Annotated in this window: 46 protein-coding genes and 1 pseudogene (1 of these 47 cut by a window edge); 15 read left to right on the top strand and 32 right to left on the bottom strand. The window is 43.8% G+C overall.

What is annotated here, in order from left to right; all coding sequences use genetic code 11:
- The first annotated feature begins 171 nt into the window (after window positions 1-171).
- The 3 genes from AC1D0K_RS07920 to AC1D0K_RS07910 all read left to right on the top strand — a co-directional run bounded on the left by AC1D0K_RS07920 (window position 172) and on the right by AC1D0K_RS07910 (window position 2,669).
- Entirely contained in the window at window positions 172-759 is a 588-nt protein-coding gene (locus tag AC1D0K_RS07920; protein ID WP_477390142.1) for a hypothetical protein, read from the top strand.
- A 96-nt stretch (window positions 760-855) separates the two neighbouring features.
- On the top strand, window positions 856-1,728 hold the full coding sequence (locus tag AC1D0K_RS07915; RefSeq protein WP_477390144.1) for an NmrA family NAD(P)-binding protein: 873 nt from the start codon (window positions 856-858) through the stop codon (window positions 1,726-1,728).
- A gap of 65 nt (window positions 1,729-1,793) precedes the next feature.
- Entirely contained in the window at window positions 1,794-2,669 is an 876-nt protein-coding gene (locus tag AC1D0K_RS07910; protein WP_477390146.1) for an NmrA family NAD(P)-binding protein, read from the top strand.
- A 210-nt stretch (window positions 2,670-2,879) separates the two neighbouring features.
- On the opposite strand, the gene AC1D0K_RS07905 is transcribed toward AC1D0K_RS07910, so the two are convergent.
- From AC1D0K_RS07905 to AC1D0K_RS07880, 6 genes are all read right to left on the bottom strand, one after another.
- On the bottom strand, window positions 2,880-4,280 hold the full coding sequence (locus AC1D0K_RS07905) for an MFS transporter (protein ID WP_477390148.1): 1,401 nt from the start codon (window positions 4,278-4,280) through the stop codon (window positions 2,880-2,882).
- A gap of 146 nt (window positions 4,281-4,426) precedes the next feature.
- Window positions 4,427-7,495, bottom strand: a complete 3,069-nt coding sequence (locus AC1D0K_RS07900; protein ID WP_477441316.1) for an efflux RND transporter permease subunit — start codon at window positions 7,493-7,495, stop codon at window positions 4,427-4,429.
- Window positions 7,496-7,502: 7 nt separating this feature from the next.
- Entirely contained in the window at window positions 7,503-8,558 is a 1,056-nt protein-coding gene (locus AC1D0K_RS07895) for an efflux RND transporter periplasmic adaptor subunit (protein ID WP_477390152.1), read from the bottom strand.
- Between the two features lie 12 nt (window positions 8,559-8,570).
- Complete coding sequence (locus tag AC1D0K_RS07890; protein ID WP_477390154.1) at window positions 8,571-9,914, bottom strand: TolC family protein; 1,344 nt, start codon at window positions 9,912-9,914, stop codon at window positions 8,571-8,573.
- Between the two features lie 332 nt (window positions 9,915-10,246).
- Complete coding sequence (locus AC1D0K_RS07885; protein ID WP_477390156.1) at window positions 10,247-11,794, bottom strand: DHA2 family efflux MFS transporter permease subunit; 1,548 nt, start codon at window positions 11,792-11,794, stop codon at window positions 10,247-10,249.
- 101 nt (window positions 11,795-11,895) lie between these two features.
- Window positions 11,896-12,534, bottom strand: a complete 639-nt coding sequence (locus AC1D0K_RS07880) for a TetR/AcrR family transcriptional regulator (RefSeq protein WP_477390158.1) — start codon at window positions 12,532-12,534, stop codon at window positions 11,896-11,898.
- Window positions 12,535-12,821: 287 nt separating this feature from the next.
- On the opposite strand from AC1D0K_RS07880, the gene lpdA reads away from it, so the two are divergent.
- Window positions 12,822-14,228: a dihydrolipoyl dehydrogenase gene (gene lpdA, locus AC1D0K_RS07875; protein WP_477390160.1), complete on the top strand. Its 1,407-nt coding sequence runs from the start codon at window positions 12,822-12,824 to the stop codon at window positions 14,226-14,228.
- A 64-nt stretch (window positions 14,229-14,292) separates the two neighbouring features.
- On the opposite strand, the gene AC1D0K_RS07870 is transcribed toward lpdA, so the two are convergent.
- From AC1D0K_RS07870 to AC1D0K_RS07855, 4 genes and pseudogenes are all read right to left on the bottom strand, one after another.
- Window positions 14,293-14,721 carry a winged helix-turn-helix transcriptional regulator gene (locus AC1D0K_RS07870; protein ID WP_477390162.1) on the bottom strand — a complete coding sequence of 143 codons (429 nt, stop codon included), beginning with the start codon at window positions 14,719-14,721 and terminating at the stop codon, window positions 14,293-14,295.
- Between the two features lie 386 nt (window positions 14,722-15,107).
- Window positions 15,108-16,613 carry an MFS transporter gene (locus tag AC1D0K_RS07865; RefSeq protein ID WP_477463040.1) on the bottom strand — a complete coding sequence of 502 codons (1,506 nt, stop codon included), beginning with the start codon at window positions 16,611-16,613 and terminating at the stop codon, window positions 15,108-15,110.
- Window positions 16,614-16,796: 183 nt separating this feature from the next.
- Window positions 16,797-17,005: pseudogene (locus tag AC1D0K_RS07860) on the bottom strand (catalase); the annotation flags it as partial.
- A 30-nt stretch (window positions 17,006-17,035) separates the two neighbouring features.
- Window positions 17,036-17,407, bottom strand: a complete 372-nt coding sequence (locus AC1D0K_RS07855) for an ankyrin repeat domain-containing protein (RefSeq protein WP_477390166.1) — start codon at window positions 17,405-17,407, stop codon at window positions 17,036-17,038.
- Window positions 17,408-18,293: 886 nt separating this feature from the next.
- On the opposite strand from AC1D0K_RS07855, the gene AC1D0K_RS07850 reads away from it, so the two are divergent.
- Window positions 18,294-18,530: a hypothetical protein gene (locus AC1D0K_RS07850; RefSeq protein ID WP_477390168.1), complete on the top strand. Its 237-nt coding sequence runs from the start codon at window positions 18,294-18,296 to the stop codon at window positions 18,528-18,530.
- Window positions 18,531-18,780: 250 nt separating this feature from the next.
- On the opposite strand, the gene AC1D0K_RS07845 is transcribed toward AC1D0K_RS07850, so the two are convergent.
- The 6 genes from AC1D0K_RS07845 to AC1D0K_RS07820 all read right to left on the bottom strand — a co-directional run bounded on the left by AC1D0K_RS07845 (window position 18,781) and on the right by AC1D0K_RS07820 (window position 27,092).
- A complete protein-coding gene (locus AC1D0K_RS07845; RefSeq protein WP_477390170.1) occupies window positions 18,781-21,105 on the bottom strand; it encodes a tetratricopeptide repeat-containing sensor histidine kinase in 2,325 nt (774 codons plus the stop codon).
- A 271-nt stretch (window positions 21,106-21,376) separates the two neighbouring features.
- Window positions 21,377-22,108 (bottom strand): hypothetical protein, encoded by a 732-nt coding sequence (locus AC1D0K_RS07840; protein WP_477390172.1) that lies wholly within the window; start codon window positions 22,106-22,108, stop codon window positions 21,377-21,379.
- Between the two features lie 135 nt (window positions 22,109-22,243).
- A complete protein-coding gene (locus AC1D0K_RS07835) occupies window positions 22,244-22,915 on the bottom strand; it encodes a Rossmann-fold NAD(P)-binding domain-containing protein (RefSeq protein ID WP_477390174.1) in 672 nt (223 codons plus the stop codon).
- Between the two features lie 2,301 nt (window positions 22,916-25,216).
- Window positions 25,217-25,480, bottom strand: coding sequence for a helix-turn-helix domain-containing protein (locus AC1D0K_RS07830; protein WP_477390176.1), 264 nt, complete (start codon window positions 25,478-25,480; stop codon window positions 25,217-25,219).
- Between the two features lie 224 nt (window positions 25,481-25,704).
- Window positions 25,705-26,901 carry a hypothetical protein gene (locus AC1D0K_RS07825; protein WP_477390178.1) on the bottom strand — a complete coding sequence of 399 codons (1,197 nt, stop codon included), beginning with the start codon at window positions 26,899-26,901 and terminating at the stop codon, window positions 25,705-25,707.
- Window positions 26,902-26,927: 26 nt separating this feature from the next.
- Window positions 26,928-27,092, bottom strand: a complete 165-nt coding sequence (locus tag AC1D0K_RS07820) for a hypothetical protein (protein ID WP_477390180.1) — start codon at window positions 27,090-27,092, stop codon at window positions 26,928-26,930.
- A 349-nt stretch (window positions 27,093-27,441) separates the two neighbouring features.
- Between AC1D0K_RS07820 and AC1D0K_RS07815 the strand changes: the two genes are divergently transcribed.
- Together AC1D0K_RS07815 and AC1D0K_RS07810 are read left to right on the top strand one after the other, a co-directional pair.
- Window positions 27,442-28,260: a sensor histidine kinase gene (locus tag AC1D0K_RS07815; RefSeq protein ID WP_477463035.1), complete on the top strand. Its 819-nt coding sequence runs from the start codon at window positions 27,442-27,444 to the stop codon at window positions 28,258-28,260.
- Complete coding sequence (locus tag AC1D0K_RS07810; protein WP_477390184.1) at window positions 28,257-28,991, top strand: LytR/AlgR family response regulator transcription factor; 735 nt, start codon at window positions 28,257-28,259, stop codon at window positions 28,989-28,991. The genes AC1D0K_RS07815 and AC1D0K_RS07810 overlap by 4 nt, the downstream gene beginning before the upstream one ends.
- Here AC1D0K_RS07810 and AC1D0K_RS07805 read toward each other — a convergent pair.
- A complete protein-coding gene (locus AC1D0K_RS07805) occupies window positions 28,988-32,002 on the bottom strand; it encodes a thiopeptide-type bacteriocin biosynthesis protein (protein ID WP_477390186.1) in 3,015 nt (1,004 codons plus the stop codon). The two genes, AC1D0K_RS07810 and AC1D0K_RS07805, sit on opposite strands and share 4 nt — an antisense overlap.
- Before the next feature lie 88 nt (window positions 32,003-32,090).
- Here AC1D0K_RS07805 and AC1D0K_RS07800 point away from each other — a divergent pair, with 88 nt between their 5' ends.
- Together AC1D0K_RS07800 and AC1D0K_RS07795 are read left to right on the top strand one after the other, a co-directional pair.
- Window positions 32,091-32,525: a MauE/DoxX family redox-associated membrane protein gene (locus AC1D0K_RS07800; protein WP_477390188.1), complete on the top strand. Its 435-nt coding sequence runs from the start codon at window positions 32,091-32,093 to the stop codon at window positions 32,523-32,525.
- Between the two features lie 117 nt (window positions 32,526-32,642).
- On the top strand, window positions 32,643-32,939 hold the full coding sequence (locus AC1D0K_RS07795) for a DUF6520 family protein (RefSeq protein ID WP_477390190.1): 297 nt from the start codon (window positions 32,643-32,645) through the stop codon (window positions 32,937-32,939).
- A 50-nt stretch (window positions 32,940-32,989) separates the two neighbouring features.
- Here AC1D0K_RS07795 and AC1D0K_RS07790 read toward each other — a convergent pair whose 3' ends face one another.
- Genes AC1D0K_RS07790 through AC1D0K_RS07775 form a run of 4 tightly spaced genes read right to left on the bottom strand, consistent with a single transcriptional unit; the run spans window position 32,990 to window position 38,975 of the window.
- Window positions 32,990-34,363: a RagB/SusD family nutrient uptake outer membrane protein gene (locus AC1D0K_RS07790; RefSeq protein WP_477390192.1), complete on the bottom strand. Its 1,374-nt coding sequence runs from the start codon at window positions 34,361-34,363 to the stop codon at window positions 32,990-32,992.
- A gap of 11 nt (window positions 34,364-34,374) precedes the next feature.
- Complete coding sequence (locus AC1D0K_RS07785) at window positions 34,375-37,587, bottom strand: SusC/RagA family TonB-linked outer membrane protein (protein ID WP_477390194.1); 3,213 nt, start codon at window positions 37,585-37,587, stop codon at window positions 34,375-34,377.
- Between the two features lie 45 nt (window positions 37,588-37,632).
- A complete protein-coding gene (locus AC1D0K_RS07780; protein WP_477390196.1) occupies window positions 37,633-38,619 on the bottom strand; it encodes a TlpA family protein disulfide reductase in 987 nt (328 codons plus the stop codon).
- An 11-nt stretch (window positions 38,620-38,630) separates the two neighbouring features.
- Window positions 38,631-38,975, bottom strand: coding sequence for a hypothetical protein (locus AC1D0K_RS07775; protein ID WP_477390198.1), 345 nt, complete (start codon window positions 38,973-38,975; stop codon window positions 38,631-38,633).
- A 718-nt stretch (window positions 38,976-39,693) separates the two neighbouring features.
- On the opposite strand from AC1D0K_RS07775, the gene AC1D0K_RS07770 reads away from it, so the two are divergent.
- Window positions 39,694-40,218 (top strand): hypothetical protein, encoded by a 525-nt coding sequence (locus AC1D0K_RS07770; RefSeq protein ID WP_477390200.1) that lies wholly within the window; start codon window positions 39,694-39,696, stop codon window positions 40,216-40,218.
- A 43-nt stretch (window positions 40,219-40,261) separates the two neighbouring features.
- Complete coding sequence (locus AC1D0K_RS07765; protein ID WP_477390202.1) at window positions 40,262-40,933, top strand: hypothetical protein; 672 nt, start codon at window positions 40,262-40,264, stop codon at window positions 40,931-40,933.
- 45 nt (window positions 40,934-40,978) lie between these two features.
- Here the strand turns inward: AC1D0K_RS07765 and AC1D0K_RS07760 are convergent, their stop codons facing one another.
- The 5 genes from AC1D0K_RS07760 to AC1D0K_RS07740 all read right to left on the bottom strand — a co-directional run bounded on the left by AC1D0K_RS07760 (window position 40,979) and on the right by AC1D0K_RS07740 (window position 47,596).
- Window positions 40,979-41,227: a hypothetical protein gene (locus AC1D0K_RS07760; protein ID WP_477390204.1), complete on the bottom strand. Its 249-nt coding sequence runs from the start codon at window positions 41,225-41,227 to the stop codon at window positions 40,979-40,981.
- A 270-nt stretch (window positions 41,228-41,497) separates the two neighbouring features.
- Window positions 41,498-44,623, bottom strand: a complete 3,126-nt coding sequence (locus tag AC1D0K_RS07755) for an AAA family ATPase (RefSeq protein ID WP_477390206.1) — start codon at window positions 44,621-44,623, stop codon at window positions 41,498-41,500.
- Window positions 44,613-45,167, bottom strand: coding sequence for an ABC-three component system middle component 1 (locus tag AC1D0K_RS07750; RefSeq protein WP_477390208.1), 555 nt, complete (start codon window positions 45,165-45,167; stop codon window positions 44,613-44,615). The genes AC1D0K_RS07755 and AC1D0K_RS07750 overlap by 11 nt, the downstream gene beginning before the upstream one ends.
- Window positions 45,148-46,527 (bottom strand): ABC-three component system protein, encoded by a 1,380-nt coding sequence (locus tag AC1D0K_RS07745; RefSeq protein ID WP_477390210.1) that lies wholly within the window; start codon window positions 46,525-46,527, stop codon window positions 45,148-45,150. The genes AC1D0K_RS07750 and AC1D0K_RS07745 overlap by 20 nt, the downstream gene beginning before the upstream one ends.
- Window position 46,528: 1 nt before the next feature.
- Window positions 46,529-47,596 (bottom strand): ComEC/Rec2 family competence protein, encoded by a 1,068-nt coding sequence (locus AC1D0K_RS07740; protein ID WP_477390211.1) that lies wholly within the window; start codon window positions 47,594-47,596, stop codon window positions 46,529-46,531.
- A gap of 309 nt (window positions 47,597-47,905) precedes the next feature.
- Between AC1D0K_RS07740 and AC1D0K_RS07735 the strand changes: the two genes are divergently transcribed.
- Both AC1D0K_RS07735 and AC1D0K_RS07730 read left to right on the top strand, forming a co-directional pair.
- Window positions 47,906-48,463 carry a hypothetical protein gene (locus AC1D0K_RS07735; RefSeq protein WP_477390213.1) on the top strand — a complete coding sequence of 186 codons (558 nt, stop codon included), beginning with the start codon at window positions 47,906-47,908 and terminating at the stop codon, window positions 48,461-48,463.
- Between the two features lie 8 nt (window positions 48,464-48,471).
- Window positions 48,472-49,956: a hypothetical protein gene (locus AC1D0K_RS07730; RefSeq protein ID WP_477390215.1), complete on the top strand. Its 1,485-nt coding sequence runs from the start codon at window positions 48,472-48,474 to the stop codon at window positions 49,954-49,956.
- Window positions 49,957-50,499: 543 nt separating this feature from the next.
- Here AC1D0K_RS07730 and AC1D0K_RS07725 read toward each other — a convergent pair.
- Window positions 50,500-51,951 carry an IS1182 family transposase gene (locus AC1D0K_RS07725; protein WP_477390219.1) on the bottom strand — a complete coding sequence of 484 codons (1,452 nt, stop codon included), beginning with the start codon at window positions 51,949-51,951 and terminating at the stop codon, window positions 50,500-50,502.
- 297 nt (window positions 51,952-52,248) lie between these two features.
- On the opposite strand from AC1D0K_RS07725, the gene AC1D0K_RS07720 reads away from it, so the two are divergent.
- Entirely contained in the window at window positions 52,249-53,385 is a 1,137-nt protein-coding gene (locus tag AC1D0K_RS07720) for an IS110 family RNA-guided transposase (RefSeq protein WP_477390221.1), read from the top strand.
- Between the two features lie 394 nt (window positions 53,386-53,779).
- Here AC1D0K_RS07720 and AC1D0K_RS07715 read toward each other — a convergent pair whose 3' ends face one another.
- Complete coding sequence (locus tag AC1D0K_RS07715; protein ID WP_477390223.1) at window positions 53,780-54,325, bottom strand: hypothetical protein; 546 nt, start codon at window positions 54,323-54,325, stop codon at window positions 53,780-53,782.
- Window positions 54,326-54,979: 654 nt separating this feature from the next.
- Between AC1D0K_RS07715 and AC1D0K_RS07710 the strand changes: the two genes are divergently transcribed.
- Entirely contained in the window at window positions 54,980-55,480 is a 501-nt protein-coding gene (locus AC1D0K_RS07710; RefSeq protein ID WP_477390225.1) for an SOS response-associated peptidase, read from the top strand.
- Window positions 55,481-55,515: 35 nt separating this feature from the next.
- Here AC1D0K_RS07710 and AC1D0K_RS07705 read toward each other — a convergent pair whose 3' ends face one another.
- The 4 genes from AC1D0K_RS07705 to AC1D0K_RS07690 form a co-directional block, all read right to left on the bottom strand.
- Complete coding sequence (locus AC1D0K_RS07705) at window positions 55,516-55,806, bottom strand: helix-turn-helix domain-containing protein (protein WP_477390227.1); 291 nt, start codon at window positions 55,804-55,806, stop codon at window positions 55,516-55,518.
- Window positions 55,807-55,810: 4 nt separating this feature from the next.
- Window positions 55,811-56,047, bottom strand: a complete 237-nt coding sequence (locus tag AC1D0K_RS07700) for a hypothetical protein (RefSeq protein WP_477390229.1) — start codon at window positions 56,045-56,047, stop codon at window positions 55,811-55,813.
- On the bottom strand, window positions 56,016-56,666 hold the full coding sequence (locus AC1D0K_RS07695) for a hypothetical protein (RefSeq protein ID WP_477390231.1): 651 nt from the start codon (window positions 56,664-56,666) through the stop codon (window positions 56,016-56,018). Before AC1D0K_RS07695 ends, AC1D0K_RS07700 begins: the two co-directional genes overlap by 32 nt.
- Window positions 56,667-57,387: 721 nt before the next feature.
- Window positions 57,388-57,671: the final stretch of a hypothetical protein gene (locus tag AC1D0K_RS07690; RefSeq protein WP_477390233.1), read on the bottom strand. Its footprint extends 673 nt past the window's final position; 284 of the gene's 957 nt are visible here — the last part of the coding sequence; its start codon lies off the right edge, out of view — the gene reads right to left on this strand; it ends in the stop codon at window positions 57,388-57,390.

The following is a 57,671-nucleotide window of genomic DNA, read 5'->3' as shown; positions in this document are numbered from 1 at the left end:
TCATCTTAATAGAATTTATTGTGTTAAGGCCCGCTTATATGAACGTTTGCCTGATGTTTACGCACATGCAACGAATGATCTGGATAAGCGCATCACTGATACAACGACTAGGTAAATGAGATTGTACCGGTCGATAAATGCTGAAGTTGCAAAAAAAGAGCAGGCTAACTATTGCTGTCTATTCAAAGCGGTCAATGTAATGTGGTGCAATTAGAAACGGTTGAAACAAACGTTCTTTTACGAAATATAGTAGTAAAAATATTGATCCATACTCGTATTGATTTAAAAATCAACATGTTAAACAATGGCATCAACCTTGTCTTACCAGGTAAGTTGAGAATCCGGAAAATTGACCACCCGACATCTACTTTACTTAAGACCATTAAAATCAATATGAACAACGAATCAAACAGTACAGAAGCGGTAAAGTTACCCGATCTGACAATTGCAACCTCTAAGATCCTTGCGATCGGATCATTCAACGCCAAAGGGATGGATATGCAGGCCCGGATACCTGTAATGATCAAAGAAGTCCCGGCAACACTTCGTCTTTATTTGACCGGCGCTATAGAGCTGTGGTGGGTAAAACCAGATATCAGCGGTGCCGTCTTTGTCATGAATGTGAAAACCATTGCCGAGGCACACCAATTACTGGAAAGACTTCCCCTGGGGGTAGCTGGGATGATGGACTTCCAATTTGTTGAACTCGCGCCGATCAGCCCCCTACGTATTTTATTGACTGACGAAGCAGACGTTTAGTATCATCAGATAACAATTGACTGAAGAAAAAAGATCCGACAGTTCATCGCGTCATTTTTTTCATTACACTATTACTAAGACTAATATTAAAAAATCATGGAAAATAAAGTATTAATTACAGGCGCCACAGGCGCTACGGGCAGCAGCGCCATTACTGAATTGCTCGAACATGGTGTCCCGGTGCGGGCATTAGTTCACAAGCTTGATGAACGCTCAGATGCGCTCGAAGCCCAGGGCGTAGAGATTGTGGCCGGAGATCTGACCGATTTTAATGCAGTTAGCTCGGCTATGAAAGGAATTTCCAAAGCTTATTTTGTTTATCCTGTACAGTCAGCAGGTTTATTAGAAGCAAGTGCTTATTTCGCGCAGGCTGCAGCGGAAGAAAAGTTAAGCCTGATCGTAAACATGTCTCAGCGGACAGCAAGGCGCGGTACTGCCAGTCATGCTGCACAAGGGCATTGGATAGCAGAACGCATGTTCGACCGTTCAGGAGTTCCTGTTACCCATTTGCGACCAACATTATTTCAGGAATGGCTTTTATATTTCGCGGCTGATATTAAAGCAAACAACCGGATACTTTCCGGGCTGGGCGATGCCCGTTACGGCGCAATAGCTGGCGAAGATATCGGGCGCGTTGTTGCCTCCATTCTGGCCAACCCGGAAAGCCACGCAGGAAAAACCTATCCGCTGTTCGGCCCCGTAGAACTTACACAAGCGCAGATTGCTGAGATACTATCAGAAGTATTGGATAGAAAGATTACATACGTTCCCTTAGAGATAGCGGCTTTTGCCGAAGTCTTAAAAGCAAACGGCTTTATCCCCTACACTGTCCAGCATCTCTCTGCAATAGCACAGGATTTCCGTGACGGACTTTTAGAAGGATTGAATAACAATGTCGAAGAGATCACCGGCCGCAAACCGATGCCTATCATTGATTTTATCCGCAAGAACCGCAGCTCATTCGAGTAAGCCAGTTGGTGCTCTGAAATCCTAATTATAAGATATGCGATTAAAGTGAATTAGAAATTTGTATCATGGAAAAAAAAGTTTTAATAACCGGCGCCACAGGTGTTACCGGTAGATATGCGATCGGTAACCTGCTCAAATCAGGCATTCCGGTACGCGCCCTGGTTCACCAGATAGACGATCGTTCTAAAGAGCTCGAATCAAAGGGGGTGGAAGTTGTAGAAGGAGATCTTTCTGATTTCAACCGCCTTAGTGAGATCCTGCATGACGTTCGTGCAGCTTATTATTTATACCCTATACAGGTGCCGGGCATCGTAGAATCGACTGCTTACTTTGCCCAGGCAGCATTGGAACAGGGCGTTGAGGCAATCGTCAATATGTCTCAGGCACCTGCAAGACGGGCTTCCGTTAGTCATGCCGCGCAAAATCACTGGATTGCTGAAAATGTTTTTGATCGGTCAGGCGTTCCGGTCACGCACTTGAAACCCACCCTGTTCGCAGAATGGCTTTTATATTCAAGCCGGGCTATTAAAACCCAGAATGCCATCTCCTATCCCTTTGGCAATACTGCCTATGCACCAATCACCGGTGAAGACCAGGGACGGGTAATTGCAGCGATTTTAGCTGATCCGAAACCCCACGCAGGGAAAAGTTATCAACTGTTTGGTCTCGAAGAATTAACTCAATATCAAATTGCAGATATGGTATCGGAGGTAATCGGAAGAAAAATCACTTACTATCCAGTGGACATCCCAGCATTTGAGCCTACTGTAAGAACAGCCCTGATGGGGAACGATTATTTTACTCAACACATTTTGGCAATTTCACAGGATGTACTGGACGGTTATTTTTCCGGCACTAACAATAACGTAGAGGAGATCACCGGAAAGAAACCCATAAGCATGATGGATTTTATTATAAAAAACAAAGCGATATTAACTTAGGGAAACCTGGGTATTGTTCCTCATTAGAGCTGATGACTAAAAAGGAACTGATTAATGCATTTTTTAATAAAAAGGCGAAGCTTTTACCGGCTTCGCCTTTTATATTCATCTCCCCGGGGTAAGCTCATCAACAGCAAATCAAGCAGAGGTTTAAACGCTTCTGCGGTTCCGCGGTTTTATTTGAACGGATATGCACGCCCGTTAATTCGTTTAATCATGTCCAATTTCGGCTTGCGGCCGGCTGTTCGGCAGCAGAAAAAGCATAATGGAGACAAAAAGAAGGCATACAATGAACGCAGCTATTGCCCAGCCAAATGCAATCTGCAAACCTTGAGGAGTATAATAAAAGAATACTCCGCCTATAATACTTACGCCTAAGGCAGATGCCGTTTGCTGAAATGTGGAATAAACACCGGCCGCAGCGCCGGTGAAATCAGGAGGAACGTTTTGTAATGCCAAGTTTAGTAACGAAGGCAGAACTAAGCCGTTGCCAAGTCCGTAAATGCCCAATAATAAAAAAACCATCCAGCCATCTACCCCTGGTTTTAAATAGATATTCTGCAATATAAAACTCATCAATAATATTACTATCCCTACCTGTAATACACGCTTGCCAAAATAAACGATTAGCCTGGAGGCCAATACCGATGACAATGTAAATAATGTGCCCAGGGGTATAAAATAAATCCCGCAATCCAAAGCTGAGATACCCAACCCGTTCTGGATATAAACTGCAATGATCAATAAAAAAGAGGTGTGCATCATAAAATGAAACAAAACGGCTATCAGGCCTATATTGAAGTCTCTAATCCGGAATAACCCCATATCAATAAGCGGGTTCGTATTACGTTTTAATTTTTGTTTCTGGTCATGTACAAAATACGTGAAGAGTAATAATGAAAGTATGATCAGGCTTATACTCCATATTGGCCACCCTGCTTCACGTCCTTCGATCAATGGATAAATCAGGGCAAAAAGAGCTAATGTCAAAATCAAAACGCCGGCATAGTCAAAGCGACCTGATTTATTGCCGGGTGTTTCTTCCAAATACTTGTTTCCAGCCCATAAGGTTGTGACGCCGATCGGAAGGTTAATAAGAAAAATAAGCCGCCAGCCCTCGATTGCCCAGTGCGTGTCTGAAAGATAGCCGCCCAGTATTTGGCCTGCAATGGATGCCACACCTAATGTGATACCAAATAAGCCGAACGCTTTCGCCCTTTCACCAGGCGCTGTAAACAATATCTGAATATAAGCGATAGCTTGCGGAACCATAAAGGATGCGCTCATTCCCTGAAAGAAACGCATAAAATTCAATTGGAATGCTGACATGGATAAAGCGCAAAGACAGGATGTTAAGGTGAAGAACAACATTCCCCAAAAAAAGACCTTTTTCTTTCCAAAATGATCACCGGCCCGGGCTCCGGTAATTAAGAACGCTGCATAGCCCATCAGGTAACCGGCAATAACCAGCTGAACCTCCGCATCAGTTGCATGTACCCCTATTTTAATGGCAGGAATGGCTACGTTAATAATAAATACATCAATTACCGATAGTAGCGGGGCCGCCAGGACGATAATAAGTTCAAGCCATTTGTTTTTAGAAGAACTCATAAGATACTTTTAAACTTTTATAAATCAATTATTTGCTAATTTACAGTGCCCTGCAATTCAAACGCAACATTTTCCTGTGGCACTAATTCTCAAAGGAGGTGATTAACCGGCAAAGCAGCTTGATCGCGCAGCTCAAATTAGTGGCATCAGCTATTTGATTCCTCCCTGTTGTTAACTTCAATTGCCGGGGGTATCAATTTATACATCACCGGTGTTAGAATTCTTGATAACAGGGTTGATGTGATTAACCCGCCTATTAACACTACAGCCAAAGGCGATATGTTCGGGTTTGGGTTAAGCGCTATAGGGATTAATCCGAAGATTGCTGTCAGCGAGGTGAGCACTACTGGCAGGAACCTGGTTTCGCCGGCATGTATAATCGCTTCTTCAAGCGGCATACCCTCCTTCCGGAGCTGGTTGGTAAAATCAACCAATAATAGCGAGTTTTTCACTTCGATGCCAGACAAGCCAATAAATCCGATGATTGTTACGATCCCCATATGGTTGCCGGTCAGATAAAGCAGGACGATGCCACCGACAAGACCAAGTGGAATTACAGATAGCACAATGAGGATTCCCCTGAAATTTTTAAACTGCAGGATGAGTACGGCTACGAACAAGAAAGAGCTCATGATGATAACGGAAATAAAGTTTCCACCAAGAGAATCGCCCTGAGATTCCGCTTCGCCTGAAAGTTTATAATAATACCCCTGCGGCATTTTGAGCGCCTCAATCTTTGGAACCACATCTTTCAATATATTATTAGCTAGAACACCTTCCCTTGTAAAGGCATTTACCTTGGCAAACCGGCTTTTATTAAAATGATTGATCGCTGTAGGTGATGTTTCAAAATTGACAGCAGCAATCTGACTCAGCGCGACGGGCGTTCCTTTTGAGGAATTAACGAACAGATTATGAAATGCGTCGATCGTAGCAAATTTTTGAAATGGAGCATTAATCACCACCCTTCGGTTATCACCTTTTTCGTCGGTGTACTGGGCAACTTCCAGTCCTGCAACGGCCAATCTGACGGTCTTATCCACATCTCCGGTCTGAATTCCGAGCGATCTCGCCTTATCCCTGTTAACAGACACCCGTATGTCGGTCTTATAAACGTTCAATTCGTTGTTGACATAGGTTGCTCCGGGATTTGCGCGCAGTATTTTTTCCACCCGGAAAGAGATTGCCCGAATGGAGTCGAGATTATCCCCAAAGATTCTGATAGATAAGGGTGCCTCAATTGGCGGTCCCTGCTCAAAATCTTTAACTTCTACTTTAGCGTAGGGAAAATCCGTGAGTTTTTTACGAAGCCGTTCGATTAAAAGTAATTTTTCCGATGGCCTCGCTTCATCATCCATTTGAACCAGGATCTGGGCAAAATCCGAAAGCTCGTCCTGCTGACGGATGTTATAATAGATCTGCGGGTTACCCTTACCGACATTACTCGTAAAGTATTTAATTTCCGGATAGGTTTTTAATACCGCTTCAACTTTCCGGGTGATCCGGTCACTTTCGGACAGATTGGTCTGCAGCGGCATATTCAGGTTAACCAGGAACATGGCTTTTTCGGAAGCCGGAAATAGTTTAAAGCCTACAAGGGGGAATAATGCGATTGCCGACACGCTGATTCCCAGCGCTATTAAAGCAGTCAAGACCGGCCTGTGCAGGGCGTGGGTCATAATCCCACCGTAAAAATTAATAAATTTTTGAAGAGCCCTTAAAAATACGTTGCCATGTTCATGCTTAGGTTTTAAAAGGATGCGGCTGGCTAAAAAGGGGACTAGTGTCAGCGCCACGATCAGTGAAGCAAATACGCTCGACATAATAGCAATTGGCAAACTCCGGACGAACTCACCCGCTTTGTCCGGTAAAAACGCCAATGGCAGGAAGGCCACGATAAGGGTTGCAGTACAGCCCAATACCGCTTCACCAATCTGTGCGGTACCCTTTAAAACCGCCTCGGAACGGGAATGGCCCTCTCTCAGCCATCTTTCGATGTTTTCCACTACAACAATGCTGTCATCAACCAGTAACCCAAGCGCCACAACCAGGCCGACGATGCTCAGCTGGTTGAGCGAATAACCGAACGCATTAAGTATAATCAGTCCTAAAGCCAAACTAACCGGTATCGTTATCATCACAATAATCGAGGAACGGGTTCCAAGTGGAAGTAGCGTGACCAGCACCAACAGGATCGCAATGGCAAAGTCAATTCCTAATTTATTAAGGCGGTTTGATACCATCTTACCCTGGTCGAAACTTTTGACCATTTTAATGTTCGGGGGAAGTGTCTTCTCATATGCTGATAGAACCGGCAAGTATTTTTTTTCAACGCTGGCAATATTCAGGTTTTCCTTCATGGCCGCACTTACCAAAACGCAGCGCAAGCCATTCAGCCGTGTATAATGTACTTCTACTTCATTCTTATAACCAACTTCGGCAATATCTTTCAGATAGGTGATTTTACCATCATTGCTGTAAACCACGGTATTGGCAACGTCGTCCGCATCCCTGTATTTTCCGCTGGTTTTAACGTTGAAGGATTTAACTCCCATATTCAAATTTCCACCGGAAATGTCAGCGCCTTCGCTCTGCATACTTCCTGTAACTGCGGCGATCGGGATTTTTAACCTGGCGATTTTATCCAGTTGGAGATCAACCCGGATTTCCTGTTCCGGAACGCCGTAATAGTACACGTTCTTCAGCTCGGTGATCTTTTCTAAACGCGTTTTCAGCTCATCAGCGTAATTGCGGGCAACTTTTGCAGAAGCATTTTGCGAAACCAACGCGATCTGCAATACATTTACATCACTGGAGTTGACCTTTTTAACCTGTATGGAATAAATATCTTTGGGCAGCTCGGTACCTTTCAGCGCATTTACTTCAGTAGACAGCTCCTGGTATTTATTTTCGACATCGACTCCATATTTAAAATCGATAGTTAACACGGCCAGCCCGTTTTTTATGGTCGTCAGGATTTTGGCAATATTGTCCAGCTGGTAGATCTTTTTTTCGAGGGGCTTAACCACCGTTTCTTCCATTTCTTTCGGACTGATTCCCGGGTAAATGACGGTAACGACATAAGAGGGCGGATGAAGCGCCGGGTCCTCGGCACGTGGCATTGTAAAAAGTGTTGCTAATCCAACAGCCGCAACCATAGCAAACATGATCAGCGTAAACTGGTAATTTTTTACCGCGTAATTGGTGATTTTCATATCTGGCTTATTTTATGATTTTGATCTGAGACTGCTCATTTAAAAAAGCACTGTTGGATATGATAATCTTTTGGATATTTTCTAATCCACTTTTAACATAAACATCCTTATTGTTAAATCTCTCGATAATGATCGGTACCCGTTTAACACGACCATTACTCGTTACGGTAAACACGAATGCCTTATTTCCGTCTGCCTCAATTAGTGCGTCGTAAGGAATAAGTGTGCTTGTTGTTTGTTCTTTTACAGCGACTATGGCTTTACCAAACATGCCGATAGCCGGTTTGTAATTCTTTGCTTGCAACTTCAGTTCTATCTGAAAAGCACCGTCACCATTACCTGCAATCTGAGATTTCCGGAAAACATATGACTTAAGCGTATCGCCCGGATAACCGTCCAATGTAACCTGGGCCTGCTGCCCCATCGCGATCATTACCCATTCCTTGTCCGTCACACCCACCTTCAGCAAATACTCGTTATTGCCATCTGTCTGATTGATTTCAAGAACCGGGGAACCAGGCGCTATGACTTCCCCTGCATTCCCGACTTTTTTGCTGACGAAACCATCACTTGTGGCGTAAATCCTGGAATATTGCGCATTGAATGCGACAGCGTCGCGGGAGCGAATGGCCAGGTCTAACCTGGTTTTAGCATCCTGCATCTGCTCCAGGGTGTTTACGCTATCTTTGTAAAGATTAACCGTACGGTCATAATCTCTTCTGGCTTTATCAACGTTTAACCGGGCCTGATCAAGCCCCGCGCCAATCTCCGTGTCATTTAAGGTCGCGAGCAACTTACCTTTCCTAAAAAACTGACCTTCTTCCACTAAGACAGATGCAATGATTCCGCCAATCTTAAAGGCGTATTTTGCTTCATTTTCAGTAGAGACCAAGCCGGTGGCTGAAATTTCAGCGCTGCTTTTTATAGAAGCAATCTCAACAACTTTTACTGGTATCAAGTCGGTGTTGATAGATTTTTCTAAGTCTTTGGATTTATGCTTGCAAGAGTTTAGCGACAATAAGAAACTCAGCAAGAACATCGGGGTTAAGTATGATTTCATCATGTTTTTTTTTAATTAATTTAAGTTGAAGCTTGCCGTTGCCCGTTCGATATCTGCATACCTGATCCAGGCATCGAAAAGGGCGTTATTAGCGTCTAATTGTGCATTAATCAACTGGTTTTGGGCATCCAGTAATTCAATATAAATGGCTTCGCCCGCTTTGTAAAGCCGAAGTTCATCCCGGTAATAAAGATCCGCTGTTTTCAGTTGGGATTGCGCAGCATCATATTGCGCGACAGTACTTTGAAAATCGTTTTTTGCAACATTCAACTGATTTCTTAATTGCGTTTCGACGTAGGCGCTCTCTGCAAGCAAACTTCGGTGTGCAGATTCAGCCTGTTTACGTTTATAGGAGTATCTCCCCGAACCAAAGAGGTTCCATTCGAGCGATAAACCGAAGAGGTAATACCTGCTATCGCCGTTAAACTTAAAATCAAAAGCCTGGGATCCGACATCCAAGAAAGTGTTTATTTTGGGGATGTTATAGGCCCTGGCCAATCCTTCCACGTTTGAATTAATCGCAATCGCCTGTTTGATCTTAGAGAGTTCCTCACGACGGTTTACGGATGTGTCCGACGATTCCCTACCCGGCAGAATTGCATTTGGTTCCAGCTGAACACTGTCTGTTAAAGGCTTATTGATTAAAAAATTGAAATAAGAACGAGCCGATTTTTTATTTTGTTCGGCAGTGATCAACTGGGCGGTGATCCTGGCTATTTCATTTTCACTCCGGATCACTGCAGTTCTATTGGCTTTGTCATTTTTGTAGAGCGCCTTATTAATCCGGTTATTTTCTTTAACCAGTTTCAATGAATTCCCATATATGCTGATGGCATTTTCTGCTTTAGCCAGCTGATAGTAAGCCTTTTTGATATCCTTAACAAGTTCCCGTTTATAGAGCAATATTTCCGTTCTCTGCAGGCCAACCTGCTGATTTTTGATACGTTTATTATAAATAAGTTCTGCATTGAGTAAAGGGAGACTGGTGCGAACTTTGGCATCATAAAAATTATCCGGGTTAAGCTGAATCCGCTGATTGGGTATTTGCGGAAAATTGCTTGCTCCGGTTAAGGTATTTAAGGTCGCGTACGCTTTGTTTAAAAGGTCACCTGCCGGAACATCTATCGTACGCCCGCCGTCTGCTTTAGTGTAGGAAGCATTGAAAGCCACATTTGGCAGGAACAGGCTTTTAGCTTCTTTCAGGGCATATATATTCCGTTCTAAAACAAAGTTTTGTTCCTGGATGCTTTGGTTACTGCTCAGCCCTTGTCTGATGTATTCATCCAGCATGGTCTGTGAGAATGATGGCTGAGCAATGATCACCAGCCCTGCTATAATAAATTTGTAATATATCTTCATCGTGTTTGATAATTGATCACATACTATCCTGAATTTTTATGCTAATACATGCATCAGCACAAGCATTGTTCAGGAGCAGTGTATTTCGTTGCTTTATAATGTTTGCCTGATATTTTCCACTGAACTGCACCCTTTTTGGTATTAGCAAACCCAAAGGGGCGAAATTGATGCCACTATATAAATATCTAACAATCAGTACATTATAAAATATCTTTAGTGAGAAACTTTACTTTATCTCGCAAATCAACCGGTCGCGGGATGAATCCCAAGCTTCTCAGGCTTGCAACGTCAGTAGCAATCTGCTGACTCACAAAGAGAGTCAGTATATATTTTTAATGATCCGAGATTATTTGTCCGGGAACGGGCTTTTTAGCTTTCAGCACAAATAATAACAGCGGCAGGGCGAGGACAAAAAGCAATCCGATCAGCATATAACTGTCCAGGTAGCTCATCAGTGCAGATTGCCTGACGATGGTCATATCCAGCAACTTCATTGCTCTAAGTTTTGCATCCTGCAGGCCTATTCCATGCTTAAGAAAATTAGCCGTATAACCGTTGAGCCTTTCAGTCACCCGGGGGTTGGTTGCGGTAATATTCGTGATCAGATCAACCCTGTGTGAGGCTATGCGTTGAAAAGAGTAAGTATTAATAATAGAGATACCAAATGATCCTCCCAGCTGCCGCATCATATTATTTAATGCAGCACCCTGGGGTACATCCTTTGGTTCCAGGGATGATATAGCCAAAGCCGTTAAAGGAACGGTTAGAAAAGCGAGCCCTAAGGCACGGAATACGAGGGTAAAGGTTATCTCTGATGCGGGCGATTCTAACGTAATCTGCGCCATCCGCCAATTGAAATAGATAAAACAAAAGAAACCAACTGCAATAATGGCAACCGCCGGCACGCCGGACTGAAGTAATTTCCCTGACATGATCAGCCCAACAATCGCTAAAAGGGCTCCGGGTAACAATAACAAACCAGTTTGCGATGGTGTAAAGCCTAACAAGCGTTGTGCAACTACCGGTGTTAAAAAAACAGAGGTAAACAAGCCGATGCCTGTGACAAATGTCAGTATAGCTGCAATGCTCAACGTTTTGCTTTTCAATACCCGAAGGTTTACCACCGGGTAATCAATCTTGAGCTCCCAGATAATGAAAGCGACCAAAGATATAATGGCAATAACCGTAAACCAGATAATGTAACCGGTTTCAAACCAATCTTCTGTTTCTCCTCTTTCTAAAACGGTTTGTAAAGTACTTACACCAATGGCCAGTAAAGCGATTCCGGTCCAGTCGATTCGCTTGACAAGAACCTTGATTGGCGCTTCAGTCAGTAAAAAAAAGCAAGATACCGCTGCAAAAATCCCAATAGGAATATTGATATAAAATATCCACGGCCATGAAATATGTTCTGTGATAAATCCGCCTAACGTTGGACCTATAGTGGGGCCCAAAAATACACCTACGCCAAATAATGCACTGGCTATCCCTTGCTTTTCTTTAGGGAACAGTTCAAAAACTACAGCCTGGGATACGGATAACAAAGCACCTCCGCCCAGCCCCTGCAAAAAGCGGAATAATACCAGGGTCCAAAGGCTTTCTGCCTGTCCACACATGAGCGAACACAATGTGAACATGACGATTGAACCGATATAATAGTTCCGGCGCCCAAGTTTAGCGGTAAGGAAACTGGTCATGGGAATAATGATCACATTGGCAATGGCGTAAGAGGTAATAACCCAGGAAGTATCTTCCAGCGTTGCACCCAGGTTACCGCTCATGTAAGAGAGCGCAACGTTAACAATGGAGGTATCGATTAATTCCATGATCGCAGCGAGGATCACAGTAAAGATGAGGAGTTTTCTTTGAAATGGAGTCATTTTTTATACCAATCGGTATTTTAAAGCACGTGTGTTAATAATTAAAAAACGCCGGGAAGTAAACTAAAAAAATACCGATTGGTATAAAATAATTAAAAAAATTAAATTCTCATTTGCCCGATAATAAGCGATGCCGTATGCATCACCTGATCGAGGTTGGCTTGGCTGTCAGTAACTTTGGAGATCATTACCCCGCCCTCAATCAGTGCGATAATAGAAAGTGCAATCCTGTTATGATCCGTGTCACTCTTAAATTCGCCAGCAGCAATCCCTTCTTTGATGTATTCCTGAAGTCCTTTCTTCCACCGGTTAACTGCTTTCGCCGCTTTGTCCTTTAGCAAGCTATTGGTGTCATCAGCATCGACTGCAGTATTCAGCAGCGGGCATCCGCCTTTGGGAAAAGTGCCCCTGGAGAAACGGTCGTAAACTTCAACATAGGCAATTAACTTATCATGGTAATTTACGGCCTTATTTACCCTGTCCTGAATAGCCTTACTTACTTTACTTAAATTAAAATCGAAAACAGCGAGGGCAACAGCTTCCTTATTTTCAAAATTTCCATAAATGCTGCCTTTGGTTAGCTTAGTTGCTTCAGTTATGTCAGACATAGAAGTGCCTGCGAAACCCTTCATATTAAAGATGTCCGCCGTGGTCTCGATAATGAACTGCCTGGTACGCTCAGCTTTCGATAGGTTACTTTCCATCGTACAAATATACCAATTGGTATTATATATTTTCATAAAATTTCATTTTCTCTGTCACTGTAAAGCAAAATTCACTTGCGATCCCTTTATCTAGCGTTCTGCGGAAACCTTTTAAAGTAATTGAAATGTTGAATTGCGAAATATCGTATCGTAAACAAGAAGCCACTTAGAATAACTTCATTATAATCAAACAGTTGCAACCTGGCATTATTGTAGATTAATAGCTGGCAATAGTTATCCTAAAGTATTTTAACAAATCACCACTGAACTATTGTCACAATGTACCGTTTGGTATATTTTTTGAATTTAGTCTTATAAAAATTATGGAAAATCAATATGATATCATCGTAATAGGATCCGGTCCCGGGGGATATACCGCGGCTATCCGCGCATCGCAACTGGGATACAAGGTTGGGATCGTTGAGAAGTACAGTACCCTGGGCGGGACCTGCACGAATGTCGGCTGTATACCTGCAAAGGCGTTACTGGACAGTACGGAGCACTTTCACAAGGCGAAGACAGAATTTGAGCTTCACGGTATTGAACTGAATAACGGCTTAAACCTGAATTTTGAGCAATTTCTCAAACGTAAGGATGGCGTGGTAAAATCGAATGTTTCAGGACTGAGCTACCTGATGAAGAAAAACAAGATCGATGTGCATACAGGACTAGGAAGTTTTGTTGACAGTACGCACTTGAAGTTAAGTAATGAAGGCAAGGAAACCATGCTGGAAAGCAAATATTTCATCATCGCGACCGGGTCTAAACCATCTTCTATTCCGGGAGTGACGATCGATAAAGACCGGATTATAACCTCTACGGAAGCATTGTCGCTACCCGCACTTCCAAAATCGATGGTTATCATCGGAGGTGGCGTCATAGGGGTCGAAATGGCATCGGTTTTTGCACGGATCGGTACAGAGGTCACCATCATTGAATATACCGATACACTCATACCTACGATGGATCATGAACTGGGCAAAGCTCTCTTTAAGACACTTTCAAAGCTGGGCATTAAGTCCTTATTAGGGAGTAAGGTTCAGTCGGCCACCAATACCGGAGGTAACACAACCGTAAAATTTGAAGATCATGAAGGCAAAGTGCAGGAGATTACGGCCGAATATTGCCTCGTCGCGGTTGGAAGGCGTGCTTATACAGACGGGCTGAACCTGCAGGCGATAGGTGTGGAAACAGAAAAAAACGGCAAGGTCAAGGTGGATGGTCAATTGCGGACCAACGTACATAATATATACGCCATCGGGGATGTTATCGCTGGCGCTATGCTGGCGCATAAAGCGGAGGATGAGGGCGTGTTTGTGGCAGAGGTGATCAATGGACAAAAGCCGCATGTTAAATACCACCTTATCCCCGGCGTAGTTTACACCTGGCCGGAAGTGGCAGCAGTAGGCTCAACTGAGGAAGAATTGAAAGCTAAGGGAATAGCTTATAGCAAAGGTAGTTTCCCTTATTCGGCGAGTGGTCGTGCAAGGGCTGCAAATGATACGGATGGCTTTGTAAAAGTGCTGGTATCACCACAGTATGGTGAAGTTTTGGGTGTCCACATTATTGGGCCGAGAGCTGCCGATGTGATCGCACAATCTGTGGTGGGTATGGAGTACGAAGTCACCGCTGAGGATATGTATCGCATCAGCTATGCACATCCTACGTACTCTGAAGCATTGAAAGATGCTTACCTGATCGCCGCAGGCCAGGGAGCAATCAACATCTAATCAGAAGTAATTATGAAAATGCCGGTATATGGATTATCATGCCGGCATTTTCATCAGGCACTATTTATTTACCGGGCTTTGCCGCAACATGCTGTTTGATCAGGCCCTGAGCCATGTCCTGCTGGAATTCTGGGGTTGCAGAAACCAGATCTACGGCGGGTTTATATTTTACACGGTCTACTGCCTCATGTTTAACGCTCCATTTCATAGCTTCGATCAGCATAGGCATTAAGTCAATGCTTTTTTCGGTCAGGCTGTAAGTGATCTTTTGTTTATGATCAGGATCAGCGGCTTTGGTTAATAAGCCTTCTCTTTCCAGCACGTTAATTCGATCTGTTAAAATATTCGAGGAAATATGTTCCTCCATTTGCAGGAGCTGCCTGAAATTTCGCTTATTTTCAAACATCATATCGCGAAGGATAAGCAGACTCCACTTATCTCCAATGATTTCCACGATCAGATTCAGCGGACAGAACGACCTATGATTTTCCATAATTAATAACCTTTAGGATTAATTTGCGCTTCCATTATTACTTAGCAAGCAGTTTTAATTAACAAGTGGTTGCAAATATACATTTATTATTAGCCAAACCAAATCTTACTAATGCAAAAAAGCCCCTGCATCATATGCATGGGCTCCAGTTTGAACTTTATATAATTTGCATCGAGGTCCTTACCTAATATTCTTTTCTTAGTCGGTTAACACTATAGCTATTTAAAGCAAGCCATGTTTTGACTTTGTCAAAACGACTTGCAGGGACATCAGGACCCAATCCCTCACTTCGTTCCGCATTTAATTCTTCTTTTTTAGAAAAATAAGTTGTTTCTCATTGCACTAATGAGATATCACATCTGTAATTCTATGGTTAAGATCAATATTTACTCACCCACCTTTTTGATCGCCATATTTCTAACAAAAGCGAAACCCATTAACCCGCCTATTAAACCGAGCGTCCCCGATATGCGCATAATTTTACGATAAGCACTAATAAAACTTTGACCATAAGCTTTTTTTACCTGTTCCTGATCTCTTGCAAACAAACCGGGCGGCACTCTGGCACCGCCTAAATTTATCGCTTGCGCCATTACAACTTCCCTTTCTGAGTCGTCGAGTTTTATAGATTTAACCTGATCTGCCAATGCGCCTGAAAAGAACAGCACCGCCAGCGCGCCAAATATGGCGTTAGCAAATACAGCCGCTATTCTTGTTACTGCGTTGTTAATACCGGATGCCGCGCCGGATAAGAGGGCATCCGCCGAACTCATTACGGCGGTCGTCAACGGTGCTACGGTGAATGACATTCCCAACCCAAACACAAAAATGCCGGGAAAAAAAGTAGTCCAATAGGCTGAAGGCCCTTCGGTTTGTTTGATAAAAGATAGCATGAACAAGCCCCAACCTGCGACTGCAGGGCCGAAAATGAGGAATAGCCGTGGACCGTATTTATCAGCAAGGCTACCTGCAAAACGTGCTATGGTGATGATCAGTACCGTAAACGGAAGAAAAGTCAGCCCCGATTGTAATTGATTATAGCCTTGTATCTGAACAAAGTTTAGCGATAAAAATAGCATCCCGGCACCCAAACCGGCATATAAAAAAAAGGAAAGCAGATTAGCCCCGCTAAATGTCAGGTTCTTAAAAAGCTGCAAGGGCATCATGGGATGTTTACTTTTTCGTTGTATAATGATAAAGATCATTAATAAAACGGTACCGGCGATCAGCGGGCCATAAGAATGCCAGCTTTGCCAACCCACAGCTGGTACGCGAAGAAAACCAAAAGTTAACGATGCAAGCCCAAAGGTGATGGCAATGGCGCCGGGATAATCAATAGTATGATCTGCATTGTCATCAATTTTTTCATCGACTTTGAGCCACAGCATCAATAACGCGATGACACCGATCGGCAAATTAATAAAAAAGATATAACGCCACAGGCCAGCATCAGCCAGAGCGCCACCCAAAATCGGCCCGGCCATCATGATTATTGTTGTAAACGCAGACCAGGTACCAATAGCTTTGCCTTTTTCTTCTTCATTGATCGATGCTGAGATCAGCGATAAACTTCCCGGAATCATCAAAGCTCCACCTATGCCCTGAATTATGCGGCATACTACCAAGACAATAACACTACCGGAAAATCCACAAGCTGCCGAACCCATCAGAAATAGACTGATACCAACCATAAAAACTTTTTTCCTGCCTAACTTATCGCCCAGGGAACCGCCAATCAGCATAAGCGAGGCGAGTATCAATAGGTACGCATTTAAGATCCAGAATAGATCGGTACCACTGGCGTTAAGGCTCCTTTGCAAAGCGGGTAAAACCACATTTAAAGCCGTACCGTCAATAAAGGCCATTGCTGAAGCGAGTATGGCAGACACCATAACCCACTTCCCTGCAGTACTTTTCAATGATACTGTTGTCATAAGTAACTGATTGGGATTATTATATAAAAGTAACTAATAATGCAATGCTTGCCGCGTTAAACCCAGAAGTGACTTTTAATTTTATTTTCCATATAGATCTAATTTCTAGAGTTTAGATTAAGGCGATCGTTGAACGCGGGTCGTTACCGGATCAGGCTTAAAAGAGTGGATGAAGTCCGGAAATTTGATCGCGTCCCGGATAAAAAAAACCTTTAAGTTATTTCCTACAAGATCCCAGTTACCATCTTCTGTGTAGAATTTCACCGCGATCCACGCGGATCGCGGTGAGTTTCCGGAGAATGGCCACCATGGATCACGGTTGACAAACGGACAAATACCGGTGTCTGCTTCAATTGCATTTTTACGGAAACGATCCTGGCTTAAAGGGTCTGCGCCATGTGCCAACAGCAGTGCGATGATTTCAGAACGGCCAAAGTCGCCGCGAAGGTCAAAGCGGTAGCCCCGTTGCCGTTGCGTACTTCCATGTTCGCACCACCCGCTAGCAGTTTATTTGCCAATGCAGTAAAGCCTTTAAAGCAGGCACCCATCAACGCGGTGTTACCTTTACTATCAACTTCATCCGGGAAGGCTCCAGCCTGCAGCAAGAGTTCTGCAGTTTCCAGGTTATTATAGTAGGAAGCACGCATCAATGGTGTGTTGCCTGCCGCGTCCCGGCTATCCGGTGACATAATCAGCAAGGCCTCTTTTAAATCATCCGCCTGGTTAAATTTAGCAGCGTCAAAAATATTCATAGTTAAATGTAATTAGTAAACCGATCCGTATGGATGTCGGGCTATCAGGCAGTTTAATTTTGTATACGCCACCCAAGTCATCAGCACGCATCACTATATGCCATCCATATACCATCACACAATTGACTGTTTTACAAACACCTGAGCATTTTAAGTTTCGCAAAACGCTACCCTATTTCGTTTTTATACAATGGGGTTCCCGAAATCCGGTAGTCAATTACATTAATCATCTATGCATTAAGCAGTTTTTATAGTCTTGGATAACTTAGTCTATTACATTTTGGTCCCCCGGAAGTATGATTAATATAGATCCGTAATATTTTAAATATGAAAATGCGGCGGGCAGCACAGCCATTTTCATATTTATTCGCAGCTAAGGGGCGCTATTCAGCGAAATACAGTAAAAATAAACAAGACATAAAATCATAATTATTTGATTTTCAATATTTTAAATAATGGGCCAAATATTGAATTCATAGCAGTACACTTAATTCAAAATTTATGGAAACGATACTTTTTATTTTGTCAAAAATTATGCTGCTGGGATCAGCAGGCACTATTCTATTCGTGGCTTTCGTACCGGAAAAGGAACCAGAGGACAATTTCGGCCCGTGGCAGTAGCGGTTCTTTAAGAAAACACTCCATGTTAGCGTAAGATCGAGCCGGAGATACCTTGGCCGCGAATCGTTTAAATTCGTATTACTTACGGTAATTTTTCGATATATCATACCTGAAAATGTGGAACATTTTTCTAATTAACTGAAGAACAAAAGGTCAATTCATGGCATTTTCATTGACTTTGGTTAGGAAGTACTGCGTTAAGCTTTAGTCCGGCTCGGGGTTTAGCATAACCTTGGCAGATATTATTGAACGTTTAAATAGAAGTATGCAAGATTTAAAAAACACCCCGCAAATCATTTTTATTGCAGAAGATCAAATGTCAGCTGAGTTTCGCATTGATGAAATTCATCAACGGGAATATCTTGTAGACGGAGAGATGCGCCTATGGGACGGCGATGTAGCGGCAGTTTACTCGCCGGTTCAGTTACCCGATGGCAACGGCGGACTTAAGCGAAAGCTTATCGGCACTTATCCCGGTTTGCGGAGCAAAGGAAGCCAATGAGGCGCTGGAGGCCGCCCTCAGCGCTTATGACAGTGGCCAGGGAGCGTGGCCGACTATGTCCATTGCAGGCCATATCAAGTGTATGGAGACCTTCGTTTACACGTTCATGGCCCAGCGGGAGCTGATCATCAAATTATTATGGTCAATCCTATCTTGAAGAACAAGAGGTTAGAGAAACATTCGAGGAATATTGGCCCCCATTTTCTTAAGAAATACGAGTATCCGAAAATAGAGACGACTTGCATTTTAGCTATTTCGTATCTAATTCCTCTAACATTAATTTAACATCTTTAAAACAGACAGTTACTGTTGTTCCATTTTTATTTTCGATACAAAACTCACCCTGAATTTGTTGAGTGAGTCCACGCATCAGGTTCATGCCAAAAGAATCTTTTTTATCACCCTTATTCTCGGGCATGCCTACTCCGTCATCGATTATTTTCAGGAGATACACCTCGTTATCATCCTGTTCCATTACAATCTTAATTCGTCCGGTGTTTCTCCCTTGAAACGCATATTTAATGGCGTTTGTTATTGCTTCATTAAGGATAAGTCCGATTGGAACTGCTTGTGAAATATCTAATTGAAAAGAAGGAGTATGAAGTTCAAAAATGATAAAATCTTCATCACTAAAACTATCTTTCAAATACCCTACCAGTTCAGGAATATAGCTGGACATATCAATGTACGCCAGGTTATCAGACTGATAGAGCTTGATATGAATTAAGGACATTGCCTGCATCCGACGCTGGCTATTCAAAATTGCATCAAGCGCAAAACCTGTTTCCATATAGGAGGATTGAATATTCAGTAAACTCATAGTTATCTGAAGGTTATTTTTTACCCGGTGGTGAATTTCCCGCAGTAACCACTCCTTCTCTTTCAATAACGTTGATTGTTTTTCACTTAGATGGATTAAGTCCTCGTTCTTTTTGTTGATTTCCTCCTGCTGAACCTTTAAAGCAAGATGCTGGGCTTCTAAAAAGCGATTGTTACGCTTTTTTAGTCTAAACCGGTTATAAAGTATAGCTATCACAAGTAACAATAATCCCGAAGCCGCAATTATCCAATTACGGATTATACGTTCCTGCCGGAAACTGATTTGTTGTAATTGAGTTTGCCTGGTAAGAAGTTTTATATTTTTAGCTTTGAACTGAATATCTCTATCTTTTTTATCTGCTTCGAATTGTATTTCCAGCAGTGCGGCTTGCTTTCTGTTTTTTTCACTCATTACAGAGTCGCTGAAAAACATATAGCGCTGTAAATGCCTAACTGCTGAAAACATTTTTCCGGCAGCCGAATCAGCTTTAAAAAGTCGCAGATCATCGTTATCGTCTATTGGTATGGAAACCTTGGATGTTATTCGATACTTTGTATGTGCAGCTATATATGGATATGTTTTCTCAAATTGATTTGTTACCTGATAATATAAGATGATACCAGAGAATATCTTAACATAAACATTTTGTTCAATGTCCTTTAAAGCGAGAAATTTCTTTGACTCCTTAAAGTAAATTTCACCGGATTTGTAATCTTTCTTTTGGATATATGCTTTAAGTAATAATGTGGCAGCCCGCGCTTTCCAAGTATTATCTTCTTTAAAAATCTTGAACGATTTTACGCTATTGATTATCGGGATGGCTTCAGCAGTATTATTGCTTTTTAGCATACTCGCTCCAACGTTAAAAGAAATTTGAACTATTGCTAACGAATCTTTCATTTTGTAAGCCTGGCGCAATGCTTTTTTTTGATATTCAGCAGCCTTTCGCCAATTTTCCGCAAATGAATAGGTAAGACCTGTTCGGTTATAAATAGTACTCAACAAGGTGCCTGATTCGCCATTGGTCTCTGCCGTTTGAACTGCTAACAAATTGTATTTTAAGGCTTCATTGATGTTGCCCATATGAAGGTAATCGTAACCGATTAAATCATAAGTGGCCTGGAGCTTTTTATACCCGATCGACTGAAAAATTATCAAAGAATGATTAAGATCTTTTAAAGCACCGTCATATTGAGAATTCCATATCTCAAGATCGCCCAAATAGGTTAACAGTATAGCTGCGCGTTCTCTTTGGCCTGACTTGATCAGCATTTGTATTGCCTTCTGAAAATAGCTGATGCGTTGCACGATTTGGTCGTCATTATTAGACAAACCATCTCCGATAATATTGAAGCCGTCTGCCTGGCCTGCAAAATCGTTTGTTTTCACAAAGACTTTGATAGCCTGCAAAGCGGTTTTGAATGACTGATCGTTTTTTTTCCTCTGCCTTAAAATCAGCGCGTAAACAAGGAGTTCATTTCCTTGTCCACGCAAATAATTGAGCTTGTCCGCGAGCTGCCCGGCTTGTTTCATTATTCTTTCGGAACTATCGACTTCGGCTTTTGTTATCTCTGATTTCATAATCAAATCCTTACTGCGTTTTAATAGCAATAACACTTGATTGGTATCATTTTGAATATGATTAGTATTTGGGGTAGCCCGATCTAACTCAATAAAAGATTGACACGATGCATTATCAGTAGTAATAAAAATAAAAAATAATACGGCGACGACGAAATATAAACCTGGCTTCATGATCAGATACTGCGAAATAAAAGTTAAGATTATGCTCTTAAACCATTGCTCGCAATGCCAACGTTATGCCATATATCAATATATTGTTTACCAATATTTTACCGGGAAAGAGCAGTTTTCTTGTTGCCCTATATCGTAAATAAACACCTTTAATCCGAAATAAAGTATCCTGAAGCGGTAATCTTACTATTTAAAATTATGTTAACCTTGCTTAGGATAACAACCCCACGAAACCCATTTCATTTAGATATGGAATGACGACTCTTTTCAATTATCTTGCTTTCAGCTGATTTATTTTCTTGAAAACCGCAACATGCAGAAATATTAAAACAACCGGAGCGAAAGCCGCAAAATACGAGAATGGGAACAGGTCGATTTCTCGTATACCTAGCTCTCCCGGACCAAGGTTGCTTTTTAAGATTATGACGGCGATAATTAGTAAATTTACTACGTCAAAAATTCCTATTATGTTCCAGGCATAAACCACGGGAATTCTCCAGGATTTTCCTTTCGCATATATCATAGCAACGGGATATGCCAGCACTGCGGTAATGATATCGCCCAGTCCGGCAGAAAAAGCAAATCCGGCGGGAAGAAGGTTATAAAAATACAAGAGGATGAAAAATATACCTATTATACGGAACACATGTAGAGTGATCAGGGATTCCAGGGTTATCGCCCGCAATAAGTCTTTGTAAAGTCCGGTGTTTCCTAAGATGCCGAACAAAAGAATTGCTAAAGGAAAGCCGGCACATATTATACCCATAGGGGGGATCGTATCCTTATCCAGAATACCGAGTAGGGCAAGTGCTGAAGCGTAAATAAAAAAGGCTGTAAAAAACACGATGATGACCAGTTGAATGCGATTGGATTTACCCAATGACATACCTCCGTCAATGGCAGCTTGCCTGAAGCGCCTGGCAAAAAAAACGTGAGTAATAAAAAAACCAATAATAAATAGAACGATTGCCCATAAAGGCATACTTGAAATATAATGTGACATGTCGTATTGATTAAATTAATTTATAAATAGAAGTTTAAAAAGCCGGACTCAACTTGCCAAATGGCAAGAAATTAAAAAAGTAAATTTTGAATATTTGTAGTTAGCGCTCGATCAATATGATGTATGAATTAATAATTAGCTCCTTGCCAGTTCAACGATATCCCGCCCTTTGAATATTTTTTGGCTGTAACCGTAACGGCCGACCTTTATCATTGCTAATGCCAGTTCTTTTAAGGAACAAAACCAATCAGGAAATAACAACCGACCAAAAGGAAAAAGCCAGGAAAGAAATTTATAAAAGCGATGAGTGTTTTTAGCACCTTTAATTGGCAGGAGCAAACCGGGACGGAAGCAGTAAGCATCGCGAAATCCAAGCTTCATCAGATCATTTTCCGTTTTGCCTTTTACCCTGGCCCACATGGAACTACCTTTTTCAGTACTGTCAGTCGCCGCTCCGGATACATAGCAAAAAGTCATATCGGAATTAATCTGATAAAGAATCCTGGCGAACTTCAAAGTTAGATTGTACGTAATATCATAATACAGTTCTTCGGTTTTTCCAACTGATGTTGTGCCTAAACAAAAGAAACAGGCATCGTAGCCGCTTAAAGAACTTTTTAAAGTGGAAATATCGGACAGATCATCGTGCAAGATTTCGATCATTTTTGAATGTGCGAAACCAACCGTGTTCCTGTTAATTACGACCACACCTGCAATATTTTGATCTCCAAGAGCGACCCGAAGAACACCCTCACCAACCATTCCTGTTGAGCCGGTTATGATGAGCTTTAGCTTTGATCCTTTCATATTAGTTTCATTTTAAATCTGCTGTATAAGTCTGTAATTTTTCCGCCAATTTTGATTCACATTACGGTATAGAAACCTTTTTTTTAGTAGTTAACTACATGCCGACGTCTAAGCCAGGAATCTGATTCTCCCAGATAGCAATCTTTTCCGTTACTTATACCACAAACAGTCGTCACTATGGTGGCTATCGAAATGAGTTTTATATTCAGATAAATTGGTGTTTCCATAAAGTGCCTGTTAAATGGTCGATCACAATTAAAGCCGTTCTTGCATTTTTGATACCAAAAGATATCTAACTGATTAAAAGGTATTTATAGTATAAAGTGTAAATTACTGATACTTTATTTCGAAATTAGGCAACTTTTGAAACGTTATTTCGACGGGATGAACGGCGCGTTGCATTAAACAATAGTAATTTGCGTGGTATAATTAAGCCACCAACTTCGATTTTAGTTGGTGGCTGATATTTTATTTAGCCAAGCTAAGGAGCTTAACATTACTTAGTAAAGGAGATAGCACTAGTGATGGCTTACATAATTTGACTTTAGGCTTTTCCCGGATAAGATTTAAAACTGCTTCCTGTACCTCTTCAACTATTGACCAATCTTTTTCGATGTAAATATCAGTCGTTTTATGACCATTATCTACGTGATTTAAAGCAAGTGCAATGTCGTCCTTAGATTTGCGACAGGTGTTCCTTGCTAAAGTACCAAATGTATGCGGAGCCCAGTAAAAAGTAATATCAGGAATTTCAGTTTGAGTTTGAATTCCCGCATTCCAATACCGATCGCCTTATTCAAATCACCAATAGAGGCATAGCGGCCACTCAATACGCCATCATATTTAACAAGGAGCCTCTTTGCCTCTTTGGGTATCTTAATGCCTATAAACACTCTGTCTTTACGTCTATCAGACGTTTTAGATCTCCTGTACTCGATTCTGCCGTTATTGATTGAATAATTTGCTTTGTACACGTCGATCGTATTAATTCCGCATAAATAAAATGACAGCATGAAAAGATCTCGTGCCATTTCGCGCCGCGAATCAGGCTTAACGTTGGCTTCCTTAATGATAATAATCTTTCCGACCTCTACATTTCGTTTTTTAGTTTCAGGAGAGTCGACTATGAGTAGTTGGACATTCCGGAACCATAGATCACCGCGTTATGGAAAAAGAGTTCAGGGTGTTCCGTTGACCTTTGACCGTGTTAAATAGCTGATTTAAAATTTTTGAAACTATTATTCAACAACACAACTCATCGATCTAATTCGCACGGAACAGCATGGTCAAGTATGACGGAATGTCCATGGCAATACGATTAAAATGCTCAACAATTTGAACTTCTCTGTGGGCGATGGTTATCGGGATAATTTAAACACCTTTCTTTCTAATAAACTGCTTAAAACGTTAAGAAAAAAGTAAATGGAATCCAAATTAGCCTGGCTTGATGCACGTATTAACTAACCCGTTTGAGATATATGACAGCTAAAAACAGCTTAGCGAATGCGGTGTTTAAACATAATTTCGTTTATTCCAGGTAGGCCATTTAGAATACCCTCGATCAATGATATGTTGGCTGAAAACTACATGAAGAACAACTTTTAATTAACCTTGAAGACACCTAACTAAGTGTAATAAAAAAGACCTTTTGTTTATTTGAGAGGGCTGATATCAAAAACATGAAAGACCAAACAAAATGAACGCAGCTCATATAATCTATTAATTTCTTGTTTACGACACTGGCAGTTAATCAGATGGTCAATTTATCTAGGTCCTTATTCCAATGGATTTCTTAAGAAATTCACATCAAATTATGAAGAGTACGAATTTGTATTTTATCGTTACATTTTTTTTGATTTTCAGATAGTTCGGTGATTGAAATAAATTTAAATATCCTGTCCCGTATGTTTACCGGCTGCCTACCATTTTATAAAGATTATCAAATCGCCGTTGATGTTAGTCCGTTTTAGGGCAATCTGATAACCAATTCACCATCGTCGATTGCTATCCATTGTTCAGGTTCGGGCCGAAATGAAGCGCATTTGTCCCTTTTCCCCCTCTGATTTCTTTTCCCAAAAGCGGCAAGGCTTACTTTCGTCGATTCATCTCAAACATTCTTAATGAATAAACATTCATAACTGAAAATGCCAACAATGCCCGCTTAGGATTTGGGTTAAGATAATTGAAGAAGAAAAAAATGAATAATTGCTACGGGCTTAGGATAATTTCAATATTTTATTTCTATCAAAATTAAATGAGTTGCATAAAAAGAGCACTATTTAATCGTTTAAGAGATGCGTTCTAAAGAAAAAAATAAGCTATGGAGATTTGCAGGGCTTTTGCCAGTACACTCATGGTACTCAGCGTAACATTGACCTCTCCTCGTTCTATTCGCCCGACCTGCTGTAGGGGTATTTGAGCTAGATTGGCCAGATATTCCTGTGATATCCCCTTAGAAAGTCTTAATTCCCTCAGCTTAGCACCAAAACTATTTATAGCTTCTTCGTCCCTGATGTTTATCACACCATCGAAATTGGTGCAAAAAGAGATTTTTACTTGACACATATATGTGCTATTTGTATCTTTATAACAATAAGGTCATAACGCAATGAACAGTATTATTTTGCTCAAAACAGCCATTGAGGAACTGGATTTCAGTGAAGATTTCATAGCTGCGAGCAGACAAATGCGGTTTAATACGCTAAATGACGTATTAGCTGACGGAAGAGAAAACTTATTTGATCGAGAAGGATTCAATTATAATTGGTTCGGAGAACTGATTACTTTCCTCAGTGATAGAAAATTACTGCACCTATTGCAGCCACTACCGGGAAATAATCCAGGTTGATTTGGGCAATCATTTTTAACAATAACGCTTTTATTTCAGCAGCGGTAACCATATTTTTGGTGTAATACTCCTTGCTGATACCGCCGGAAGACATTACCTCCTGTCGTTTAGAACTAAAATTAGCGGCGAAGAAATCAAAAATATCCGTCAATGGGATGGCACCAAAAAGGCTTTGTTTATAAAAAAGCCGGATCAGAAAGGACAAATGCGATATGGATAACTGCAGTTGCAAACGTAATGATCGGTCCTGAACATATTGTTGCTCCCTGACATCCTGGGCAGATAGTAACCCTAATTCTTCCCGAAGCCAACCGGACAACATGATTGGTAGTGATCGCATTTTTGGATCATACATTCCTGTATTGTCGGTAACCTGGTTGTCGAACAGAACTAGCTTTTCATGGATGATCTTTTGCTTTTTAGCCTTTGTTTTACGGCTAAATGAGGATTTGATTGATTGTTGATGATATGAAAAAACATCCAGATGATTGAAATTTAGCTGGAGCAATTTTTCGTATACCAAAGCATTAACATCCAATTCATCCCCTATTTTCCCCAGGCCGGCCAATTCGTTGACCAGTGTTCGGAAATAACGCAGCTGATAAAAATAAGTCTCAAAACCCTGATCGGTCACCATTGCGTTTATATAGGACCTCAGGCAATCGCATAATTTCTCGTCAATTTCAGGGCGCTCAATAAGTAAGTAAAGAGAAGAGATTGATTCACTATTTTGATTAATAAAATAAAAACGGTAAGTCGGCGGAAGTGTGTTTTTCTGATCCACATATTTACTAAAATAATGATATAGATAATCTAATAAAGCACATAATAGTGATCTGATCATTAATAAGGGGCTTTGTGAATTCTCAAAGTGATTGCTACGCTTCTCCCTTTTGTCATATTTAATTAGAAGGGCGGCTATAAATTTTGCCTGGTAAGTAAAATAACGATTAAGTGTGTCTTCCCCAACGTCCGAAAATGCAGCGAAGTTCCAGGCTTGCCGGATCTTCGCTGAAATTTGCGCTAACTCCATCTCATCACATTTCGTATCAGTAATATCCATGGACAAGCAGGATGAATTGACAGCTGCCAACTCGTCCAACAAATCCTGGTTATATAAAATGGTATTCTGATGCAAAACTGTACCTTTAAATATAAAGTGGATTATACAAAGTGAGTGGTAGTCAGGATGGTTGTGCAACTATTGGTGGGATCACCCTGGGAAGTAGTGGCAGTCATTGAGGTATCAGCTCCTGCGAATCCCATGTTGGCATAACTATAAATCGTGTTTACGCTTTTAGTTGGCAATTTAAATTTTATCTTTTTCATATTATTTATTTTTAGCTATATTAATATATTAAACAAATGATTTAGATTTTATTACATGAAGAATGGGATTATTTACACCAATGATTCAGGAAATGAAAAAAAGGGTTTATTATTTCGAAAAAGCCTGCTAAAAACCATAGTTAATCACAGTATATGGTGGATGGCATTTGTCATTTATGAGTTATTTATATTCTATTACACCAGTGGCAGCATCGGCTATATCCCTAAAAATCTTTTGTATTACGCGATAAATATCACGCTTTTTTACAGTCATTATTATATATTAAATATAACGTTGTCGGGAACAACGAGAAAGTACATCCATTTAACTATATATATAATTGCAGAAATGACATTTTTCCTACTCATTAAGGTAGCGGCAGATGTCTATTTTACTGATTTCTCGAAAATCACCTTGACTAAGTGGCATATTGTTAAAGGAATGGCGGCCTTGGATCTTTATCGAATTATATTTTTCGCCGGCTTATCATCTCTTTATTGGACAGCGCTGAATATTTCCCGTTTTGAAAAAAAGGCGATAGAAGCTGAAGTTAAACAACTGACCGTAGCGCGAGACAAGTTGGTAATTGAAGCTAACCTTGCCCGTTCACAAAATGCCCTGCTACGCCAGCAGATCAATCCACACCTCCTTTTTAACTCGCTTAATTTTATCCATAGTACAGTTCATAAAGTCTCTGAAGAGGCGGCCGAAAATGTTATATTATTGGCTGAAATCATGCGATTTAGCATTGAACGACCCGGTGATGACGATAAAATATTACTCGAAGACGAAGTGGAACAACTCCGCAACCTTATCCGCATTAATCAGGTCCGTTTTGAGTGGATGACTGCCGTCGACTTTCAGGTGACCGGTGAAACAACCGGTTGCCGTATCATTCCACTGGTGCTGATGACTCTGGCTGAAAACGTGTTCAAGCATGGCGACCTGACGGTATATCCCGCGGTCATTATCCTGCATGTTGACAAAACCGGGCGGCTTAGGTTCTACACCAAGAACCGTGTGAAAGCGCAAACACCTTTCCCACGGTTGAGAAGCACCGGGCTCGAAAATATTGGGATCAGGCTGGACTTCGCCTATGGGAATGCTTACCGCCTGAACCTTACTGAAAACGATAACTTTTTTGAAGCTGAACTCCTGATACTATGATGATGACTGTTTATATTATCGACGATGAAGCGCACGCCATCAATACACTGAAAGCGTACATAGAAAAAACGCCGGAACTCCAACTTATCGGAAGTTCTACCGATCCGGTAAGCGCTTTGCCCTTCCTTACCGGCGACGATCCGCCAATGTTATTGCTGCTGGATGTAGATATGCCGGGTATATCCGGGCTCGAACTCGCCGGGCTTCTCCCCAGAAACATAAGCACCGTGTTTATTACCTCCTTCCGGGAATTCGGGGTCGAAGCATTTGAGTTAAGCGCAGTGGATTTCCTGCTGAAACCCATCTCCTACCCGCGTTTCCTCAAGGCTGTGCAGAAGGTAAAAGAGGAGCATTCCCGCCCCAGGGTACTGGAAAAAGATAAATCCTACCTGTTTGTCAAAGGCGATGTCAAAGAAAAATATATCAAAATAGTGATTGCAGAAATTCAATTCGTCCGCGCGGCCCTCAATTACATCGAGATCCATTTCGCTGGTGATAAAGTGATCACCTACCTTACCCTGGCAGAGATTCTCGAAGAACTGCCATCGGTGAATTTCTGCCAGACGCATCGCTCCTATATCGTTAGCCGCAAACACATCCGCACTATTGAAAAAGCGCAGCTAAAAATGGAGAACGGCGAAGCTGTTCCTATCGGCGGAGCGTACCAGGATGCATTCCAGCAATGGCTGGACCCGCATGTCCTGGTCAGCAAAAGGATCAAGGGGCGTTAGACCCTTACACTCCTGGCTGATACCGAAGCGGCATATTTGTACAGGCAATGACAGATCAATCCTTCACGCCTGCGCTGCATCCCAGGGAATAAGCGGTTCACCTGCATATGCATCAGGTCCGCGATCAGCGCCAATCTTTTTTCTTCCGGCCAATTTGCGGTCTGTTCGCGTAAAACATCCATATTTTCCAGGAAAGTTCTGCTTTCGCCCATCTGCTCATAAACACTATCTAGGACTCCCGATTTTCCCATTACAGCCGAAAGCTCTTTGCTCAATGCCCTGTACTTCCTGTCAAATTCCATCCTTAAAAGTTTTTCCCCTCCGAATTCCCGGATGAAACTTCCTGACCGCCATTGAAAAAAAGCAGCCAGGGCCTCTTCACCAGTTAAAAACGCTGATGCCATGCCATATACCAACTTAGCAACGGCCAAATCAAAGCCATTCGCCCCGGCTTCCTGTGTCTTCAAGTCGATCCAGGTCAGCGCCATGCGGCTCCCCATGTAAAAATGATCCTCCACGAGTTCCATCAATTCTGCACTATAGCGCTCGATTTCCCGTTCATAGGTATCCTGCTGCACCAGGCGCACCAGGTCTATATGCGTTTTCTCCGACAGTCGCGCGTGCAGTCCACGAAGCAGTTTTTCGTAATCCCCTTCCCTTGCCAGCATGCGCAGCCGGATATGCGGATCCGGATCTTCATACCGGATAAAGAACCAGGACATCACCTGTTGCCGGTTACTTTCAATAAAAGGTTTAATTAACCGGAGCAGTAAAGTGTCCGCTGATTCAGCGGTACAATATATCTTGAGGTAAATCCAGTTGCTCCCCGGTAAAAACGCGCGTTTGATCTTTTTCGTTTTCTTTGCCCCATTTTCCGTGATTCCCCGGTAAACGGGCCCCATGTTTTTTAACAACGCTATCAGTTGGGCTCCCAGCACACTTTTGCCTGCGGTTACCGAGCCGTCCGGCGGAAGGTGTTCCCTAATCAGCGCATTGGGCTGTTCCTTCAGGCATTCCAAAAAGAACAAAGCTTCCGCGTCATCGGCCAGGTCGAACACCAGCTGCTGGTCACTTTGCCCAAGGCTGATACACCTCGGTATGCCCCGCTCTTGCCGCAGCAAGTGTAACCTGCCGATCGATAACGACCCCGAAATCAGGGCGTTGGTATCCTCTTTATCCAACCGCCATTTAGCCAGGCTCAATATTGTCCGGCGGTATTCCACCCTCGGGTAAAACGGGAGGCCTGGGAATAGTTTCTCAAGGTCGAAAGTCAGGTTAGCCTGTAAACCCTGGAATTGCAGGTCACCCAGAAACCGGAAAAGCGACAATTCATTATGGTGGAAATTATAGGCGGTCGGTAGCCTCGGAATCACACGCTTACCCAGGCTGACCGATTCCAGGATAAGTTCCTCACCGTGAACATACAGCAAAAGGTCCGACAGCGCGATCGATAGCTGACCGGTTTCCGCCGGATACGTATTGATATGGATCACATGATCGTAAACCGGCCTCCTGCGGTTGATATTATCCACATGCGTATCCGATAACTGGTGAAGTTCCGCGAACACCACCTCGGGATTGGCTTTCGATTCCTCCCGGGCGATCTCCCGGCAAAGTTCTTCCACGTCGCTGCTGAAAACACTGAACCTACCGGTCAGCGCCGTAGCCGAAGCGCCACCATTATTTTCGAGCACCAGCTTACCCCGGGTTCTGGTAAACAGCATAGCGAGTGATGGAGGTAGCAGGAATCCCGGGGCGGGCTGCGGTAATTCATCTAGATCTTCATCATTCACCGTAATCGCATCAGCAGGGCTGCGGAAAGCGTTGTTTTGCCACAACCGAAAAAAAAGGCGATGTACAACCGTCCATTCCATCGGTGCTTTTGGCCGGCTGACCGGGAAGGCGATATCCTTCAACAGCACGCCTGTCTGCACGCCAGCGTGCAGGTTACCATAATCTACCCCTTTATCCGGATCTATGGCATCCAGCAGCATAATTTTTTGCCCGTCAAACTTTTTCATGAATGCACCGGTAAATTCTTTCAGCACCGGGGTATGATAGGGTATGACCAGTTTACGCAGCGCGGTGATCGCTGACTGCAATTCCTCCTGCCATATGTTGCCCACCCCACCCTGTTGTAAAGGCCGCTCCAGCCCGCCATAATACATGTTGCCTTTAAAGGCTATTTGTCCGTCGTCATTCTGCGCCGGCTTGTCCGTTTCTGCGGTAAGGCCCAGGCTTTTAGTGAATGGCAATTGCTGGCCTGCCGCCCAGGTTTTATACTCTTCTCCCGTAAACGGGTTATTGCCCCCATCCCCGATAAGGCAGCCTTCATACGACGTCAGTAAAAGCTGTTCGGTCACCAGGAAGGCATAATAATCAGCGGCCTCTTCCTGCGTACAAGCGGTCATCGCTGCGATCCGTGCTATTACACCATATGAACTCAAGGCATTGTCCCTGCACAATTCCAGCAGGTGAAGCGGAAGTTCTTCTGCTTCCACCTCATTCACCAGGAAAGTCAGTTTACCTTTTTCGCCGGTGAGCGAACGGATGAACCGCAAATTATTCCCGACCCGCCTGATGGTCGGGTTAGGCCGTACGTCAAAGTCTGCGCGGCTGCTTTTGAACTTTTGTTCTTCATGGTCCTGCCATTCCCTCGAGGGCAGGAGGTGCAAAACCGACCGGTCCGCTTCCACCAGCCTGAGCTGATCTCCCGCCGTCCAGGGCACCAGGGCGAAGCTGGAAAAAGCGCCGAAAGGCGTCGCCCGGAAGCTCATCCGGTTGTAATATTTATAAAGCACCAGCCGCTCCTTTTTACCCAGCTTATCCCAGTCGAACTGCTGTTTTTCCAAAACCCGGCAAAATTCGGGGCTGGCCAGCCACAATGCATTCCTGAAATCCTGTCTTTTTAAAACATCGGCCATTTTGCACAATGCGTAGTCTTCCACGCTGTAAAATGGCGCTCGTAAAAAAAGCCTGTCTAAAAACGCATAATTGTTTCCCCAGTTCATATCTTTTTATCCTTAAGGGTATATACTCATTTACCACTGTTTTACCATTTCTCCGCCGCCTTACTTTGTCCTAACCAAAGCAAACGCCATGAGATCATTCATTAAATCCACCGTCCCGTTCCTGCTCATCATCCTGTTCACCTATGCTGCCGCCAGCAAACTCATGGATATTGACCGTTTCCGCAGCCAGCTTTATCTCCAGCCATTTGCCCATGGCCTTGCTAACGTATTACTTTACGCCCTCCCGGCCATTGAGCTTATCGTCGCCGTGTTGCTGTGTTTTAATCGTACCCGCTTCGCGGGGCTACTGTTATCCACCCTGCTGATGGCCGTGTTTACCACTTACATATCACTCGTGCTGCTGCACTACTGGGGTAAAGTCCCCTGCTCCTGCGGCGGTATCCTGCAACATATGTCCTGGCCGGTACACCTGGCCTTCAACTGGGCGTTTATGATCGCCGGCGTAACCGCCATCGCCCTGCACCTCACCGAACGTAAACACCGGCACCATGACCTAAACTGACCCCTATCGATAAGAACCAACGGGGGAAAGCTGAAAACCCGCAGAAAAGAGTAGGCACCATGTTTTATTTATCAAAGTTTTTCGTTCGCTTTTTAGCAAAAAATAGCGTCCAGCATCATGAAATCAATTAAAGCAACCCTGCTGGCCATGGCCTTCGTAGTAGGAATCGGCGGCGCATTCGCCACCAACGCACACCATGCCACGCACAAACCTGCCGCCAAAACTGACCCGGTATGGTGGCAGTTCACGGGCACCCAGGCCCAGATCAACGATGGCACCAAGTATACCCAGGTGGCCAACGAGCCAGGATGTTCAGGCAGCACCAAACGCTGTGCAATCGAAGCCCCGGTTGACCCACTGCACACCACCCAGCCCGATCTGTCAGCAATTTCACAGGAAGATCTTAAAAACTAGTTCCTCCATGATTTTATTTAGCGGAAGGCCCTCGCGGGTCTTCCGCTTTTTCAGTTCTGCACGATCCCGGTTTCCGCGATCACCGCTTGTGGGATCGGCCAAACATACCGTGCGTCACCCGGCGGCAGTTCATACCGCTGCCCGTTGATCAGTTTGACCACTGTTTTCCGGTAAGCTTCTTCCTGATTCAGTCGCCTCAGATCCGTCCAGCGTTGGCCCCGCAGCAGCAGCTCTTTCCTGCGTTCTGCCAGCACCCAGCCCAGCACCTCTGCTGCATTGGCCGATGCCAGCGGCACATAAGATGCGGGCAGGTAACGGTTTTTCCGCAGCAAATTCAGGTCTGCCAAAGCCGCGTCAGCCTTGCCCATCCTCACCGCAGCTTCCGCCCGCAGCAGGTACAGTTCATCCGTTGCCAGGCCGTTAAACAGGTTCGTCGTCCCGTCATAGCTTCCGTTAAAATTATAATAGGGTTTGGTCGCCGCTTTTTTAAAGTACAATGTCTTACGCAGGTCCCCGGCCGCATAGGATGCGTATAGTGTCGTATCCACCAGGTACCTTGGCGAAAGCAGTACCGGTGCCGAGATCATGGTCGTGTGGAAGATTACTTCATCGTTAAATCGTTTAAAGGGAACCGTCGCCACTACTACCTTATTATAATCCAAGAGCGTTCCGTTTATCTTCAGGCAGGAATCCGCATAGGCGTATACCTTCGCGTAATTCCCGGTCAGCAGGTAAACCCGTGCCAGCATCGCGAAGGCCGCCACCTTCCCGGGCCTGGTTTTCACGGCCACGCTCACCGGTAAACTGACCGCAGCAAGGCTCAGGTCTGCTATCATCTGCCGGTAGGTTTGTTCTACCGTAGACCGCACCGATTTCGCATTCAGGTCCGATGAAGCCCGCAATACGAGCCCCGCGTCCGTCGCGGCGGTTGCAGGATCATAGGGCTTGCAAAATTCCTGGGCCAGCCAGTACCAGGCATAGCCCCTGAAAAAAGCAGCCTGTCCGCGGATGTCACGCCATTGGGCGCTGCCATCTCCGTATTTCTCCGTTCCTTCCAGTACCAGGTTACAATAAAAAACCGCCGTATACGGATACGACCAGTCATTGCGCGGGAGGTCGTTAAACACCTCCCGGTTCCAGGTATAGGCGTTCCTGCCTGTTACCGATACCGAAGCCCAGGTGGCATCCGTTATAAAACCATCATCGGCCCCGTCCGTACCGGCGTAAGGCCAGGTTTGCGTAAACACATTATTATTATTCATTACCGCCTGGAAATCCGCCTGCGTCACCGGCACCTGCAGGTTGAGTGAAGGTTTGATGTCCAGTTGCTTCCTGCAGGATAACAACAGCAGGCATAATCCTGCGATTCCGGCTGTCAGCCGAAAATGATGCAGTATATTTAATTTATTGGTTATTCTTTTCATTTCAAATCCTGTTAAAAGTTGCCGCTTAAACCAATTGCTATGGTCCTTGCCGGTTTGATGCTATATGGATAATCGGGATCCAGCGACGACTTGGTCGCTTTCCATATCGTGCCGAGGTTGGCTGCGTAGATATAGACCTGCAGGTGTTTCAGCGTCAGCCTTTTCAGCTGCCTTGCCCCCAGGTCATAAGCCAGCCGCAGATCCTGCAGCCGGATATTGTCCCCCTTCTCTACGTTCACCGAAGCCTCGTTATAGAACTGGTCTCGCGAGCTGTCCGTCGGGTAAACAAAGGAAGGCACGTTGGTATGCAGCTCATCACCGGGTTTCTGCCAGCGCGACGCGTAGTCATAGCTTTGGATATTTCGGTAATACGCCATCGCATCATAGGCAGCCGAATAACGCATCCAGTAATAGCCAAATCTGTAGGCGAGGTTTGCAGAAACGGACCAGCCCCGGAAGCTAAACGTACTGCGCAGGTTGCCGTAAACCGGGGGAACAGCGGGCCCGCTGTATTGCAGGTCGCCCACCCTGGTCTGATCAATGATTGACGCGGCGTCATTGCTCACTTTGCCGTCCAGGTATCCCCTCGGGTCGCCGGTCTGCGGGTCCAGTCCCGCCCATTTATAAGTCAGTATCGAATATAAAGGCTTACCGATCAGTGGCGACACCCCTAAACCGTTGGCTGCGTAATTGTAGCCCAGGTCGCTCGTCTGGTCATAGGCCGTCACCGTATTCCGCGTGTAATTAAACAATAAGTCTTCCTGCCATCCGAAAGCTCCGCGAAGCAGGTTCGCATGCAGGTTCAGTTCGACGCCATGGCCCTTCATCGATGCCACATTCCCTTTGTATTGGAAGAGGTTTGTCGCCGGGTTGAGCACCCCGGTGGTCTGGTCCAGCTGTCTGAAGCCGATCAGGTCATGCCCTTTCTTGCTGTAAACCTCCAGCGAACCCGACAGCACACCGCCTGCTACGTTAAAATCCAACCCGGCGTTCAGAATGCCTGTCTTCTCCCAGCCCAGGTCCGGGTTGGGCGGATTGGCTATCGTGGCATAGGTCAGGTGACCGATCGTACTCGTGCCAATGTACCTGATCGCAGCCTCGGCCGACAAGGTATTATCCACGTTACCGCTGTAACCGTACGATAAGCGCAGCTTCAGGTAGGGCAGCCAGCTGACATGATAAAAATGCTCATTACTGGCCGTCCACGCGCCGCCGACAGAATACAGCGGCACGCCTTTCTGGTTGGCGTTAACGCCGAACAGGTTCGACTCATCCCGGCGGGCGCTGGCCGACAAGCTGTACCGGTTCCCGTAGGCATAGGCGAGGTTACCGTACCAGGACAGGTTATAATTGTCCCGGCTGTCATAACCGTTGCCGTAAGGAATGCGGCTGTTACCCAAATATGACTGGTTCGCCAACGGGAAGCTGGTCACATAGTCTACCGGCTGGCCCTGCCCGATATCGGCGTTATAGCCGTAATCTGTAAAACTCCGACCGGAGGTATGGTCGTTACGGTACTCATAACCCGCCAGCGCTGTCAGCTGCTGCTGTCCCCAGTCCTGGTGATAATTCAGTTGCGCGCGGATACTGTTCGAGCGGAAACGGCTGTCCGAACTGTTCATGATACCACCTGCGGGTATCGGCAATGTCAGGCTGCCGTCGGCTCCCGTTTGCGTATACTGGTTAACCAGGTTTCGGGCGTAATAGCTGTCTTTGCCATATAGCTGGGTACCATTATTCTGGTTAACCTCCATCTGGTAACGGAACTCAGCCTCCAGGCCTTTCCATAGCCGGTAATGCAGGGCGGTATTCAGCAGCAGGTCCAGCCGGTCTGTATGGTTGTCTATATTTTTGTAATCGTTCAGCGGGTAATAATTCCAGTCCTGGAAGCCCTGCGCTTTCGAAGCATCCAGGAAGGACTGCCGGTAATCCAGCATCACCGGCAGGGCATTACCCTGCGCGTCTGCCAGCTTCGCATATGGGTAGAGTTGTTTGCCGTCCAGGCTTACCAGCGAAGACGGATCATTACGCCCGGCTGTTGTCCGGCTGTCCGTCATGTATACGCCCGCGTCCAGCCTCAGCCGTTCCCCGAAATTGAAACTATTATCCGAGCGCAGGGTCAGCCTGCGGTATCCGCCGCTCAGCGCATCAAGGTTATGGTCATAGCCGCCCGAAAAATAATAAGTGGCCTTATCCGAGCCGCCGCTCAGGTTCAGGGCGTATTGCTGGTTCAGGCCGTTCCGGTACCAGTATTTTTGCAGGTCGCTGCGTACATCCTGCCTGCCCAGCGCATCCAGCTGCCTGGCGGCATCGGCGGCAGATATCGCCCCGTCCCGCTGCGCCATCATCAGCTCCACGGCGGGCGAGATCCCGGTATGGGTCACCGACTGCTCGTCGTCAGCATAAAAACCCGCCGCGAACAATTGCTTTTCCACCGAGATAAAATCGGCCGGTGACATCTGCGGCAGGTAAAAAGAGTCCGGTTTGGCAGCCATGGTTACACTGGCGTTAAAACCCACCGACAGCGGCCTGTTCTTCGCCCCCTTCTTGGTGGTGACCACGATCACGCCGTTACTGGCCCGTACGCCCCAGATCGCTGCCGCCGACGCGTCTTTGAGGATCGTAATGCTTTCCACATCGTTGGGGTTCAGGTTAGCCAGGTCGCCGTTATAAGGAAAGTTGTCCAGTACCACCAGCGGTTCCGCGTTAGCGAACAGTGTGCTTCTTCCCCGCACGGCCAGTTCACCGTCATGGCCTACCCGTTTATCAAACAGCACGCTGCTCACCCCTTCCAGCCGGCCCAGTACGTCCGTGCCCACCGACCGGTTCAGCAGGTCTTTGCCTATTTGTTCATAGGAGCCGGTAGCCTTTTCCAGGGGAAGCGACTGGTAGCCGTTAGATACCACTTGTACTTCCTCCATTTGCTGCACCACCAGGCGCAGCGTGATCTTAAAGCTGCGTTCGTCCTGAACGACAACTGCTTTGGACAGGTAACCCGTCTTTTCAAAATAAAGGGTGTCACGGCGCGCAGCGCTCGTTGTAAAACGGCCGTCGGCCCCGGTGAGCTCCGGTAAAGAACGGCCGCCCGACACCCGGATCTGAACGCCTGTAAGTGGAACCCCGCCGGGGTCCTGCACCAGGCCCGTTATGCCCTGGGCCATGGCCGCTGCGGGCAAAAAAAAGCACAGCAGGGCTCCGTAAAATATCCTGTAAAAAATACTCATGTGATCAAATTATTAAATCGTTAAAAAAAATAAACTGTAGTCCCGCTACAAGCTGAGCGGGCCGTCTCCCGCTGCTTCGGCTTCCCCAAGGGGGACCAGCTTAAAGGCGGAACCTGTAAATACCGACCGGACACCGAAAAAACGGTCAAGGTCTTCTTTAATGCTTTGCCGCACCAGGCCGGGTGATGCTGAAGGCAGGTCCAGCTCATAACAAAATGAACCGCTCACCTTCCCCATATCCACCTGCGCTTCCGGCAGGTTTCGCAGGCCTTTATAAGCCAGTATATACAGCCGTTTTGCGGGTACGTTCGTAGCCCGTACGATGGTCATCTTCCGGGCGGTATCATAACTGAAGCCCATATTCGAGGGGAGACCGTTCAGCCTGCCGGTGATCACCGAGCGGTATTGGTATACGCTGTCACTACCGCCGTTGCCCGCTACCAGTAATGGTTTATGCCGGGCATAATCCAACACGTCCTCCTTCATCCCTAGCTGCAGGCCCTTACCGGCCAAAGCCCGGCTTACTGCAGGCCCGGTTACTTCCCATGCTTCTGTAAAGCCCAATACTTTTCCGGCAGCATCAATCCAGACTTCATGCGGCAGTAGCCGGTGCGGGAACAAGCTATGCAGGGTTTTATCCTCAACAACCGTCTGGAACTTTTTGCCCTTTAAAAAACTATTTGACCGCTGAAAAGCCACGATACTTTCTGCTCTCTCCGCGGTAACGGGCAGCACAACCAGCCTCCCATTAAAGGCGCCTACCAAAGAATCCAGCCTGGGCATGGCCTGGATGCAGGCTCCGCAGGAGGTTGCCCAGAAATCAATCACGAGCAGCTTTCCTTTAAAATCAGACAGGCTTAAAGTCCCCCCGCAATTATTTAATACTTTATCCATGGTGACATCCGGCACTAGGTCACCTACCTGTAAAGCCCGTAAATCAGTCTTCACCAGGGATCCTTTTCTTATATTTTCCTGTGCGCCTGCCCCTAAAAAAAGGCATAGCATGGCCAGGAAGCTTAAAATATGCTTCATAAACAATTAAATTAAAACCGTGAAAAAAAACGAACTAACCTTTGCCGGAATGCCAAAACCGGTGCATACCATGGGTCCCTCCTGCCGCAGATTACGCAACGCTCCTTCGTTCGCACCACCCTAAGCACCTCCACCGCATGCACCAGGTTTATCAGGTGATCAAACAAATCGGCTACTTCCCGCTCCTCTACCGTTAAAGCCAACAGGCCCTTTTCGTCGTTAACCGCGTAACCCCGGAATGCTTCCCACAATTGTTCTTTGACCAGCCCATGGTCATACTTGCTAAAAAATACCCGGATCACCTGCTCCGGCGTACGAACCCCAAAATCTTTCAGATCAATAACAATAGCAGCCATAGAAAATAATAGTCAATTCACCCCTACTCCACCTTAAACAAGGCAGAAAAACAAAACAGCTATAAATAAAACAAAGGGAAACAAACGGCGACCGAAAGCTTAACTATTAACTGAATGGCCGCCGTTCGCGCGCGGATCATTCGGGAGACTTGATAACGTTTTTAATGGGATTTTGGAGTGGGCAAGCTCTGGGCTTACCGATAGCTGAAGAAATACTTATAAGCTTTTCAAGACGTGAAAAGTCAATAACAGCGGGCCTACCGCTGTAAGCAAGCGTATACAAACCACGCCTGTTATTTACAAGACAATTACTGTTGGTTTGATAGATTGCTTTATCGGTTTGTTTCATTGCTCATATTTCCATACGAGCCTTGTTGAAAGACAGAATCACAATAAATGTGGGTCCGCCAACCATGGCACCTCAAAGTTTCTGACGCCCGATATTGACATGGAATTACAGCAAACCCACATCTATTTAAACATGCAAATATAACACATCTAATATAGCTGTGGGTATTCATTTTGCTGTCCTGCGTCAACGGCGTCAGAATTGGTGCCACAAGACTCTTAAATAAGTACCTACTTATATATTCAAATCATTTTTATGGATATTTTTAATTTAAATTTATATCCACAAAACAAACATAATCAAATTATTAATATAAAACAAATTATTTTCCATCCATAGCATTTTACATATGAAATAGATATTGGGTGGATGAAAGACCCTGTATTAATTTCGCAATTACATTTATATGTAATAAATATTATAAGAAAAATAAGATTGGAATTAGGGCTTTCTCAGAGAGATGTATCCCGCATACTATTCCCTGATTCAGATAACAATTTACTTGGAAGTATTGAAAGCAATTTTAGGAAGGAAAAATATACAGATGAAGGTCTACATAAACTGGCAAAAGGGTTTTCTATAATCGATACCAATAAAGTTTATACCATTTTAGATTTCTACCCTGAAAGTCCATTACCAGAGGTATTGGTTAGTAAATTTGTTATTGAAATTCCTGACAATATTAGCCCTACAGGCACTTTAAATCTATTGTTGGAAAAAAAAGACACTTTCTTCGCCGAATCGCACACGGTAAAAGAAATTACAAATTATTGTAATGAGTTCATGAAAAGAGAATGGAAAACAACCGACTTCACTTCAGTGGTGGCCCGTGCAGAAGCCACGGAAAAGCTCATCCGCTCGGGAGAAAATGATCCAAAATACAAAAAAGCTTAACGGTAATTTTACTATCTTACCGCCTATAAAGCTTACTTTTTAAATGGCAGTCCCAAAACCAAAACGCTACAAGAAAAGTCTTCATAAAATAAATGTCAGTGCGATAGAATTCGATAAAATCCACCTGATCAGGGATAAGCGCCTTTCTTCAAGATTAGGGCTGTCGTCATATGAGTTATCCTTTCTACTGGGCAAACATGATTTCTTTGTAAGGGACGTTGAAAACCCATTGGAAAAAAAGCGGTATAATATTGACGATACCAACTACCTGTTGCTCATTTTCGAAGACCGATTGGCATCAATAATGCCCGCCAAAACAGAACAAGAAACTTATCAACTTGAAATTACATACTACTTAAATGGCGTTAGACTGCCCGTTTATGAGATTAATATCATAAATACCGTGATGCATCCAAAGATCATTACAGGTGAGGGCAAACATGAGGAACTTCCTACAACGCTTGATTTATTTTCGTTTACCGACGTTCAGCTTTATGTTGATGAACTGCTTTGTGATAATTTCTTTAATGGACCCAAGCGGGCTCTTGACATCTTCGCCAAATGCAAATTGAATTTTGGTAAAAATTTTCACCCGCGCAACATGATTAAAGTTCTGAATTACTATACCAATAAGAAAAGCGGAATTCCTAAATTGGATAAGGTCGAAACAAATGAGTTCGGGCGCAGGCTATTTGTTAAAGTGGCGGATATATAATAGGCTCGACAAAATTTCGTAAAGCTCTTAAGGTGAATTTACGTATCACAAATCGTTCATGTCGCCAATACCTATATTATCTAAATATGGCTTAAGTATATCTACATACCGAAAAGGCCTTATTCTTGTTATTTCATTCAGCGTATCTGAATAATAAACCTCCACATAAAAATCTCCTACTGCGTATAGTAATATTTTGTAACCGGGTTCAAAACGGGTTTCGAGAAATGTGCCATCCCAGACTGCACCGGCCTGCTCATCTTGATCTAATAATCTGAATTGATAAAGTGTCATTATTCAAATATATTTATTAAGGTAGCTATTCCCTTTCAGTTCTCTGATAGCTTTATTCCCGAAAACTTGACTTGCTCCCAGTGGCCCGGCCTGATTGCAAATGAGCTTCTGAACAAAGTTCGCCTTCTTTTTGAAAAGTATTTAATCTCCTGAAATCACTTTAATTTTTAAATTAACAAAATGAAATAATTAACTGATTTTTAAATAGATAAATCAAATAAAGCATATAAAAAGCCTCTCAAACTAAAAATTATACGGGCTTTTTGATGATCAGGCCTGGGCTTTTACTTTACCGAATGATTCCAGTTCCAGGAACTTGGAACTGAACAGCCTGGAGGGTATTTTTTTCTTGAGCAGGTTATGAAAATTCTCATCGTGTGTAGAGAGGATGATCTGTTTCCCATGGTTGACAACGATGCTCCGGAGCAGGTCGATGGTGGAGAGGACGTTAATGCTGTCCATGGATTGTACGGGGTCATCGATGAAGATGCAGTCGTATTCTTTTGAGTTCAGGGCAGATGCCAGGAATATGCTCAGGCTTAATATATTGACCTGGGCGGAACTGAAATACAAATGCGGTATAACCTTCTTCTCGTTTGAGGTATTGGTCACTATGACGTCGAGGCTTGGGTTATCGGAGTCAAAGTTGGCATGAAATTCTACGGTGGTAAATTCAGGATGGGGATCGATCTTGTTATATAATTGATTGATCAGCCCAGTGAAGAAAAACGACTTGATCTCTTTTTCAAGGTGCGATTTGACGCGGTCTTTTTCCGACTGCAGGAAAGGCATGACGTTCCTGATTAAAAATTCCCGCTCTTCCAACATGAGCTCATAGTTAAGCCGGGCATTTTCAGATTGCAGGAATGGCATGAGGTTGCTGGCAAACCGCTCCAGTTTACCGTACTCTCCTACCAGTGCTGTTGTCCGGTCTATAGTCAGACGGATACTGGCATTTATTTTATTAAGCGCTGTCAGGATGATCTCTTTTGTAACCTGTTCAGGAACCTGTACCGATAACTCAGCCTGCAAAAAGTATCGATAGCCGGAGATCGATTTTAACAACCGTTCTTCGTCCTGACGTAGTACCTTTTCCCGGAGCAGCAGTTCGTCCTGTTGATAAGATGCCAGGCTTTCCCGGAGGGCTGTCAATTCTGTACTGAGCGAATCGACCATCAATTGATGATCCCGGTTCTTATCCTCTAAAAGCTGTATCTGTTCATCCAGCGATCGCTTTTCAACAGGCACTTCCGTGCTGTTTTGCATAAACCATAAATGTACAGAAAGGCTGCTGGCTTCGTTTACCAATTCATAAATCTCCTTTTCCAGGGATTCCAATTTTGCTAATGCGGAGGAAAGACGCTCATGGAGGGGACCAATTTCGGCCTTAAGTTTCTCCATCCCGGCAAAAAGTGACTCCCGAAGGATTCTCTGCGCATTTAACGTTTCATTGATATACGATTCAAACTCTGAAAAATTCATACCGTCCATCTGCAATGTCATTTGCTGCATTTCTAAGCGTATTGCTTCGGCATCCTGCCAGTTAACGGCCAGGTGACGTTCCAGCCCCTTGACTTCCACCGCCAAATTATTGAGTTGTTCTTCCAAGGCCCTGATACGTTTATTAACTGCTGTTATAACCGTTTTCTGCGTTTTCGTGACCGCTCTTTCCAGCTTTAAAATTTGCCCCCGGGTTTCTTTCTGCCTTTGGTAGTTCTCCTGTAATAAAGCGCTCAGTAATTTGTTTTTGGATAGCTGCGCGGCGAGAGCAGTGTAGTCCCGGTAATCGTGACTGCACAGGGGGCAGGTATTCATCTGCTCCCTGTTGATAATATCCATCCCCTTTTTTATAAAGACTTCAATTTCCTGGCTGAAGGATACCTGCTGCTCCGCCTGGCTGCCTATCGCCAGCAGGATATTTTCAAGTTCAGCCCATTTTTTCCTATTTTCGATCATTTGTCCGATCTGCGGGTGCAAATCAGAAAAGGTAGTATCGCCCCTGATGGTCAGGTAGTCAAATTTTTCGATATCAATTAAAAGCCGCCTGTGGTAAACGATATTCTCCCTGACCCGTTTCTGTTGTTTTTCTTTGTCATTCTTGTCTTGCTCCTGTACTTTTAAAACGGCTTCTCTATCAGCCAGACGGGTTTGCATATCCTCAAAAATCAACCTGGCCGCCGGCAAATCCTTATACGCAGTTTCTCCCTCGGTAATTGCTGAAAGGTTATTGTTGATCCGGCTATGGAGCATGGACTCTTCGTCCAATAGTTTTTGGAGTACCGGCTGCTGTTCGTCCAGAATACGCTGCTGTCCGGCTAGTTGTCCTCGTTTTTCAACGAGCAGTTTTTCGTTCTGTTCATAGACCGGAAAAAGTTCCCTGATTTCGAGGGCGGATTTCAACGCTTTTCTACCCGCGTTTTTCAACTCCAAGGAATGATCCAGTTCATTACTTTTCCTTTGTAATTCACCGAAATCGGCGATGGCTGTAACGGTATCATGCAGGAGTTTTCCGTTAGCCTCAGCCGCTTCCAAATCCTTAAAAAACACGTCAAGGCCCGATACCTGATCACTTCCGGTTAATGCTTCATTGATCTTTCTAATGACGTTATCGGCGGCTTCCCTGTCTTGATTAAGATGTAATAACCTTACGGCTACATCGTTGCTTAACTCAAGCGCTTCTTTAGCCGTCGTTGATAAGGTAACCAGCATTCGTTCTTCTCCTAGATCCTGTAAAAGGAGGATACAGGTATTAATCGTATCCAGAAGCTTACTATCCTCCTCCTCCCTGATCTTGTCTTTTTCCTTATTTAGCTTTTCATCCAAAGCCTCAATGTTGTTTTGATTGGCATTGACAAGTCCTTTCACATTGCGGTAATAGAGGTCCAGCTCTGCAAGATCCGGATTTTCCATGAAGAGCTTATACCGCTGAACCCCGTCCACTTCTTTCAGAAAAGCGGAGATCCATTCTTGGGACAGGATCACGCGGCGGAAAGATTTGTTCACCAGTTTACTGCCGTGGGTCAGGTCGTTCTTGCTGTTTCCGTGGGTTTTGAGTTCCCGTTTCGCGATTGGCTTTCCGTCCGTGAGGATCTTCACATAAGATTTGGTTTGCTCATCAGATTCGGTATTGCGCAATAATTTGATCTTTTCGTCGGTGATCTCGCTCAGCGTTTCCAACGACTGGCCGGTGATGGATTCATTGTGCGAAAAACGCTGGATATTATTGGTAACCCCCCATTCCACCGCGTCATAAAAAGACGTTTTACCGAAACCGTTGGGTGCGTAAAGCGAAATAAAGCTTGCCGTTTCGCCTGTTGATGTCGTAAAATCAAAGGTGGCCTGTTCCGGTTTATCGTAGATCCGGAACGCAGAAATCTCTACTCGTTTAAAGCGCATCGTGCCTGTCTTTTAATACCTGTTGAATTTGTTCAAGCGCCTGTTTGGTACCTGCGGTAACCTGTTTTTTTCCGGTTGTTTCCTTGTCCGTCAGCGCATCCAGGATGAGTTCATTTTTTTTGAACTTCGGGTTAGAGGCAGCTGCAGCAGCACCAATTTTTTCCACGCCGAGGTCATTATTGAGAATATGCATTTCGACAATGCTTTGATGGTCAATACCATTACCTTCTACAACGATCTTACGGCTGGAGTACAGGTCATTTTCAATTTTATATTTGAGATCCCTGGACAGCTTCATTTCATTCAGGTAAAAGAGATAGGTATTCCATTTGCCGAACTCATCGACTACTTTGGACTGAAAATACACAGCAATGGCATTGGCAATTTTACGCCACTTTTCAGCAATAACCTTTTCATTCTGGAAGGTAAGGAAGAATGCATGGATCGTCCCGCCCAGTTCCAGTTGATTATAACTCACTGATACTTCAGGAAAATCGGCCCTGAGGATATCGGCAAGCCTGCCGCTACTTAATATGTTCTCCATATTTGGTGTTCAATAATTTTTTGATGTCGTATTCGTCTTTACCCGCATACTCCTGATAGTCTTCAGAGATCAGTTTCTGCTTGAAATATTCCAGGTGTATAAAAGTATATTTATCATAAGGGAAGTCAGTTCCTGCTGAGGTTTTATCCTTTTCTTCACCGTATACAAAATCCTGAATGTATGGCGAGTCGTCTGCCCTAACCCGGTCGATCCTGCCGGGAATGGTTTCCCGTTCCAGTTGGTATTGCCCGAACTGCGGCGGATTCAGAGAAGACACCAAAACAACGCCAGCATCCGCGAGGCCGGTATAATCCATATCATCCAGGCTGGCAAGGTGATCCGACCAAAAGTCGTCCGTTGTTTCGGCGTGCAGCAGCCTGACCTGTTGAAAGACCTCGTCTAGGTCATCTTTTACAATCCGCCTTTTCCTGACAATACTCAGGATGGCGATCACCTCTAACCAATACCGCCATAAAAATTTCAGGTAAACGGACTGAGGATGCTGACCCGGCAACAGCATCCTGCCCGGGCCAAGTTTATTTACCATGTGAGCCGGATTGAAGTCTGTTTTGCAGACATCATTAATGACCTTTAGCAAGACCCGCGCAACCTCGGCAAGCACCTTACTGTTGATCTTTGCCGGCCGGAGGTGAAACGCTTTATCTTTGGAGAAGCCGAAAGCTTTCATATAATAAGGCAGTAATTCCTCCAGGTGACCGGTGTATGCGTGAATGATCTCACTGATCACCAAAACGGGCGTGAACTCCACCCTGCCCATTCTTTCCTCTTCGCTGACGACACTGCTTTGAATTCCGGCCAGGAATATCATGCCGTCGACAATTTTAAAGAGTCCTCCGCCAGATGTTCCCTTTAATTCAGCAAGAATCGGGTTCTTACTACAATCCGCTTCGCGCCGTTTATTTTCAAGATCCTGCAACAAGGTGACTTCCATGTCCAGACGGACCCAGTTTAATGTAATTTTGTCGCCTACCCGCCGCAAATTCGGAAAACCGGCAAGGTTATAACCTGTCTCACCGCCAAGGCTGTCCTGCTTGAACATCAGGTCTCCGGGGCAATCGAGCCGGGCCACTTTCAACACGGCCAGATCTATATTGCGATCTTTGTGCGGAAAATAATTGAGTTCTTTCTGTTTTTCAACGGGTGTTTCTTCGACAAATTGTTTTTTGGTATGGCAATAATAGGCGATGTTGATCATGCCTTTATAGGGCCTGGCGTCGACACCTTCAAAGATATGGCGCGCGGTCAGGATGTAACTAAAATTAGCATCTTCCGGCTGAAATACCACCCCGGTCCCACCGTTCAGACAAACGATATAGTTCTTGAGATCATCAAAGTTCATATTAAAAGCTTAAGCCTCCTTTTAAAGCTGACATCTCAAAACCGGGAAAGTCTTCGAGGTCCTTTTCAGAAAATATCCGCAGCATTCGCTCTTCATAGTTGAAGAACAAGCGGCAGTCCTGCTGATGATTAATCAGCCGCGCGAGCAACTGCTTGTGCGGGTGCTGGTGTGTACGCCCGTTGGAGCTGATCACAAAATCCCTCGCATTGATACATTGCAGCATTTTAAGACTGGTGTTTCCCTTGCTGCCATGATGTGCCAATTTCACTAAGGCGGCATCCAACGGATTTTTCGAGGTATAACCGAATGTTTTCAGCCCTTTAATGATCACCGAGGGATGCGAATCCCCCAGGAACAGGAATTTTTTAGTGCCGTAGGTCAGGATAAACGCGATCGAGCTGCCGTTGGGGTAAGCTGTATCCTGGCGGTACCGGTCGGCGGCAAGGTGCTCCTTCAGTGTCTTATCATAATCACCGGGTTTCGCCGCGGTTTTGAGATCAGGATCCTTTTTCTTCCAGTTATCGAGCAATTTTTTCAGTTTAGGCACATCCGGTGAAAGGACCTGGAAAGTAAGACCAAAACGTTCAAGCGTATTGCCCTGGCGGATGAGGTGTTGGTACCAGATGTTTTTCTCTTTGATATAGGCGCTGAACTGAACGCCCTCGCTGACCGAGGTGTTCCGTGTTTTATAGGGGTCGATCACATGCTCCAGCTCAGGATTCCGGTCCTGGTCCAGGGTTTCGGCGATCAGGGGACCCGAATTGAACCAGACCTCTTTCACTAGCTCATGCGCTAGGGGGTCGTTGTCAAACCATTTTAGGATTCCGGCGATATGATCGTCATCAATATGGGTCAGGATCAGCAGGTCGATGTATTGCCCGGCTGCCCTGAGTTTATCGATCAGGTGTTTGAGTTCACCATAACTAATTTTACCTTTTTCATCTTTGTCCAGGCGATAGGTTTCGGCAATGCCGCCATCGATAAGGATATTTCGCGCTTTGCCCGCCTCGTCTTCGAAACTGATGGCAATGCAGTCGCCGTTGAAGCTTTTCAGAAATTTGACGGTCATGAATTGGCGGCAGGAAGTAATGATGTGGACAGCCTGTATTTTTGCGTGAGGTTTTCGTTCATCGGGTGAGGTTTGGGTTTATTATTTTCTGTTTAAAAGGTAAATATAAATTAAAAATAATAAGTCGCCAGTGTGATTTATGCACATCCTTCATTTGGATTTTGAGCGCCCGGAGGGAGGACCGTGCGGCTATTGCCTGTTGATAGTGATTGATCAATTTCACAGTCCTGAACAATTTTATCGCAAATTACTGTTTCCTATTGCTGATAAATGGGTTAATACCTAACTTAGAGCTCATAAGCCTAAGCCATGCCCCAAATACCCCAACCCGAGAAACTTCCTGTTGTCGCCTTTACCTTAACAGCCTTTGAGATCGGCATCGTCATCACCGCCGTCCTATACAACCTGTTTATTTTTATTTTTGCCTTGTTATGGATCTTTACCAACAGTTTCACGGCCTTTAAATCGACGCTCCACACGATCAGCGTGCTTGCCATCAATGAGCAGGTTTCGTATGCGCTGTTTCTTTCGGGCGCATTGGGTGGAAGTTTTTATTGCCTTCGCTCCGTTTACATCCGCTTATCGGAGGCAGCCAGACCGGAAAACGACAGCAAGCGGGAATTCAATATCAAGATCTGGTTTTTCTGGTATATCTTCCGGCCACTGCAAAGCGGCGCGCTGGCGCTAATCACGCTTTGTCTTGTCAACGCCAACCTGCTTACCCTCAATGTTGTGAAACCGGAGTCACTGAAGTCGTTTTATACGCTTGTCGGCGTGGGTTTCCTGGTGGGACTGGGTACCCATGAGGTGATCCGGAAAGTAGAGGAACTGATCGCGGTATTATTTGCTAAAGCCAAAACCAAATAAACATAGTCATGAGCGAATTAAGTCAAGAATTTACCATACACCCTGTGGGACAGGGTCTGTTTTATTCAGGGACCCTGAAAACTCCTGCCGGTGGTTTCCGTATGGTGATGGATTGCGGCAGCCTGAGCGGCGCCTCAACGATCCGGTCGGAAGCTGATGTATTCAGAAATGAACAGCTACTAGGTCAAAACGTACTCGACCTGCTGGTAATCTCGCATTTTGATGCCGATCATGTGAACCATGTGAAGTATCTCCTGCGTGGTGGGGTCCAGGTCAGGAGGCTCGTGATGCCCTTCCTGGGCTTCGCGGAGCGGTTGTTCCTGGTCCTCAAACGGGTAGAAACTTCATCGGGGCCCGGCCCTGATGATCCTGATGGAGATGCCGCCATTCGTTTCGCTATTGATCCTATTGGCGAATTGGGTCCAAATCTGGGGGGCGACTCAGAAATCTACCTGGTCGAAAGCGATGATGCCCCTATCGAACCTGACCAGGGTAATCTTTCGGATGGTGATACCGCCCTGCCGGAACGCGGGGAGCGTAATGAGCCAAGCTTTGTATTTGACTATGATGATAAAGCAGGTCTTGGGGAGGCTGAACTCAACGAGGCTGGATTTGATGGCTCCGGAGCTAAGCTATTTAAAGTTTATGACAGTAAAAAAGGCCATGTCAGCGAGACCACGTCTTTGCTCCGGCTGATGGATTTCCTGTTCTATAAACGTCCCCTGAAGTCCATAGAAAAAGAAAAGGAATTTTATGACCGGGTATTCAGCCTATTCTGCGATAAATTCGACCTGAAGGTCACGGATCCGGATTTCAAAAACAAGGCGGTCGAGGCCGTTATCAGCCTTGGGGGCGGGACTATCGTTAAGGAATGGTTTCGCCAGGCAGCAGACAAATCCCGCTTACCGGTTACCACCCTGGCCAATCTTAACACCACCGCTTTGTGCCTGCTTCATCGTAACCTGCCCGGTTTGATGGACCTGATTTATGGCAGCAAATGGAGAAACCCGGTGAACGGTTATTACAATGATTGCCGGGTCGACTTTAACTTATTCGAATTGCACGTTTTTAAAGGGCATGCTTCCAGGCTGCAGCAATCTAACCGGCGGTGGATTTATGGCGATGATTTTTATAGGCATCCGAATGCAGACCGGATCTTCATTTACCCTAACGTGCTGCTTACCTCCGACAGCTTTCTTTATACAGACACACAGGTGGAGTTATTCACCAATAAATACCGAGCTTACCGGGAGGATTTCTGGCTGATGCAACTGCCCCACCATGGTTCATCTCATAATTTACATTCATTATTACCAAAAAACTGGTATCCAAGATTTAGAGACGCTTCGTATTTTATCAATTACGGATTAAATAACCGGGACGATCATCCTGACCAGGAAATAATTAACCTGCTGCAGGGAGAGCGTTTTTTTCCGGTACATGAACGGCAGGGGCTTGAATTCCGGCTGGGTCTGTATAACGGGGGGTACTGAGTCTACGATGCGAAATCATCATGAAAGAAACCAGGTTATTGGGATCGTTTAATAAAGAAAGCCAACGGGATTAAATTAGTTGCTACAGCCCAAAACTTAAAATGGGTCAGCACCAGTTTGGTCATTGCACCAGAACGTCAGTCCAGGCAAATTTTATTAACTGGACGGCATCGCTTCGGACGGGCTTTCAATCTTTTCCTTTGAGTAAAGGATTTGCAAATCAATCCATGATGCTGATGGATGATATGCCTGCAATATCATGCTGCTATGTTGTTACACATAGTTCAGATCGTATGAATTCATTAAAACCAGGACTTGTCGTAAATAAGATAATTAATAGGAAAAATAAAGCCCCGCTTCACTCGCTGGAGGGCACTGAAAAAGCACCTGTTTTAACGACGGGACTTTAAAGCGGCCAAGTAAAATCGATTTTACTTGACCGCTTTTTTATTGCAAAGATATTTTTCTGTGAGTTATTATGAGTTGACGCAGGCTCGAACGAAGGGGAACGCAGGATTTATTGATTTTTATTTGACCTTACTTTTAAGGGATCAGTTTGATAATCCTTTTGAGGTTGACCGTGAAGATGGCCAATGCTCCCTGCATCTGCATATTTTCAATCCCGTATGCTATTGCCCGATTATAGCCATGAACATTTTTTAACTCGTTATTTTTAGCTTCGATCTTATATCGGTGTTTAGCTTTGTCCTTAAAGTAACTCGTTTCCTGGAAAGTTTGTTGTTCCTGGTGCATGGTTGATTTTATAGCTACTGCATAGGTTCTGGTCTTAGCTCCCGGCTTGTAACAACCATCTTTTAATGGACAAACTTTGCATTTCTCAATGTCAAAAAAGTAAATGTATGACTGGTTTCTCCCTACATCCTTCTTTCCCTCTTTGGCTTTTCGGATAGCCAGATGTCCGGCGGGGCATATAAACATACCGGCATCCTTATTATAATCGAACTTGTCTTCTTCTTTTCTGGTTCCCTGGGAGATCGCTGGTGTAAGTTTGGCCACGATCCTGATGTCCTGTTCAGCTGCTATCTTAAGATTGTCTTTCCCTGAATAAGCCGTGTCACCAATGATCGTTTCTACTTCAATGCCATTGTTTTGGCTGATCTCCAAAAGTTTGGGAAGCTCCGGGCCATCGCCTTTTTCGCCCGAGGTGACCACGGCAGCGGCAATAATGCGTTCTTCGGTCATCGCCAAATGGGTCTTGTAACCAAAGAATGAGCTATCAACTGATTTATGGCCTGTTTTGGCGTCTTTATCTTTGGATAATATATAGTGCTCCTGTGTATCTGCCACCGTCTCCTTCAGTAAGTTCAGTTTTTCTTTTACAGCAGGTATCTCGCTTAACGTTTGATCAGCTTCAATACACTTTTCCAAGGCGCTGCAATAAGCCAGTTCCTTTTCCAACTCGTCTGTACCGTTCTTTTCCGGCATCACCGCCTTCATATCTTCATCTATAGCATATACCGCTTTACGGAGCAGTTTTGAACGTTCCCTCAATACTTCCAATGCCGAATAGGGGTTTGATCTTGACAGCGAATGTGTGGCATCAACGATGATGGACTTAGAGCGGATGATTCCTTTCTCAATCGCTATAGTGACCGTTTTATTAATGAGCAGGTTTAAAAGATCGCTATCCTTCAGCCGCAGCTTTCTGAACTTTGTCAATGAACTTGGATCAATAACGTCTTCCTCTGGTAACATCTCGAGAAAATATTTGAAAGACATATCATAACGCGAACGCTCGACAACATCAACGTCTGATACGGTATAGATCGTTTTTAACAACAGGTATTTAAACATCCGTACTGGGCTTTCCGCAGTCCTGCCATTGTTAGGGCAATACTTGTTCGCCAGCTCATCATAAATGAAACTGAAGTCTATTAACTCGTTGATCTTGCGCAGGAGATTATCTTTAGGAACAATCAGGTCATATAGGCCTGAAAACGTACTGAACTGTATCTTTTGCTGTTGATTGAGCATCGTTGGGCTTTTCTTTCGACACTTTAAGATACAAAAAACGGGGTAGAAAACAATGCTTTCTACCCCGTTTGTCTAAAAGACTTTTTCAGTGCCCTCCACTCGCTGAACCGGGGCTTTTACCTAAGTGTTATGATTTGAAAAACACCCGGGCTCATAAAAATGTATTTCATAGATAATCAACGGAGATATTTATGAAACAACAAGTTATTGAAGATGTGAACATTATGCCTCAATTAGACGGAGCCTGTGGTTTGGATATGCACAAGGACAAGATCGTCGGCTTTATCTCATGCAAAGATGGCAGGCAGCAATCAGGAGTTCAGGGAATTTGGCACTTACACCTGTGAACTCAAAGAGATCAGAGATTGGCTACAGGAGAACGACATTCATCATTGTCTGATGGAAAGCACGGGTATTTATTGGATGAGTTTATATGCCATACTCACCGAAGCAGGTATCGAAGTCATTGTGGCGAACCCTGTTCATATCAAGCAGATGCCCAAGCGGAAGACTGATCGCAAAGATGCCAAATGGCTCTGTACATTATTGCTGCATGGATTAGTACGGCCAAGCTTTATGCCGGATAATACACAGCGTATAATCAGGGATTATTGCCGAAATCGCTTATTTTATACATGGCAATTAAACAGAATTAGGAACCGTCTACTTAAGATCTTAGAAAGTAACAATATCAAACTGCGCTCTGTGATAAGTTCGATCCATACATTATCTGCTATGGATATGATACGTTTGTTGGCTAAGGGTGTTAACGATCAGGAACAGTTACTTAATTGCGCAAGGGGTAAAGTAAAGGCGAAGAAGGAACAGTTAATCAAAGCATTAGATGGGACGCTACAAACTTATCACCATACTCAACTACAAATGCTGTTGGAAGATTATGATCATGTCCAAAAGCAAGTTGACTTTCTGGACAAGTCAATTACTGAAATCATCACCGAACATTATGCACTGGCATTTGAATGCCTCGATAGCATCAGCGGTATAGGTATTAAATCTGCGGAAATCATTATCAGCGAAGCCGGAAAAGACATGAGCCGTTTTCCATCAGCGGACCATTTTACAGCGTGGTGCGGTATCGCACCGGGAAACAATGAAAGTGCTGGTAAACGCAAAAACACTTCGATCAAAAAGGGCAACAGTTATTTAAGAGTTGCTATTGTTGGCGCGGCATGGGCTGCTGTTCGCATGAAAGATTCCTATTGGCATGCGTTATTCGATAAGTTACGCAAGCGCATGAAGGCGCAAAAGGCAATTGTAGCTGTCGCGAGAAGATTGCTAAAAGTGGTTTATAACACATTAGAAACACTAACTATTTACAAAGAAAAGGGTATCGCTCACTTTGTGGACTTGCAGGCTAAAGCAGCTTTGTATCATAACGCAAAGTTATCGTGGCCTCAAAACAATATTGATTAAAAACACTAAAAGGACGGAAAAGGTAATAGAATAAACAGTCTGAAACCTAAGCTGCCAAAACTGTAGATAGCACCCAGGCTTGTTCCATGAGAACGCAGAGGAAACTTATTTTTGATATTAAGCAGCACAGGATATATAATACGTTTAGGTAAAATAATCAAACGATAACAGATATACGTCATCGTTCTTTTTGAGAATATAATCTGATTTTAGACCACTGTCGTATTTTAATTGAAAAACATCAAATTCCTTTGTCCCCCATATTGACCAAAGCGAGAACAGAATTCTATTTCTTATTATCTGTAAGTACTCTAAATCTATATTTGATTTGATGTATTCAAACGGGCTACCAATTTGCTTTAAAAGATCGGTTACTACGTCATAACCGACTTTATCAAGCGCTTGTAATTAATATCTTCTCATAATGCTGAGGTGTACTACCTTCCCAACGGAAATAGGGAAGATTAATTCTAGTTCTAAAATCTTCAAAAGTGTATTCCCAGCGCACGTATTTATCCGGTAATGAATCATAATCGGATGCTATTTTCAAGAAATTATTTATTAATTCTTGCTTGTACGAGTTATCATATGCCTTTTTGAATCGAGACGGAAAGACGGGTAAGTTAAATTTTTCAAGCCCTTTTGCAAATTGCGTTATAAACCAAATTTCGTCCCATTCTAAATATGGTTCATCATTTAAACTAAAAAAGTTCTTCCAAAGCCATTCTTCTGGCACTGATTGCCCATTCTCATCGACCCAAAACTCCGGACGAGTATGATCGGTAATTATATATTTATCTTTAATATCAGTACCTACCTCATTATTTTCAGTAAGAATATAATACTGATTGACATCCAACCCAAGAACTAAATATTCTATGTCCTTACGAACATCTCCAAATACGCCCATGGTAGGAGCTTCTTTAAAACGAATTTTCACGATTTTTTTTTTCTAAATATCGGCTTAAGAACTTAAGCTTACAAATTATGAAACAAAGCGATGTTATTTTTAGAGGAAACCTTATCACAGTAAGCCAGGTTGGCTTACTGCTTCAAATCTAAACAACATTTTAATATAGTCAAGTAGAGTGTTCTTTTTATCCGTTCTTATCCACTAATGAGGACAAACCTTATCTATATAAGGATTTACTTCAGCATCATCAAAATAGGTCGGGAACTCTTCCCCTTTTCCAATTGAGTTACAATAATAATTAACCATATAATGTGGATTTCCTCTGGCTGTACCGTCAGGATGGATAACAGTATAATAGTGCACCGCACCTTCCCAGTCCTGTTGCTGGAGGGCAAGTTGCTCCTACACATAATAAATCGTAATACCGGATCTCCAGGAATTCGTAAGTTGCGCGCTTTTCGGGGATGTCGACAATAGCAGTAAACCCGTTATTTAACTGAAAGGTGTGTTTTATATTGGGGTGCATGTAAAATCGTCCATCAATGCGGTAATGTCTATGCGCGAAACCAAACTGCGGATCAATATGTAGATGGTCAAAAACCGGCACATAATGAATCAGCCCGTCACATACAAGTCTGATCTCTGCACAAGAAACCCTGTATATTGTTCCGATAACAAAAGATGCATGATCGTCGTTGTTGCAATCCATCAGCACGGAACCGGAGGTGCCTGGTACTTTCCACTGGGTTCTTTGAATGGCGTCATGTTCACCGTAACCATAAGAAAACAGGATTACCGTTGAAAACGGCAGATAAATATCCGTACCATATCGGCCTGAAGGATGAGGAATATTTTTACCTCGCCGGAATCTGGCAATACTGGACGGATAAAGATACCGGCGAAACGGTTAAGACACTTTCGATTACAACGGCACCTGCGACAAATCTCATGCAACAGGTACACAATTCCAAGAAACGCATGCCTACCATCCTGAATGACGAGCTGGCCTGGGAATGGATGATGGATGACGTGAGTGATGAACGGATCATCGAGATCGCCAAAACGGGCTACCCTGCTGAGGAAATGACCGCATGTAGTATTGCTAAGGAATTCCTGGCTTCACTTGATCCTACTGAACCATTTGACTATCCTGACCTTCCGGCTTTAGAACTTTCCCTATAGCACAAATGCTCCTCTATGAGGGGCATTTGCATCAATTAATTGACTAAAATATCGATAAGTGCATCCTTGAGACTCGGGAAGAGTTTTTCGTAAAGAGTCCGCTTATGCTCCGGTATATCATTTTCATCAGTTGCCAATAGGTACACAACTGCTTCAGGTATTTCAAAAAAATCACAAAGCTTTTTTAGCGTCGACGGGTTTGGGCGCTTCGCACCACTTTCAATTTGAGATAGCGAAGTCTGCGTAAGGTCGCATCGCTCTGCCAATTCACTTTGGTTTAATTTTTTCTTTAATCGAAGTTCTTTAATGGCTTTCCCGATATTCATAATTTTATTTATAATGGTCTGCTATACTTTTAAAAATTTCCATGACCAAAATGATTATCTGTAAATAATTGGCTTTGTCTTCAGTACTAACTGCAGTTCCTGATTGCCTTGCCTGTATTTCTTCCAATGCATTTTTGGCTTCTGTAATTGTATTTTGAGTGCTTTCGCTTATGTTTTCTTTTTCTGTTATTAAAACCTCGTCAAGTTTTTTAATAACTATTTCTATATATTGTGGATTCATAAAAGTTTGGTGTTATATAATAAAATAAATAGCTTTTCAATGTGCTGATTTTATTATTAACACCGTTTTCATCATCCAAACTTTTAAAGAGTATTCTTAAAATGGAGCGAATTTTTTTTCCAAAGTCTACTACTATACCAGAATTGCATAGTCGTTTTATAAGGCGCTTAATATGAAGGTCAATCTGATTAACCGTTCTAAAAAGCCAAGTTTTGTAAGCCCCTAATGCGGCGATAAAAAAATTGAAATGCAAAACATCACCAGTAGCTTCATAGGCAGCTAAAGACGAATCAATAGAGTTAAAGTAGCTGGTTTCAACCGCGGATATTTTTTTCTTTAATAACGCATGTCGTGACGAACGAAACTCTCTATAATTTTCAATACTTCTTCTAAACCTCTCCTCAAAATCTTTATCAGAGCTTTTATAATCAAACCAAGAATGCTGAAAATTGAAATCTATATAATTGGCAGACATTCCTTCTATCAATTCAATGTTACTTGAATCATAAGAAATGAACAAACTCCTTTCTTTTACATTTCCAGTAAACGTTTGTAAGATGTCAATTACAGCTTTGGCATCGATTATCGCTTTAATGCTCATTTCTTTTTTATATTCCACAAAGATAATATTAAAAATCAAAAACTCCTAAATAACTATTACCAAAAGTTAATAATTATATTTAAATGACAATTTAATTTCTAGTTTGATGCACGCCTGAGCTTTGGGCGAAGATTCGACATACCGGATAATTAAATGAGATAGCTTATTTGAATTACTGAGCGTTGTCACCTGCCGGCAATGTTTCCAAGCGTAAAGCGATAGTTTGTAATAATCCAATATTTCTATTACCCTAAATTCCCTAAAACGATTAGCAAAAGTAACCTGTTATCATGAACTTGATAAGGATATTAAAGCGGAATACGATTCCGCTGTTAGGCAAGTGTAGTTGGATTATAAAGTAAACGCCTGGCTGATTAAGCCAAACGTTTTAGGCTATCACTGCAATATTTCGTAGCTGGATGCGCGTACCAAGCTTTGATAAATAAGATATTGTTCGTAGAAATGCTTTGCCTTCTTATGATCCCTAACGTAATAGAGCTCATTGATTCCAGAAGGGCTTTTAATATGAATTGAGCCGTACAATGCTATTGGAATTGTATAATTGCCGACAAAGCGTCTGTCCGGTGAGCCGTCTTTGTTTACCCTGCACCAGGTTTCGTCAATCACATTTGCATCACTGACAATATCCTTTTTTTGTTCAAGGAACTGCTGATCTTTATATTAGATATAAAGGTCAGCATAATCGATAATAGCGATTTCTTTGCCTTCAAAGGGGGATTCAATATTCCTCCCGGTCTTCTTCCCACTGGTCGTTACTTTCTATGAGTAATACGGAGATACCATCGTCTTCTTCTTTCTGTGGTATCCAGTCAATGGTTTCATTGCCTGACGCGTTGGCAAAATCTATTCCGCTGAAAAAGGGATCGGCGAAGTTTGTGGTAAAGCCGTTCATCAGATGGAGCTGTTGGCGGTCAAAATCGTTGGGCAAGTAATTCCGTCGTCTTGATTTGACGCCTTTGGTGATATCCAGCAGGTCCCAGATCATTTTTGTCCAGTCATCAT

Source organism: Mucilaginibacter sp. P1_A3 (assembly GCF_056406855.1).
The sequence above is the reverse complement of the archived record's forward strand: the minus strand, read 5'-3'. Positions and strand labels throughout refer to the sequence as shown.

Bases quoted from the DNA above. Each gene is read 5' to 3' on its own strand.
- AC1D0K_RS07915 (WP_477390144.1), top strand. From the start codon at position 856: ATGGAAAATAAAGTATTAATTACAGGCGCCACAGGCGCTACGGGCAGC.
- AC1D0K_RS07910 (WP_477390146.1), top strand. From the start codon at position 1,794: ATGGAAAAAAAAGTTTTAATAACCGGCGCCACAGGTGTTACCGGTAGA.
- AC1D0K_RS07905 (WP_477390148.1), bottom strand. From the start codon at position 4,280: ATGAGTTCTTCTAAAAACAAATGGCTTGAACTTATTATCGTCCTGGCG.
- AC1D0K_RS07900 (WP_477441316.1), bottom strand. From the start codon at position 7,495: ATGAAAATCACCAATTACGCGGTAAAAAATTACCAGTTTACGCTGATC.
- AC1D0K_RS07895 (WP_477390152.1), bottom strand. From the start codon at position 8,558: ATGATGAAATCATACTTAACCCCGATGTTCTTGCTGAGTTTCTTATTG.
- AC1D0K_RS07890 (WP_477390154.1), bottom strand. From the start codon at position 9,914: ATGAAGATATATTACAAATTTATTATAGCAGGGCTGGTGATCATTGCT.
- AC1D0K_RS07885 (WP_477390156.1), bottom strand. From the start codon at position 11,794: ATGACTCCATTTCAAAGAAAACTCCTCATCTTTACTGTGATCCTCGCT.
- AC1D0K_RS07880 (WP_477390158.1), bottom strand. From the start codon at position 12,534: ATGAAAATATATAATACCAATTGGTATATTTGTACGATGGAAAGTAAC.
- lpdA (WP_477390160.1), top strand. From the start codon at position 12,822: ATGGAAAATCAATATGATATCATCGTAATAGGATCCGGTCCCGGGGGA.
- AC1D0K_RS07870 (WP_477390162.1), bottom strand. From the start codon at position 14,721: ATGGAAAATCATAGGTCGTTCTGTCCGCTGAATCTGATCGTGGAAATC.
- AC1D0K_RS07865 (WP_477463040.1), bottom strand. From the start codon at position 16,613: ATGGTGTCTGCCATACTCGCTTCAGCAATGGCCTTTATTGACGGTACG.
- AC1D0K_RS07855 (WP_477390166.1), bottom strand. From the start codon at position 17,407: ATGAATATTTTTGACGCTGCTAAATTTAACCAGGCGGATGATTTAAAA.
- AC1D0K_RS07850 (WP_477390168.1), top strand. From the start codon at position 18,294: ATGCAAGATTTAAAAAACACCCCGCAAATCATTTTTATTGCAGAAGAT.
- AC1D0K_RS07845 (WP_477390170.1), bottom strand. From the start codon at position 21,105: ATGAAGCCAGGTTTATATTTCGTCGTCGCCGTATTATTTTTTATTTTT.
- AC1D0K_RS07840 (WP_477390172.1), bottom strand. From the start codon at position 22,108: ATGTCACATTATATTTCAAGTATGCCTTTATGGGCAATCGTTCTATTT.
- AC1D0K_RS07835 (WP_477390174.1), bottom strand. From the start codon at position 22,915: ATGAAAGGATCAAAGCTAAAGCTCATCATAACCGGCTCAACAGGAATG.
- AC1D0K_RS07830 (WP_477390176.1), bottom strand. From the start codon at position 25,480: ATGTGTCAAGTAAAAATCTCTTTTTGCACCAATTTCGATGGTGTGATA.
- AC1D0K_RS07820 (WP_477390180.1), bottom strand. From the start codon at position 27,092: ATGAAAAAGATAAAATTTAAATTGCCAACTAAAAGCGTAAACACGATT.
- AC1D0K_RS07815 (WP_477463035.1), top strand. From the start codon at position 27,442: ATGACATTTTTCCTACTCATTAAGGTAGCGGCAGATGTCTATTTTACT.
- AC1D0K_RS07810 (WP_477390184.1), top strand. From the start codon at position 28,257: ATGATGATGACTGTTTATATTATCGACGATGAAGCGCACGCCATCAAT.
- AC1D0K_RS07805 (WP_477390186.1), bottom strand. From the start codon at position 32,002: ATGAACTGGGGAAACAATTATGCGTTTTTAGACAGGCTTTTTTTACGA.
- AC1D0K_RS07800 (WP_477390188.1), top strand. From the start codon at position 32,091: ATGAGATCATTCATTAAATCCACCGTCCCGTTCCTGCTCATCATCCTG.
- AC1D0K_RS07795 (WP_477390190.1), top strand. From the start codon at position 32,643: ATGAAATCAATTAAAGCAACCCTGCTGGCCATGGCCTTCGTAGTAGGA.
- AC1D0K_RS07790 (WP_477390192.1), bottom strand. From the start codon at position 34,363: ATGAAAAGAATAACCAATAAATTAAATATACTGCATCATTTTCGGCTG.
- AC1D0K_RS07785 (WP_477390194.1), bottom strand. From the start codon at position 37,587: ATGAGTATTTTTTACAGGATATTTTACGGAGCCCTGCTGTGCTTTTTT.
- AC1D0K_RS07780 (WP_477390196.1), bottom strand. From the start codon at position 38,619: ATGAAGCATATTTTAAGCTTCCTGGCCATGCTATGCCTTTTTTTAGGG.
- AC1D0K_RS07775 (WP_477390198.1), bottom strand. From the start codon at position 38,975: ATGGCTGCTATTGTTATTGATCTGAAAGATTTTGGGGTTCGTACGCCG.
- AC1D0K_RS07770 (WP_477390200.1), top strand. From the start codon at position 39,694: ATGAAAGACCCTGTATTAATTTCGCAATTACATTTATATGTAATAAAT.
- AC1D0K_RS07765 (WP_477390202.1), top strand. From the start codon at position 40,262: ATGGCAGTCCCAAAACCAAAACGCTACAAGAAAAGTCTTCATAAAATA.
- AC1D0K_RS07760 (WP_477390204.1), bottom strand. From the start codon at position 41,227: ATGACACTTTATCAATTCAGATTATTAGATCAAGATGAGCAGGCCGGT.
- AC1D0K_RS07755 (WP_477390206.1), bottom strand. From the start codon at position 44,623: ATGCGCTTTAAACGAGTAGAGATTTCTGCGTTCCGGATCTACGATAAA.
- AC1D0K_RS07750 (WP_477390208.1), bottom strand. From the start codon at position 45,167: ATGGAGAACATATTAAGTAGCGGCAGGCTTGCCGATATCCTCAGGGCC.
- AC1D0K_RS07745 (WP_477390210.1), bottom strand. From the start codon at position 46,527: ATGAACTTTGATGATCTCAAGAACTATATCGTTTGTCTGAACGGTGGG.
- AC1D0K_RS07740 (WP_477390211.1), bottom strand. From the start codon at position 47,596: ATGACCGTCAAATTTCTGAAAAGCTTCAACGGCGACTGCATTGCCATC.
- AC1D0K_RS07735 (WP_477390213.1), top strand. From the start codon at position 47,906: ATGCCCCAAATACCCCAACCCGAGAAACTTCCTGTTGTCGCCTTTACC.
- AC1D0K_RS07730 (WP_477390215.1), top strand. From the start codon at position 48,472: ATGAGCGAATTAAGTCAAGAATTTACCATACACCCTGTGGGACAGGGT.
- AC1D0K_RS07725 (WP_477390219.1), bottom strand. From the start codon at position 51,951: ATGCTCAATCAACAGCAAAAGATACAGTTCAGTACGTTTTCAGGCCTA.
- AC1D0K_RS07720 (WP_477390221.1), top strand. From the start codon at position 52,249: ATGGCAGGCAGCAATCAGGAGTTCAGGGAATTTGGCACTTACACCTGT.
- AC1D0K_RS07710 (WP_477390225.1), top strand. From the start codon at position 54,980: ATGCATGATCGTCGTTGTTGCAATCCATCAGCACGGAACCGGAGGTGC.
- AC1D0K_RS07705 (WP_477390227.1), bottom strand. From the start codon at position 55,806: ATGAATATCGGGAAAGCCATTAAAGAACTTCGATTAAAGAAAAAATTA.
- AC1D0K_RS07700 (WP_477390229.1), bottom strand. From the start codon at position 56,047: ATGAATCCACAATATATAGAAATAGTTATTAAAAAACTTGACGAGGTT.